The sequence below is a fragment of the Rhizobium hidalgonense genome (assembly GCF_005862185.2).
Lineage (GTDB): Bacteria > Pseudomonadota > Alphaproteobacteria > Rhizobiales > Rhizobiaceae > Rhizobium > Rhizobium hidalgonense.
In genome coordinates this window covers 57,463-115,133 of the sequence record NZ_CP054030.1, presented here as the reverse complement: position 1 = coordinate 115,133, position 57,671 = coordinate 57,463, and the positions used below count along the sequence as shown (strand labels likewise).

Annotated in this window: 51 protein-coding genes and 3 pseudogenes (1 of these 54 running past the window's edge); 14 read left to right on the top strand and 40 right to left on the bottom strand. The window is 59.2% G+C overall.

The annotated features are described in order from the left end of the window. On the top strand, window positions 1-1,162 hold the 3' portion of the coding sequence (locus tag FFM81_RS31705; RefSeq protein ID WP_138386321.1) for a hypothetical protein. The gene continues 227 nt to the left of window position 1, outside the view; the window shows 1,162 of its 1,389 coding nt (coding positions 228-1,389); the start codon falls outside the window, past its left edge; its stop codon occupies window positions 1,160-1,162. Window positions 1,163-1,205: 43 nt separating this feature from the next. Here FFM81_RS31705 and FFM81_RS31700 read toward each other — a convergent pair whose 3' ends face one another. From FFM81_RS31700 to FFM81_RS31630, 15 genes are all read right to left on the bottom strand, one after another. Further along, window positions 1,206-1,538 (bottom strand): hypothetical protein, encoded by a 333-nt coding sequence (locus FFM81_RS31700; protein WP_138386322.1) that lies wholly within the window; start codon window positions 1,536-1,538, stop codon window positions 1,206-1,208. 82 nt (window positions 1,539-1,620) lie between these two features. Then, the gene (locus FFM81_RS31695) at window positions 1,621-4,344 is read right to left on the bottom strand and encodes a type IV secretory system conjugative DNA transfer family protein (RefSeq protein WP_138386323.1); all 2,724 of its coding nucleotides are present in this window, start codon (window positions 4,342-4,344) and stop codon (window positions 1,621-1,623) included. Beyond that, complete coding sequence (virB11, locus tag FFM81_RS31690; RefSeq protein ID WP_138386324.1) at window positions 4,313-5,362, bottom strand: P-type DNA transfer ATPase VirB11; 1,050 nt, start codon at window positions 5,360-5,362, stop codon at window positions 4,313-4,315. Before virB11 ends, FFM81_RS31695 begins: the two co-directional genes overlap by 32 nt. After that, window positions 5,359-6,696 carry a type IV secretion system protein VirB10 gene (gene virB10, locus FFM81_RS31685; protein WP_138386325.1) on the bottom strand — a complete coding sequence of 446 codons (1,338 nt, stop codon included), beginning with the start codon at window positions 6,694-6,696 and terminating at the stop codon, window positions 5,359-5,361. The genes virB11 and virB10 overlap by 4 nt, the downstream gene beginning before the upstream one ends. Before the next feature lie 9 nt (window positions 6,697-6,705). Then, window positions 6,706-7,536, bottom strand: a complete 831-nt coding sequence (locus tag FFM81_RS31680) for a TrbG/VirB9 family P-type conjugative transfer protein (RefSeq protein WP_246401460.1) — start codon at window positions 7,534-7,536, stop codon at window positions 6,706-6,708. Continuing rightward, window positions 7,533-8,153 carry a VirB8 family type IV secretion system protein gene (locus FFM81_RS31675; RefSeq protein ID WP_246401458.1) on the bottom strand — a complete coding sequence of 207 codons (621 nt, stop codon included), beginning with the start codon at window positions 8,151-8,153 and terminating at the stop codon, window positions 7,533-7,535. Before FFM81_RS31675 ends, FFM81_RS31680 begins: the two co-directional genes overlap by 4 nt. 142 nt (window positions 8,154-8,295) lie before the next feature. Beyond that, entirely contained in the window at window positions 8,296-9,369 is a 1,074-nt protein-coding gene (locus FFM81_RS31670; RefSeq protein WP_173883905.1) for a TrbL/VirB6 family protein, read from the bottom strand. A gap of 208 nt (window positions 9,370-9,577) precedes the next feature. After that, entirely contained in the window at window positions 9,578-10,369 is a 792-nt protein-coding gene (locus FFM81_RS31665; protein ID WP_138386327.1) for a conjugal transfer protein, read from the bottom strand. Between the two features lie 22 nt (window positions 10,370-10,391). Then, entirely contained in the window at window positions 10,392-11,567 is a 1,176-nt protein-coding gene (locus FFM81_RS31660) for a lytic transglycosylase domain-containing protein (RefSeq protein ID WP_138386328.1), read from the bottom strand. Continuing rightward, complete coding sequence (locus FFM81_RS31655) at window positions 11,545-14,064, bottom strand: VirB4 family type IV secretion/conjugal transfer ATPase (protein ID WP_138386329.1); 2,520 nt, start codon at window positions 14,062-14,064, stop codon at window positions 11,545-11,547. The genes FFM81_RS31660 and FFM81_RS31655 overlap by 23 nt, the downstream gene beginning before the upstream one ends. A gap of 3 nt (window positions 14,065-14,067) precedes the next feature. After that, on the bottom strand, window positions 14,068-14,394 hold the full coding sequence (locus FFM81_RS31650) for a VirB3 family type IV secretion system protein (RefSeq protein WP_138386330.1): 327 nt from the start codon (window positions 14,392-14,394) through the stop codon (window positions 14,068-14,070). Window positions 14,395-14,397: 3 nt separating this feature from the next. After that, window positions 14,398-14,757 (bottom strand): TrbC/VirB2 family protein, encoded by a 360-nt coding sequence (locus FFM81_RS31645; protein ID WP_138386331.1) that lies wholly within the window; start codon window positions 14,755-14,757, stop codon window positions 14,398-14,400. Continuing rightward, window positions 14,757-15,707, bottom strand: a complete 951-nt coding sequence (locus tag FFM81_RS31640; RefSeq protein ID WP_246401455.1) for a lytic transglycosylase domain-containing protein — start codon at window positions 15,705-15,707, stop codon at window positions 14,757-14,759. The genes FFM81_RS31645 and FFM81_RS31640 overlap by 1 nt, the downstream gene beginning before the upstream one ends. Window positions 15,708-16,039: 332 nt before the next feature. Beyond that, window positions 16,040-16,495, bottom strand: coding sequence for a hypothetical protein (locus FFM81_RS31635; RefSeq protein WP_138386333.1), 456 nt, complete (start codon window positions 16,493-16,495; stop codon window positions 16,040-16,042). A gap of 11 nt (window positions 16,496-16,506) precedes the next feature. Continuing rightward, on the bottom strand, window positions 16,507-17,313 hold the full coding sequence (locus tag FFM81_RS31630) for a hypothetical protein (RefSeq protein ID WP_246401453.1): 807 nt from the start codon (window positions 17,311-17,313) through the stop codon (window positions 16,507-16,509). 351 nt (window positions 17,314-17,664) lie between these two features. Between FFM81_RS31630 and FFM81_RS33065 the strand changes: the two genes are divergently transcribed. Continuing rightward, a complete protein-coding gene (locus tag FFM81_RS33065; RefSeq protein ID WP_138333774.1) occupies window positions 17,665-17,847 on the top strand; it encodes a hypothetical protein in 183 nt (60 codons plus the stop codon). 79 nt (window positions 17,848-17,926) lie between these two features. Next, window positions 17,927-18,066, top strand: a pseudogene (locus FFM81_RS33060) (LysR family transcriptional regulator); the annotation flags it as partial. 1,055 nt (window positions 18,067-19,121) lie between these two features. Here the strand turns inward: FFM81_RS33060 and FFM81_RS31625 are convergent. Further along, a complete protein-coding gene (locus tag FFM81_RS31625) occupies window positions 19,122-19,604 on the bottom strand; it encodes a hypothetical protein (RefSeq protein WP_138386335.1) in 483 nt (160 codons plus the stop codon). A 502-nt stretch (window positions 19,605-20,106) separates the two neighbouring features. Between FFM81_RS31625 and FFM81_RS31620 the strand changes: the two genes are divergently transcribed. Continuing rightward, window positions 20,107-20,382, top strand: a complete 276-nt coding sequence (locus FFM81_RS31620) for a WGR domain-containing protein (RefSeq protein ID WP_138386336.1) — start codon at window positions 20,107-20,109, stop codon at window positions 20,380-20,382. A 200-nt stretch (window positions 20,383-20,582) separates the two neighbouring features. Here the strand turns inward: FFM81_RS31620 and FFM81_RS31615 are convergent, their stop codons facing one another. Further along, window positions 20,583-20,747: a hypothetical protein gene (locus FFM81_RS31615; RefSeq protein WP_173883904.1), complete on the bottom strand. Its 165-nt coding sequence runs from the start codon at window positions 20,745-20,747 to the stop codon at window positions 20,583-20,585. Between the two features lie 412 nt (window positions 20,748-21,159). On the opposite strand from FFM81_RS31615, the gene FFM81_RS31610 reads away from it, so the two are divergent. Beyond that, window positions 21,160-21,438: an HU family DNA-binding protein gene (locus FFM81_RS31610; protein WP_138386337.1), complete on the top strand. Its 279-nt coding sequence runs from the start codon at window positions 21,160-21,162 to the stop codon at window positions 21,436-21,438. 64 nt (window positions 21,439-21,502) lie between these two features. On the opposite strand, the gene FFM81_RS31605 is transcribed toward FFM81_RS31610, so the two are convergent. From FFM81_RS31605 to FFM81_RS31555, 11 genes are all read right to left on the bottom strand, one after another. Beyond that, window positions 21,503-21,835, bottom strand: coding sequence for a hypothetical protein (locus FFM81_RS31605; protein ID WP_138386338.1), 333 nt, complete (start codon window positions 21,833-21,835; stop codon window positions 21,503-21,505). A gap of 56 nt (window positions 21,836-21,891) precedes the next feature. Then, complete coding sequence (locus tag FFM81_RS31600) at window positions 21,892-22,215, bottom strand: DUF736 domain-containing protein (RefSeq protein WP_138386339.1); 324 nt, start codon at window positions 22,213-22,215, stop codon at window positions 21,892-21,894. 466 nt (window positions 22,216-22,681) lie between these two features. Beyond that, window positions 22,682-23,101 (bottom strand): hypothetical protein, encoded by a 420-nt coding sequence (locus FFM81_RS31595; protein ID WP_138386340.1) that lies wholly within the window; start codon window positions 23,099-23,101, stop codon window positions 22,682-22,684. After that, the gene (locus tag FFM81_RS31590) at window positions 23,091-23,351 is read right to left on the bottom strand and encodes a type II toxin-antitoxin system Phd/YefM family antitoxin (RefSeq protein ID WP_027690650.1); all 261 of its coding nucleotides are present in this window, start codon (window positions 23,349-23,351) and stop codon (window positions 23,091-23,093) included. Before FFM81_RS31590 ends, FFM81_RS31595 begins: the two co-directional genes overlap by 11 nt. Before the next feature lie 82 nt (window positions 23,352-23,433). Beyond that, window positions 23,434-24,375 carry a DUF2493 domain-containing protein gene (locus FFM81_RS31585; RefSeq protein WP_138386341.1) on the bottom strand — a complete coding sequence of 314 codons (942 nt, stop codon included), beginning with the start codon at window positions 24,373-24,375 and terminating at the stop codon, window positions 23,434-23,436. A 335-nt stretch (window positions 24,376-24,710) separates the two neighbouring features. Continuing rightward, a complete protein-coding gene (locus FFM81_RS31580; RefSeq protein WP_138386342.1) occupies window positions 24,711-25,757 on the bottom strand; it encodes a DUF7146 domain-containing protein in 1,047 nt (348 codons plus the stop codon). A 12-nt stretch (window positions 25,758-25,769) separates the two neighbouring features. Next, a complete protein-coding gene (locus tag FFM81_RS31575) occupies window positions 25,770-30,146 on the bottom strand; it encodes a strawberry notch-like NTP hydrolase domain-containing protein (RefSeq protein ID WP_138386343.1) in 4,377 nt (1,458 codons plus the stop codon). Window positions 30,147-30,275: 129 nt separating this feature from the next. Continuing rightward, window positions 30,276-30,530, bottom strand: a complete 255-nt coding sequence (locus FFM81_RS31570) for a DUF6117 family protein (RefSeq protein WP_138386344.1) — start codon at window positions 30,528-30,530, stop codon at window positions 30,276-30,278. 100 nt (window positions 30,531-30,630) lie between these two features. Continuing rightward, on the bottom strand, window positions 30,631-31,821 hold the full coding sequence (locus FFM81_RS31565) for a DUF932 domain-containing protein (protein ID WP_138386345.1): 1,191 nt from the start codon (window positions 31,819-31,821) through the stop codon (window positions 30,631-30,633). Window positions 31,822-31,893: 72 nt separating this feature from the next. Further along, entirely contained in the window at window positions 31,894-32,550 is a 657-nt protein-coding gene (locus FFM81_RS31560) for a hypothetical protein (RefSeq protein ID WP_138386370.1), read from the bottom strand. A 103-nt stretch (window positions 32,551-32,653) separates the two neighbouring features. After that, window positions 32,654-34,780 (bottom strand): ParB/RepB/Spo0J family partition protein, encoded by a 2,127-nt coding sequence (locus tag FFM81_RS31555; protein ID WP_138386346.1) that lies wholly within the window; start codon window positions 34,778-34,780, stop codon window positions 32,654-32,656. A 312-nt stretch (window positions 34,781-35,092) separates the two neighbouring features. On the opposite strand from FFM81_RS31555, the gene FFM81_RS33415 reads away from it, so the two are divergent. Further along, on the top strand, window positions 35,093-35,233 hold the full coding sequence (locus FFM81_RS33415; RefSeq protein WP_138386347.1) for an HU family DNA-binding protein: 141 nt from the start codon (window positions 35,093-35,095) through the stop codon (window positions 35,231-35,233). 351 nt (window positions 35,234-35,584) lie between these two features. Here the strand turns inward: FFM81_RS33415 and FFM81_RS33055 are convergent, their stop codons facing one another. Together FFM81_RS33055 and FFM81_RS31540 are read right to left on the bottom strand one after the other, a co-directional pair. Further along, a complete protein-coding gene (locus tag FFM81_RS33055; RefSeq protein WP_246401450.1) occupies window positions 35,585-35,761 on the bottom strand; it encodes a hypothetical protein in 177 nt (58 codons plus the stop codon). A gap of 280 nt (window positions 35,762-36,041) precedes the next feature. Then, the gene (locus tag FFM81_RS31540; protein WP_246401447.1) at window positions 36,042-36,362 is read right to left on the bottom strand and encodes a hypothetical protein; all 321 of its coding nucleotides are present in this window, start codon (window positions 36,360-36,362) and stop codon (window positions 36,042-36,044) included. 199 nt (window positions 36,363-36,561) lie between these two features. On the opposite strand from FFM81_RS31540, the gene FFM81_RS31535 reads away from it, so the two are divergent. From FFM81_RS31535 to FFM81_RS31525, 3 genes are all read left to right on the top strand, one after another. Continuing rightward, window positions 36,562-37,068: a ProQ/FINO family protein gene (locus tag FFM81_RS31535; protein WP_138386348.1), complete on the top strand. Its 507-nt coding sequence runs from the start codon at window positions 36,562-36,564 to the stop codon at window positions 37,066-37,068. A gap of 360 nt (window positions 37,069-37,428) precedes the next feature. Next, window positions 37,429-38,262: a type IV toxin-antitoxin system AbiEi family antitoxin domain-containing protein gene (locus tag FFM81_RS31530; protein WP_138386349.1), complete on the top strand. Its 834-nt coding sequence runs from the start codon at window positions 37,429-37,431 to the stop codon at window positions 38,260-38,262. Next, window positions 38,252-39,169, top strand: coding sequence for a nucleotidyl transferase AbiEii/AbiGii toxin family protein (locus FFM81_RS31525; protein WP_138386350.1), 918 nt, complete (start codon window positions 38,252-38,254; stop codon window positions 39,167-39,169). The genes FFM81_RS31530 and FFM81_RS31525 overlap by 11 nt, the downstream gene beginning before the upstream one ends. Before the next feature lie 610 nt (window positions 39,170-39,779). Here FFM81_RS31525 and FFM81_RS31520 read toward each other — a convergent pair. The 5 genes from FFM81_RS31520 to repA all read right to left on the bottom strand — a co-directional run bounded on the left by FFM81_RS31520 (window position 39,780) and on the right by repA (window position 45,450). Next, on the bottom strand, window positions 39,780-40,034 hold the full coding sequence (locus tag FFM81_RS31520; protein ID WP_138386351.1) for a hypothetical protein: 255 nt from the start codon (window positions 40,032-40,034) through the stop codon (window positions 39,780-39,782). Then, a complete protein-coding gene (locus FFM81_RS31515) occupies window positions 40,013-41,365 on the bottom strand; it encodes a hypothetical protein (protein ID WP_138386352.1) in 1,353 nt (450 codons plus the stop codon). The genes FFM81_RS31520 and FFM81_RS31515 overlap by 22 nt, the downstream gene beginning before the upstream one ends. Window positions 41,366-41,909: 544 nt before the next feature. Continuing rightward, window positions 41,910-43,121 carry a plasmid replication protein RepC gene (repC, locus tag FFM81_RS31510; protein ID WP_138386353.1) on the bottom strand — a complete coding sequence of 404 codons (1,212 nt, stop codon included), beginning with the start codon at window positions 43,119-43,121 and terminating at the stop codon, window positions 41,910-41,912. Between the two features lie 152 nt (window positions 43,122-43,273). Next, window positions 43,274-44,239, bottom strand: coding sequence for a plasmid partitioning protein RepB (gene repB, locus FFM81_RS31505; protein WP_138386354.1), 966 nt, complete (start codon window positions 44,237-44,239; stop codon window positions 43,274-43,276). Then, window positions 44,236-45,450, bottom strand: a complete 1,215-nt coding sequence (repA, locus tag FFM81_RS31500; RefSeq protein ID WP_138386355.1) for a plasmid partitioning protein RepA — start codon at window positions 45,448-45,450, stop codon at window positions 44,236-44,238. The genes repB and repA overlap by 4 nt, the downstream gene beginning before the upstream one ends. Window positions 45,451-46,324: 874 nt before the next feature. On the opposite strand from repA, the gene FFM81_RS33050 reads away from it, so the two are divergent. Then, on the top strand, window positions 46,325-46,855 hold the full coding sequence (locus tag FFM81_RS33050; protein ID WP_246401445.1) for a hypothetical protein: 531 nt from the start codon (window positions 46,325-46,327) through the stop codon (window positions 46,853-46,855). Here FFM81_RS33050 and FFM81_RS31490 read toward each other — a convergent pair. Beyond that, on the bottom strand, window positions 46,799-47,716 hold the full coding sequence (locus FFM81_RS31490; RefSeq protein WP_138386356.1) for a recombinase family protein: 918 nt from the start codon (window positions 47,714-47,716) through the stop codon (window positions 46,799-46,801). The genes FFM81_RS33050 and FFM81_RS31490 overlap by 57 nt on opposite strands. 513 nt (window positions 47,717-48,229) lie before the next feature. On the opposite strand from FFM81_RS31490, the gene FFM81_RS31485 reads away from it, so the two are divergent. After that, entirely contained in the window at window positions 48,230-49,369 is a 1,140-nt protein-coding gene (locus FFM81_RS31485; RefSeq protein WP_138386357.1) for an RHE_PE00001 family protein, read from the top strand. Window positions 49,370-49,381: 12 nt separating this feature from the next. Here FFM81_RS31485 and FFM81_RS31480 read toward each other — a convergent pair whose 3' ends face one another. Together FFM81_RS31480 and FFM81_RS31475 are read right to left on the bottom strand one after the other, a co-directional pair. Next, window positions 49,382-52,117: a hypothetical protein gene (locus tag FFM81_RS31480; protein ID WP_138386358.1), complete on the bottom strand. Its 2,736-nt coding sequence runs from the start codon at window positions 52,115-52,117 to the stop codon at window positions 49,382-49,384. Between the two features lie 67 nt (window positions 52,118-52,184). After that, window positions 52,185-52,652, bottom strand: coding sequence for a hypothetical protein (locus FFM81_RS31475; RefSeq protein WP_138386359.1), 468 nt, complete (start codon window positions 52,650-52,652; stop codon window positions 52,185-52,187). Between the two features lie 107 nt (window positions 52,653-52,759). On the opposite strand from FFM81_RS31475, the pseudogene FFM81_RS31470 reads away from it, so the two are divergent. Next, window positions 52,760-53,947 (top strand): annotated as a pseudogene (locus FFM81_RS31470) (IS3 family transposase). Window positions 53,948-54,035: 88 nt separating this feature from the next. After that, entirely contained in the window at window positions 54,036-54,920 is an 885-nt protein-coding gene (locus tag FFM81_RS31465; RefSeq protein WP_173883903.1) for a bacteriophage abortive infection AbiH family protein, read from the top strand. A gap of 181 nt (window positions 54,921-55,101) precedes the next feature. Here the strand turns inward: FFM81_RS31465 and FFM81_RS31460 are convergent. After that, window positions 55,102-55,588, bottom strand: a pseudogene (locus FFM81_RS31460) (NUDIX domain-containing protein). Window positions 55,589-56,028: 440 nt separating this feature from the next. Here FFM81_RS31460 and FFM81_RS31455 point away from each other — a divergent pair. Beyond that, a complete protein-coding gene (locus FFM81_RS31455) occupies window positions 56,029-56,961 on the top strand; it encodes a DUF4238 domain-containing protein (protein ID WP_173883902.1) in 933 nt (310 codons plus the stop codon). On the opposite strand, the gene FFM81_RS31450 is transcribed toward FFM81_RS31455, so the two are convergent. After that, on the bottom strand, window positions 56,906-57,649 hold the full coding sequence (locus FFM81_RS31450) for a DUF5677 domain-containing protein (protein ID WP_138386362.1): 744 nt from the start codon (window positions 57,647-57,649) through the stop codon (window positions 56,906-56,908). The genes FFM81_RS31455 and FFM81_RS31450 overlap by 56 nt on opposite strands. Between the last annotated feature and the right edge of the window lie 22 nt (window positions 57,650-57,671).

The window sequence follows — 57,671 nt, the reverse complement described above, 5'->3', positions numbered from 1 at the left end:
TACGCTGCGACGACTGACCCCGAAGGAGGCGGACCCGCACCGGCATGAAGAGCGGCCAAACCATGCGCAGACGTGCCCGTTCCATGTAGACAAGGACGCTGCTCCCCCTCTGTTCGATCGTCGCTATCAGATCCGCCCGCTGCCAAAATCGGGGCGCAGCTACGTCGACGCCCTTCCGGCCATTCCCAACCGTCTTGCTGATATCTCGGACGATGATCCCACCCGATCGAGGGAACGAAACGACCGTCCTTCCAGACTTGGCGGCATCCTGTGGCGGATGCTGGATAAGGCGGGTACAAACGTCATACCCCCGCTGCAGGACGAGCCCGATCTTACGCTGGGAGGTCAGCTCTCGGGGATACGTTCCGCCGCCAGGGAGCTCAGGGTGCTGCGGACCTGGACACTAAACGCACTAATGTCGACATGGGCCGCGGATTATTGGGACCCGGCCAGCCGGTGGCAGCGTTTGCTCGTAACCTCCCGCTCGGACTGGCCGGAAAATCTTCGGCGAACCGGCTTTATGTTGCTGTTTGCAAAAAGCGTATCGGCGCAGGCGATCATGCCTGCATCGTCCTCGCGAACGATCGAGGTGCTCGGCAAGGTCCGCCAGCCATTGCGGGGCGATCCCGCGCTGAGGGGTCCGTTCCTGACTTTGCTGAACGTCGATTTTCAGGAGGATGACGAAGGACCGGTGCGAGCGGTCCAGGCCTACGCCCAGCCGGTCTATAACGGCGATACGCTCTTCCCGGTGGAATCGGGATTCGAAAGAGACGTTTCGCATCTGCTGTTCTGGCTACAGCAAGCTCTCTTCGACGTCGCGCCGGATCTTCGCATCAAGATCACCAAGCCGCTGTTCGCATTGGACACTCCCATTGGTCCGTGCAGGCCGGACTTCATATTGGAGGCGTCGTATCGAGGATCCCGGCCGGTGAACCTCATTATCGAAGCCTTTGGGATGGAGACCGAGGAATATCGGCAAGCGAAGGAAAAGACACTGCCTCGCATGAAGTATATCGGGCCGATCTTTGGCATTTTTCCCAAGGACCTCGCGGAGGCGCAGGCTGCAAACACCGCCAGGCGGCTACAGGACTGGGTGATCGATCAAGTTCGTCGGGCCGGAAACAATACATCGCCAACATCCGATGACGACATCCTGACCTGAAGATAAGTTATGAACACCATTTTCCATAGCGTTTGATCGGATTTCACCGGACAGCGCTCAGCTCAACTCTCGCGGCATCGAGGAGCGCCTGTTGGATGATCACCAGTACCTCGGGCGGGCAAGTTCCGAACATGCGCGACACGAGGTCGTCAGCCAGTTCTGTGATCGTCGGCGTCAGCCTCGCCGGCGCCGACTTGTCGATCGCATCCTCACCATCGCCCTCACGGTCAACTTCGGCTCCAATCGCTTGCCTCTCCATCTCGCGCTCCTTCACCATCAGCCAAAAGCCGGCGTCAGCTCGGGCCGCAGCGACAATTCGTTCGAGATGGAGACCCTTTGAAAATTCTGTGCTTGAGAGATGTCTGATCTCACCCATGTATTGCTCTCCTGGCAGACGGTGCGCGATCTCGCTTCCTCTCGCGCCGTAATGAAGGGTCGGTGATCGACAGACGCTTGTGCTAATCAGCGTGCGCCTCGGTCACAGATTGCTCCCGATCCTCGCCCAGCGGATCTCGGGCCAGGTTGGCGAACTGGTGTAGGTAGGCTCGTGAACTGTCCTCGGTGAGCCGTTCCGAAAGGCTCTCAATCAAGAGCTCCACGTCCGCGTTGAGCTCTACCGGCTCAAGCGCGTTCTCTTCGGCCTGCTGGAAGATCACGTCGTTCAGCGCGTTAAGATCCGCTCCAAATGTGTCTCTTACCTCCTGCCGCTGAAGAACAGGCGCCACCGGCCGAGGATCGAATTTATCCGATTGGCCAATGGGCTGTTTGGGTTGATTGCCCCGATGTCCCGGTGATCCCGAATAGACGTTACGGGTAAGCTTCGCCTCGTCGATTTTTAGATCGAAGTCACCCTCACGAGCAGCACTAGTAGCGTTCGGCACGCCGCGCTTTCGTTGCCGGCCCGCCGTCTCTCCCCTTTGCTTGCGTCCCGGCTTGCTCCGCTTTTCCTCCCGCACCTCCTCCTCGGCCACACCGGCCTCGCGCGTTTCGTCGAGATCCAGGCGATGACGCAGCTCGTCGAGCGAGGAGATGTAGACGTGGCGGACAGCATCCTTGACGACGAAGCGCTCAAAATGGATATCAGCGCCGGTCGCGGGCGGGGCCGCCGCAGTGGACCTGCTGTCGGCGATTGTCCATTCAACCGGCTCCATGCAAGGTCTTTTCATCGGCTTGAACTTTCGCACTTTCGAGAACATCCGCTCACCGCCGGAGTCGAGCTTCATAATGCGCATCAGCGGCATGCCGGTGACCTGCAGGATCGCCTCTTCCGGCTTCATCATCATCAGCGTATTGACGGGAAGGAGATCGACAGAGACAGGCACCTTCGATATCGACCGCTGCCTTCGGCCATGACGATGCGAATAGGACGATTGCTCGACCCACTCCGTCGTCTTGCCGGCGGCCATCGAGACTGCCCTCGCATCTTCCTGGTTCTGGAAATTCATAAACAGCTTGATCGTCGAAGCGCCCATCAGGATCTTCTGGCCGGAGCGCTGATACAGCCTTTCAAGCTGGGCGCCATCCTGAAGGATGAAGACGAAACGCACGCCATTCTTGCGGATCAGTGGGGCGAGCGTCAGGACCGTATCGATCCGGCCGCCATTGCCAAACTCGTCGAGCATCATCAGGACTTCGTGCTCACCGTTGCGCAATGGCCCCATCTGCACAAGTTTGTCGGCCATCTGCTGGATAAACATCGAGATCAGCCGCTCATAAATCTGCATGGCGTTCCAGTCCGCCTGGATGTAGATTGCGAGCTTACGCTTTCTGATGGTGCCGATCGGAATGGTGGTGATCGAGGTCAGCGCTTCCACCAATGGGTTCTGCAGAAAGTTGAGCTTGGCGACTATCTCTGCGGCAATCCCCTCTCCGAGCTTTTCATGCCGGCCGGCGAATTTGGTCAGCTGCATGCGAGTCTGGTCGGAGAGAACCGGCTCGTAATTTTCCAATAACTGGATGATCGCCTTGCGCTCGTCCGACATCGAGTTGAGAATGCGATAGAGTTCGCTGAGCGACTTGCGGGTGTCAGGGCATTCGAGCACAAAACCCAGCATCGCGGTCAGCAGGATCCTGGCGCTTTCCTCCCAGAAATCGGAGGAATCCGATCGCAGCCGCTCCGGCAGCAGCATCTGCGTCAGCTTCTGAAGATCAGTGATCCGCTGGTTCGGTTCCTCACTGATCAGGTCGAGCGGATTGTAGCCGTCGGTATATTTCGAGCCGGGCGCCAGCAGGAAGACCTCGTATCCCCTGTGGTTCAAGTAACCGGAGGTCTCTTCGAACAACTCGCCGCTCATGTCGAGAACGACCTGCGATCCCTGAAAGCTCATCATCGTCGGGATCACAAAGCTCCGCGATTTGCCCTGCCCCGGCGAACCGATCACCATGACGTGCTGGTCGCCATCGTTGCGCAAGAGCAGGCCTTGCTTCAGCCCAAGCACGATGCCGTGCTTGTCGCGCAGCCGGAAATCAGCGGCGTCTTTCAAGGTGGCCAGCCGCGCTTTACCCATGATCATCCGCTGACGTTTCTGGATTGCCGCGCCGATCGGAAATCCGACGATGGCACCCGCGGCAGCGAGGCCCGCGAGGGCTGCGAGCACCGTCTGTCGAGACGGCTTCTGATAGGCATCGGCTGCATCCGTCGCCCCGAACGGCGCTTGATACATGGCGGCCAGATGATTGCCATAATAGCTGGCGATTTCGGCATGTTCGCCGGCCTTGGTGGCAACGAGATAAAAGGCCACGCCGTAGACGATGACGCCGGCATAAGCGGCGGCGAAGATGAGAGCCGTGTGCGCAAGCAGGCTGAACATCGACCGGACATGCAGGAGATAGAGGATCTTGCGCGACAGCGCCCTTCCGCATTTCAGCATCCAGAGGCAAGCCAAGAAAAACAGGAATGGCAAGGCAAGGGCGAAGGCCAGAAGCGAAAGTCCGACCGTGTTGCGGACATGGATGGTCGACCAGGTATAGCGGACGGCGTCGATTAAGCGCGCCTGCCCGACATAGTCGAAGTAGGACGAAGAGCCGAACGAGGTGATGTAGGCGTCGTAGATTAGCGTGAAGAATGCGAGCCAGAGGACAGCGACTCCGAATAGTGCGACCGGCAAGGTGAACAACGATGCCCGCTGCAGGCCCGTCCACTTCGGACGGTCAATCTCTGTGTGCGTGGATACGCTTGCCATTTTCGTCCACCTCGTCGGCAAAGTAGATCTCGCTGAGGCCGCGGCCGCCGGCGGCATCGCTCTTCTTCAACTGGACCACGATCGGGATGATCGAGCGGATGTATCGGATGATATCGTCGCGCTCCATGCGCACGTTGCTGTTGAGCACCAGCGTCGACAGCCGGTCGAACGCGTGGTGCGGTGAGTTTGCGTGGATGGTCGACATTGAACCGGGATGCCCGGTATTGATCGCATTTAGGAAGTCGAAGGCCTCGGCGCCGCGTAATTCGCCCATGAAAATCCGATCCGGTCTGAGGCGAAGCGCCGTAGCCAGCAGATCCGTCATCGTCACCCTCGCCTCTCCCTGGCCACCCTTCGAGACCAGCAGCGACACGACATTTTCTTGGCTCGGCTCCAGTTCGGCTGTGTCCTGCATGAGGATGAACCGCTCATGGTTCGGAATGGCGGTGAGCATCGTATTCAGAAAGGTCGTCTTGCCGGTGGAGGTGCCGCCCGAAATTAGCATGCTGCGGTGATTGATTGCCGCGAGCTCCAGGAAGGCTCGAACCTTACCGGCCCGCAGCAGCCGCGACAGCTCGATATCGACGTCGTCAATATAGTCGTCCCCCGTCACCTTGGTGAAGCGGAAAGCGCCAGCCTTCTCATAGTCGGTCAAATCGAAACGGCGGATGAACTGCTTGCGGATGGAGAAGGCATGGCCGGTTGCCGACGTCGGATTCAGCACGAACTGCACGCGCTCGCCATTGACGAGCGTCGCCGACAGCAGCGGATGTTGGGCATTGACGGTTTGCTTGGTGAACGAGGCGGCGCGCGCGGCCATATGGCGGATTGATTCCTGGTCGAGGCCATCGACTTGCTGCCTCACCATGCTGAGTTGGCCGATACGCTCCAGCCAGATCTCATTGCTGCGCTGGCAGGAGATCTCGACCACGCCGGGATCGTCGAGGAACGGCCGGATCGGCTCGATCGCCTCAGATAGAAAGTGCTGCTCAGCAGAAATTGCTGGACGTGCATTCATTTGCCAAGCTTCCTTCTGCGCAGTCTCTCAAACTCTTCGCGGACCGGATCCGGATAAAGCCCGGCGAAGTCGAGGTCGCGTGTTACGAAGACAGTGATGTCGGAGCCTTGCGGGATATGAATCGTCGGCCGGATATTGCGGCTGTCCTGGAAGGCTTCTGACGCCAGCTGCTGGATGCCGGAGGCAATCGTCTCGGCGGCAATTTCGCGGGCACGGTCCTGCGACGTTTCGCCATCGTCCTGCGGTATGCTGGTGACGCTGCCATTGTCGTTGATAATGGTGATATTGCGATCCTGCTTCTGACCAAGCTGGGCGATGTATTGGGTGGCGCCACCGATCAGGGTCATCATCGCCGGTGGTCCGAACCGTTCCCAGTACTTTCGGTCGACGACACCCGTCATGCCCGAGCGCCCAAGCCGATCGGTGCCATAGGAGCCGAGCTGCACTGAGACGCCGTCTCCGCGGATCATCCGTGTCCAGACAATTAGGATCCGCTCCTGCCCCCGCTCGACGCCGGATTTATAATCGCCAATCAGGGACGACCCCGCCGGAATGAGGATGCGACGGCCGTCGAAAGAATAGACGTCTTCGCGTACGATCCCCTTCACCATGCCGGCGAGGTCTGAATTGATCGCCGTCTCCAGCGTGCCGCGGATCATCGTGCCCTGCGGGATCCAGGCGTCCGTGCGGCGGTTCTCGGCTGCCACCGAAACGTCCACACCCTGCCCGCCCATCGCCTTCAGGAAAGCTCGATCATTATCGACCGCGCCGCCGCCGTTTGACGCTGCTGCCGTTTGCGCGCTGGACGGATCGCCGGCGCCGAACAGTCCGGAACCGGTGGCGTCAGTCGAGGCCCGTGCCGCGCCGTTTCTCTGATCCGATTGATCGAAGACCATGGCGGAAGAGCGAACACGCTCCAGCAGCTTGGCTTGGCGTGCGAGCTCGACGCATCGGGGGTTGTCTGGGTTCTTGCCTCTGGCGCAGTCGACCTCGGCCGGTGGGAGAACCGGAGCAGCCGCCGGAACGACGGGCGCTGGCGGGGGCGGAGGGGGCGGCGGCGGTGCTTCCGGAACGACGACCGTCGGCAAAGGAGGCGGGGCCGGCGTTCTAAACCCTTCGTTCCTCGGTGTCTGGACCGGACGGAACTCCTCACGCGGCGTCGTGTCGATCGCCGGCTGTTGCTCGCCACCGGCAAGCAGAAAGTAAAGGACGCCGCCGACACCAACGATGGCCGCGATAACCGCGATCGGCCGCATGAGACCGACGCCGCTCCGCCGGACCGGACCGCCGATCGCGCTGTCAGTGTCGAGCGAATGATAGTTGGGATCCGACACGGCGCCTTCCTAATGTTGAGCTTGTTGCGGGAAACCGCCCGCACCGATCCGCTTTGGCGCAACCGCACCTTCAATCGGCGCCGGAATATCGGCGGGAACAGTTCGCAGATTGAACAGGCACGTCTCGTCCTCGGTGCCATAGCGTAGCGACCACTGCCGCGAGACGGTATCGATGACGATATAATCGGCTTCGCGACGGTAGTTCACGAGGCTCTCGCGGCGTTTGCGGTCGACGATGAAGATCGCCGGGATGTCGCCGGTGAATTTCATGAAGGTCTTCAATCCGTCGTCAAACACCCAGAGCGGCTTTGCCGCATCGCTTCCCTTGAAGCCATAGTCGTAGTTGACCTTGTCGCGGCGAATGTTCTTGAGGTTCGGATTGCCGGCAGCATTCTGCGCCTGTTTCCAAAGCTCGGCCGTCCCCTTCAGCCCGGCATCTTCGGGATAGGTGAACTGCAACTTGAAGGTCTGATTCTGGATCCCCTTGCTGTCATTGACCCGCAGATCGAAGGAGTAGGTCCGCCTGGTGGTGACGACCGAGAGATTGGTCGAAGCGTCCTTTTCCATTGGCTTCAAGGTCAGGGAACGCCGGTCGGCCGAAGTCAGGATCTGCCAGGAGACGGTGTCGCCGGCAACGACCTGGGTGATCTCTTCGTCCGTGCCGAAGAGGATCGTCGTCACCATCCCGTAGGTGCCGGTCACCAGGAAAACCTGTTCAGCCGAATAGGGTAGCGAGCGCACCCGAGGATCGAGCCTTCCCGGACGGGCAACCAATTCGGCATGCCCGATCGTGGTTCCCAGCAGCAGTAAGAATGAAAGCGCCGCCATCCGTTTCATCATTGGGCAGTCCCCGACGGCATGGTCTCCGGAACCCTCGCGTATTCGGTGACGACGAAGCCCAACGGATTGTACAGACGAACCCGGTTGCTCGCAGGAAGATTGATCTGCCGATAGCGCACCGTCGCAGACCAGCGATTGACGACGTCGCCACCGCGTTGGCGTTCCCGTGTCTCAAATCGGACGGCCATGGTCGAAGCATTGAGAGGATTGACCGACAAGATTTCCGGCCGGATGTCGCCGGTGGCACCCAGCGTCTTCACCGGCCCTCGAGGATTGCTCGGGTTCATCCACGCCTCATACTCCTTGAAGGCATCGGAGTTCGGTTCCGACCAGAGCGCGATCATGTCGAAGTTGTCCGAGAGATAACGGGGATCGTAGGTCTCGCGGCGGATGACGTAATTGCCGACGAATGAGGCTCGAACGGCCTGTATTTCCGAGACGCTCGCCCGATCCTTGTCGAGCGTGGTCACCGTCTCCATGTAGCCGGTATTCTTGTCCACGATCAGGGGCACCACCTCGGTGCGGACAAGCGGGAAGAGCTGCGCCACCGAAAACGACAGTATTCCGGCGATGGCCCAGCCCGCCACGGCGAACACGAGCAGGATGAAACCGATCAAGGTCCGAAGCGAGCGGTTCTTTTCGCCCCAGGACAAGTGCCGGTCATAGATTTCCTGCGGTCCGGGGACATGATCGGTCGGCGCAGGTCTTATCTGTCTTCTGAACAATGCCAAGTGTTGCCCTCGAATAACAGTGTCTCGTTCACTCGCTGTTGCGGCGGCGATTGGTCAGCATCCGGCCGAGCGCGCCGACGCCCGCCACACTGCCGCGGGCGGCAAGTGCTGCCGCCGTCACGGCGCCTCTCGGACCAGTCAGCATGCCAAGCGCTACGGCTCCCGCCTGCCCCGTCCTCGAATTGCTGGATGCAAGTGTTCTCCGCGTGGCGCTGTAACCGGTATCGACACCGCCCCCGCCCGGCACGCCCGATATTGCCGTGCCGTAGGAAAAGGTTCTGGCGAAATCCGGAACCTGGAAAATGAAATAGGAGATCAGCGCCAGGTAGAGCACCATGGCAAGCACGATCGCGAGCGCGTTTTCCTTGGTCGCCATGTCGCCGTTGATCGTGTCCATCATGCCGATCAGAAAACCGAAGGACAGCCCGGCCATGATGTAGGTGAAGAGCAGCATGAACATGCCATAGGCGACACCCCTCACCCATGCATCGAAGACAAATCGCGTGATGCCGAAAAAGTAGCAGAGGATCGCAATCGGCCCGATCGCCAGCATCACGGCGGTGATCATCTTGGCAAACAGGGTCACGCCGGTGAGGATGAGCAGCATCGGCAGCAGACCGAACACCAGCACGATGAACACGACCACAGCGCCGGTGACATTCGGCAGCCACCCCGACTCGTAGGAATTGAAGAGCTGCATGGCGAAGTCGTAGACCTTACGCGCCATTGAGGCGACTTGGCTGGCCAGATCAGAACCGGCCGACTGCCCGCCCATTGCCGAGGAAATAGCCGAGCCAAGATCCTGAGGCGACGACAGCACGAACTGACCGATATTGTCGTAGAAGGTGGCCCAGGACATTATTAAGGCATAAGCAAGCGCGATCTTAAAAGCCGTAACCGCCATGTCCTGCAGGGACACGCTCGACAGTCCGAGGGCGCCCCAGAGGAAGTAGAGGATCAGGAAGATCGCCAGAATGGCTGAGACAAGATTGCTATTTTCGGCAAACAGGCCCCACGCGCGTTCGAGGGAGGCTTCGTTGATCTTGTCGAAATATCGGAGCGCGTCGCCATAGAAATTGATTGCGTAGCTGACTGGATCCATGTCGCATCCTAATTGACAGGCCGCATCGGGCCGCAATCGTCTTTGACCACTCTCGCCAGCGCCTGTTCCGGCGGCGCTGGTTGCGGCTCTCTGTTGTAACCGAGCGCCGGCACGGGATTTTCGTCAGGCGAGCATTTCGCCAACTGTTCGTATTTACCGCCGCAGCCACTGAGGGCCGCGCAACAAAATGCCAGGATGAGCATCGGCCTCACTGCTCCTGCTCCTCGAATGCCTTCAACTGATTGCGAACCGAGGCCCCCTGCTGCTCCAAGCCCCCATCCCGCATGACACTGTCGGGAAGCGGCGCGAAGGTCTTGAGGTTCTGCGATGAAGTGGCGAGCGCGGCCTTATATTGCTGGTTTAAAAGCATGACCTGGTTGTTGAGGGAACCAACGGCCTCGTTTGCGGTCTGGTTGCCCTGCAGCACCATCTGGGTGTTTTGTTCGAGCGCACCCTTCAGATCCTGAGCCGTTCCGATCTTCTCGGTTGCCTGCATGAACGAGTTCTGCCGATCCTTCGTTGCGCTGTTCATCGCATCCGTCAGCGCCGTCATCGTCGTCAAGGCATTGACCCCTTGCGAATAGGCCTGGTTGGCGCCGGAGAGCTCACCACCCTTGACGGTATCGACCACCATCTTCACCAGGTTGAGGCCGTTAATCAGTTTGGCGGCCGTGTTCTGAAACTGACCGCTGATGCCGCCGAACACGGCCTGATTTGCCGACAGGATCGATCCGAAATCCGGCGCTTGCCCCATGCTGAAGCCATTGCCGGTCGCAAGTTTGGCAAACTGGCTGGCATCCTGACTGCGATCGCCTGTGATCGCCTGCAGGGTCTTCGTCGTGTTGTCCTTGACGACCGAGGTGTCCTGCTGGATCTGGGACGACAGTCGCTTAATGTCCTCACTAAGCGAAATGTTTTCCGAATCCTTGACGGGGACCTGCGCGTAAGCATGCGAGACGGCAACGATGTTAAGGGCTGCCGCGATGACAAATGTCTTCATGTGCCTAACCTCTCCTGTCCATTCAGTTTGCTGTCGGTCTGGCATCGACGACCGTCACCAGGCCCAATATGGGATCTTGCATCGCCGAAAAGGTCGCGATGGTGCCATTGGCACGTGCCCGTTCCTGAAGGTCATCGAGCCACCGCTGGATCTGCTCGGTCGTGGCGGTCGACGGCACGGCAAAGCAGCGGGTGCTGCCGGTGTCGACGATCGTCGATGGGCATTGGACTTGCGCCATCACGAGCGAACCGTCGAAATCGTTCGAATTGCCGCCACCGGAGCCGCGTAGGTTGGCCGACGACGATTGCAACCCGGCCTGAAGGCGCTGCAGATATTGCTGGTTCGCTTCGATCGATTTCCCAAGCAGCTCATTCCAGACCGATCCGCGCTCGACCTGCGCCTGCGTGTTGCGGTCGACAGCCTTCTTCAGCTGCTCGCCGCAGCCTTGGCTGTCGCTGACGGTTTCGGGCTCGGCATTATTGCCAGCCGGTGGGGTCCGGTCGCCATTTTGCGCCTTGTTGCGGCTGTAATAGGCTGAGACCTTTTGAACGTAGCCCTGCGTCTCGGGAATATTGGGGATCTGTCCGTTCTGCAGCGACTGCCGATAGGGCCCGGAATTGTAGCCGGCGGCGATCAGGTCGTAGCGATCGCCGAACATTCCCTGAAGCTGTTTGATGTATCTGACGCCCCCACGGATATTATCGCGCGTATCGTAGGGATTGACGCCGAGCTGACCGGCGGTTCCCGGCATCAACTGCATGACGCCGGTGGCGCCGACGGCCGAGCGCGCCGATTGCCGGAAGCGCGATTCCTGTTCGGCAATGGCGAGCGCAAAATTCGGATCGACGCCCTGGCGGATCGCCTCGTCCTCCACCATGCGGGCGACTTCCTGCTGGCTCGGCGTCCGCTTCGATGGTGCAGCCGGCGCGGCCTCACCCGCCATGCCGTCTGCCGAGCAATCGACGGGTGCGCCGGAGCCCTGACCGGGCGCCACGCTGTCCGTCGTTCCACCCGAGGCGCTTTTCAGTTTCCGGGTATCGGCCTGATAGCCCTGGTACCAGTTCAAGGTCGCCTGCTGGATCTTCTGGCGGGCGTTGTCAATGACCGGAACCTGAGCGCGGCTCAGCGCGGGAGTCATCACTGTCGCCAGCGCCAGCACGCCGGCCGTCGCCAACTCAGGGAGCCTTGCGTTGTTCATCGGACGCTCCCCCCTCCCAGTCGCAGAATTTTGACAGCCAGTTCTTCGGATCGTCTCCGTATTCGTCGAGCAGCATCTCGACCTCGCGAACCGTCTCCTCCCGGCCGGACAAGACCTTGATGAACGCCGGCATGTGGGACATGTCGACGCGCGCAATCACGCTGCTCTTCGCCTGCTTGATCAGCATGAACCGCGAGCTCGGGTCGCCGTTCTTGACCCAGTCGAATTCGGCCCTGGAGAGACCGAAATGCTCCATGTAGGAGTTCTCGTCGGCCTTCGGATTGGCGAAGAAGATGTTGGTCGACGTCTGCTCGATGATCGTGCGGCTGACGCTGGACTGCACGACGTCGTCGGCCGATTGCGTGCCAAAGATCACCAGACCGTTCCTTTTCCGGATGGTCTTGAAATAGTCTTTCATGGTGCGCTTGAACTCGTCGTCGTCGAGCAGTTTCCAGGCTTCGTCCATCAGGTTGATGATCGGCGCCTTGCCATCGTAGATCTCGTCCAGCCTGTGGAACATGTAGAGGAGGGCCGCGGTGCGCACCGTCGGATCGTCGAGGATCGAGGTCATGTCGAAACCGATCATTGGCCTGGAAATGTCGAGGTCGTCGTCGGCATTGTCGAAGAGCCAGGCGTAGGGTCCCTTGTCGACCCATTTGTCGAGTCTGGCGATCAGGCTGCCTTCGGTCCTCTCGCTTCCGGCCAAGAGGGCACGCAAGGATGAGAGCCGGCGGTACGATCTGTCTTTTGTCTTGAGCACGGACTTGATCGCGTTGCGAATGATAGCTTCTTCCTGCGGCGTCAGGCTCTCGCCGTCCTTTGACGGCTTCAGCATGAAGCTCAAAAGCCCGTACAGGAAAACTCGGTTTTCCTCGGTGTCGTCGAGCAGCAGCGGGTTCCACCCAGACGGTTCGCCGGGCTCCAGTGTCATGTATCGCCCGCCCGCCGCCCGCACCATGATGTCGAGGCCACGGTCCTTGTCGAAGACGATCGTTTTCAATCGAGGACTGACGCGGTAGGCCTGCAGGATCAGGAACGCCATGATGACGGTCTTGCCCGAACCCGTCGGTCCAAAGACCGTCGTGTGCCCGACGTCCCCCTGGTGGAAATTGAAAAAGAACGGCGTGCCGGAGGTCGTCTCGAAGATGGTGATCGCCGGTCCCCAATGGTTTCCGTCCGGCCTGCCGTAGGGATAGGCGTGAAAACTGCTCAAGCCCGCGCAATTGAGCGTCGAGATGAGAGAGCGCCGCGCAATATAGGCCTGGTTGCCAGGCAGTTGCGCCCAGTAGGCCGGCTCGGCGTTCAGATCTTCGCGAACATAGGAGGCGCCAAGCGCCCCAAGCTCATTTCCGATCAGCGCGATAGCATCGTCAAGCTGGGTCGTTGTTTTTGCGACTGGCATGACGGTGAGGTGATGCTCGGTGAAGGCAACACGTTTGCGTGCAAGCTCGTCGCGGGCGATGTCGAGATTGGCCTGAACGCTGGAGCCGCCCTCGTCGGCCTTCGACATCTGCCGATCGAGCCTTTCGATGCGGCTGCGGGCGGCGATGTCGTCGATGAACGACATCGACTGGGTCAGCACCATCTCGAAGGGCAGCTTGAGGATGTAGTCGAGCATGCCGGCGCCGGTCTCGGGCGGATATTCCTTCAGCGACACCATCGCGGCATAGCGATCATCGCCGGATGCTTCGCCTTGGAGATGGATGATCCGGTTGCCGATCGACGTCCGCCGTGCCGGCAGCATCTCGTCGATCGGTATATTGCCGAGACGGATCGGCCGGACCCGGCCGCCGTTCAGCAGTGTGTAGAAGAACTCGCATTGCTCCGAGAACCAGATTGTTCGCGTGCCGTCCTCAAGCATCGTGTCGTCGGAGATGGTCCGGTAGATCGTCTTTCCGTCGCCAAGATCGACCTCGACGCGCCGCACGTCGCGCAAGACTTTCGGACCGTAGGCGGCAAGCGATTTTTCCAGAGCCCTTGTTGCTTCGACAAGCTTGTCGCGCATCGCACGAAACTGCTCCCTGCGCACGACATTGCCGCCGATGCCCATGACACGGGACAGCGCCGAGCCTTGTCTGAACAGCGGCCGAACAACCACGGACACATAGGTGTCGTTGACGAACATCTCGTTCCTGGAGATGCTCGACTGATAGACGTCGTCGAGACGCCGCATGAAGGGATCGGCGAAAGCCGATGGCAGCGACGGCGCGACCTTGCGGCGGACGACGTGAGTGTAGAGCGCAAAATTGCCGATCGACGAGATCGCGCGGAACGCCGCGTTGCGCTGCCGCTGCAGCATGTTGATCGTCTCGATATCGGCGGTCTCAAACGAAAAGCCGGTCAATCGCACCGTGGAGACCAGGCAGTCGTTCTTCAAACGGATAATGCCGTTTTCGATCGGCACATAGAACGGGACGTGTGTCGATATGCTGCGGTCGGCGAATATCTCCCAACCTTTCGACAAGCTCCCTTTCAACGATCTCGCCATGGTGCCCATCGATCACGCCCCATAGGTCCTGATGCCACCGCCGAGCCGTCGACCCAGAGGATTGACGCCGCACATACTGAGCCGTCCGACGATCTCGAAAAACCACTGGTCGAGCTTCACCGTCAGCACATAGAGAATGCTGTGAAGGATCACGAAGCAGACCGGGAACCAGAGGATCGAGCCTAAGATCATGAACACCATCAGCGAGATGAAGCATTCCGCCAGAAAGTATGTGTAAGGAATCCCCATGACCGTCGGCGGCCGCGTCAGAGCCAAGATGACCGGATAGGATTCGATGTACTCATCGCCACCGTCGGCGGTGTTGCTTGATCCAGCCATGGTTCAAGATCCGCTGCCAGCAAGGAAGTCGACGAGCTCGGCGGCAGCAAACATGCCGGCAAGGCTTCCCCCGACCCGAAGCAGGGCGCCCCAGGACCAGTAACCGAAGGCTGCGGCCAGAAACATGCCGATGAAGGCGATCGCTCCGACCGAGCGGCCGAAGGGGCCGGTAAAGAACTGCACCAGCCGGTCAGCGGCATTTTGCAGCGCATCAAGGTTCTGCGCCGCGGCTGGCTCGAACTGGCTGACAAGCAGGATCAGGCTGGCCGCAAACACCATCGCGGCATTGCCGAGCCATTTGCGCTTCGTCCTCGAACGCCAGGCGACGCTGCCATAAAGGACTGCCACTGTGATTACATTCATCAATGCACCTCTTCCTTGACGATTTTAATCGGACCGCCAACGTGGGTCGGCCCCTCTTCCTTGGGGGAGCGGTTCGCCGCTGTGAGCGGATCTGCAACAGAAAAGACAAGCATTGGCGACTTTGCGCGGCCGGCAGTTCCTGCCCGGCGCTTCAAGCCGGACTCCGAGGCGGATGACAGGCTAGGCGTGCCCGTAGAGGTCGCCGCCGGTCCAACGTAGAACCCGACGACACGCGTGACATAGTCGGCGGTCTCTCGGATCAACGGCAAGGAGTGGCGAAGATCGACACGAGGCTCACCGGCATTATAGGCAGAGGCGACAAGCACAGGATTGCGATACTTGTCGATGAGAACACGGAGGAATCGCGTGCCGGCGCGGATATTCTGTTCGGGATCGATGAGATCATTCGCACCAAAGGCTGCACCGATCCCCGGCATCACCTGCATCAAGCCGACGGCACCGGCAGGACTGACGAGACGCGGATCGAAATTGGCGTTTTCGGCCCGCATGATCGAGAGCACCCAGTTGGGGTCAACTTCCTCCGCAGCGGCGATCGCCAATGCGAGTTCTGCATATTCTTCGGGAATGCCGGAAAGCAGATCGGATCGCGGCTGTCTCGGCGACAGGTCGCCGTCAGCTTTTAACGCGACCGGCGGATCGACGATGTGAGGGGACGGCGTCTGTTCAAAAGAAAAGACGTCGATCGGCGAATGCACCGTGCGTTCGCGGCGTGCATTCGCGCTATCAGCCGCTTCTCCCGGCAATTCCGCGCGACTGTTTTCAAACTCTTCAACCGTGTCCAAGGAAAGAACGCCGGGTCCAATCGGATCTTCATCTTTCGGCGCGTCAAAGCGCTGACTGAAGTTGACCCAATCGATGGTCGGCTGTGGCGGTTGCTTGGCTGCAACGGCCAGAGTTGAAACGGCAATTGGGATCAAGTTGGCTGCCACTCTCCTTGCCTTCTCAGTCGTGATACCGCCAGGCCCAACGGCGTGAGCGGGAGTTCCCGAATTGAAGGGCAGATCGCTGTCGCGAGGGTCGGAAGCGAAACCGGTGAGCAGGAAGGCCGACATTCCAGCAACCCACAGCGTACTTCGCGACCATGACTTTTGCGGTCTCTTCACGGGCGAAAATGGGATGCGATCCATGGCCGAACCAGTCAAAAATTATACTGCGGTATAAGTTTTGACTGCATTCCGTTGCGGAAATCAACTTAAAAGTTTCACTCCGGTATAATCTTTGCTGCGGCAGCAGCGGCTCGAGACACCTTTCTCAAAGGAAATCAATCGCGTAGGCGCGACCATTTATCCGGCGTCCACCGATATTGGATCTGTTCACGATCACCCAATATGCGGGCAAGGCGCACCGCTGTGCCGCCTTTGATCAACACCGAACCGGCATCGGCCCCCGATTGGACCTTGGAGATTCGGCACACGAAATTCGGCAGTTCCTTCTGTATCCTCGGAACTGAGTAACATGACGTGACCTGATAGCGGCTGTCATCGCGACTGATATCAAGCCCCGTCTGCTGGACAGGACCGAGGCGCTGGCGTCCGAATTGGGTGCCATATTCAAGCTGGCACTCGAGGATATTGCTTGCATAGGATCTGCAGGCGGTGAGACTGAGATAAGTAAATGGGGCTGGTGGCAGCGGTCGCGGCACGCGTGCAAGGTCGCCGCATCCGGACAACAGCATCATTATCGCCAATGAAACCGATCGCGTTTTGGAAATCCGCATAGCGTTGCTTTCTAATTGTCTTGCCGATATCCGAAACGGGCAAGGGTTTCGAGAAAGAGGTCACGGGCAAGCTGGCAATAGGGTGATGATGCCTGTGCCAAGTGAAGCTGCGTCAGAACCAGTCCGAGATCTGAAATAGTTGCCACAACGTCCTCAAGATCCTCATTGAAAGCGTCGCGGAACATCTCTCGGCCCTCATGGCCTTTGACGACAATGGCGTAATCACTACGCGCAATGCTATGCCATAGTTCGATAGTCCCGATTTCGCCGCCTGCGCTTTCCGCATCGCAAATGAGCATGAGCGCGTAGTCTGGATGCGGCAGGCTGCTTGCCTCGATTGACATGCCGCCATGGAATTCCGTCAACACAACGTGTGACGCAAACAGCATCATCCGCTCGTTGACCAGCAGACCTTTCTGCCCCAGGCGGACGAAGCCGTTCATGGCGGCGGAGCGGAAAGAAGCAATTGATAGATTTTCTCCGCAATGCTCGCAGATCGATAACAAGCGATCGTTCCGGAACGCAAACGCGCTGTGAAATCGGTTCACGATGAACTTCTCGACATTCTTCGTTCGACCACCGAGTGACTCTACGAATGCGAATGCATCAATCAGTGTCCATGGCCGCGTCAGAACATCCTCCTCAGAACCGTCGGCAGCGGTGATCAGGCTCGACGGTCCGACGACAATGCCGGCGGACCGGGTCTGTGCGCCGCAGCCCAGGCAATCAATAGATATCGGAACTTTGTACCATTCCTTCGTCAGTAGCGATCGGTTGTGTGTCAGATGCAGACCCGGTGTTAACAGCGTGGAGGCCACGCAGGGGTGTTCTGATCTCCCTTGACCTTACCCCTCGCGCCGCCGGCTACACTTATACTCCAGTATAATATCTTTTCAACCAGATGCGGCCGTCTCAAGATTTTGACGAACGCGCCATACGACTACCGCCACAACATGATGGTCGGCACGGAGCACAGGCTCGGATCAGCGTAAGAGTGCCAAGGCCTGACAAAGCAGGCCCTGGCGCCAGCTCGACAGAGTCTCCGCTGCAACAGACAACACAGAACTGCCTCCAAGACGACTTCCGAATAGCATTCACTATCGTCAAACAACCACGAAGCAGACATCGTTGCATGAGACCTTCCCTTAGTCAGTTCAGAGGAGAATTCTATGCGGCGAAGTCAACAAATCGAGCAGGACACACGCAGGAAAATTTCCGATCCATATGACGTCGACTATTTTGCCAAGAAGCACGGGATAAGCTTCAAAGATGCCGCTCGGATCATCAACCTCCATCGCTCGGACAGGGACTCCTCTGATCGGGCGGCATACCATCTGAAAGACTCGTGTTGAAGACCGAGGCTCGCCGTAAGGTCGTTTGCTCACCCGCGGCCACGCACAAACGACGTCTTGAACCTGCATCTGCTGATGATCTGAGATCGCATTATCGGCGCTCTATCCGTCGCGACATCTGCTCAGCGCTCGCGTGGCAGCTTTCCTGAATTTCTCAAGCAGTCGGTACCCAACGGAATGCCCGAGGAACTGGCGCCTAACTTCGCAAATGGCAGCTAAGAGCCTCTCCGCAAAACATAGGCGAGACGCTCATTCGCACGATCGCTCATCAACGCAATCCCCGAACCGCCGGTTCGCGAAGCCACCTATCGGCTCATACTCCCAATCCGCAAAAAGCCAATTGGCTCAACCACCTATTCGCTGAAATCGTCTATGAGTAATAAGCGCGATGGCCGGTTCGCCGATGAGCACAGTTGGCGAAGCACCCCCTCGCCTATTCTCCGAGCCGCACAATCGCTGACGAACCTATTCGCTGATCCACCGGCCAGCCCAACCGCCGAAACGCGAGAATGCCCGATCTCTCTTTTACTGATTGGCGAAACGGGGGAATTGCCCGCTCGCCGATTCACAGACTAGCGATTCAAGGTGGCGCCGTGAGGAGGTGCCTCTTTCTGCCGCCGAACGACCTCTACCAAGACCAAATCCATGTTCGGGCAGACCCAACGCCTGCGAATAAGCGGCGACAGATTCCGGCACTGATCACGCCTCTCGGCCATCGCCCCTCGGGCGAAAACGGCTAACGGTATACCGTTAGCCTATCCTGCCATCTCCCATCGAACTGGCCCGGCGACCGTGCCCGAGGCGCCAATGCTGTTGCGAGTCGTCAGACAAAGCAACAGCGATCACAGGCTTTGAGCCTGTGATCCGCGCCGGAGGAACAGCACGGTCGCCAGGCCAGTTCGATGGGAGATGCTGAAGCGAGCCGTCGTCGTGAGCTGCCGGGATGTCCGTGACCGGAGAGAACGGGCATCGATGGCAAGCGAACGATGAGACGGCGAGCGCACCGCAGGAGAGGAGGAACGCCTGGAGCGGATGCCCGAAGCATGAGGGCGTAGCGCAAGGTGTTCCTCCTCACCGTCTTGTTTGAGGAAGTCGCGGCAGCGTCCGCCAACCAGGCCGAAAGGCCGGGCGGGTCCTGACCCGCACCACGGAGAGGGTTCTTGAGGGGAGAGGCGGCAAGTCTCTCCCCTCAGGAACGCGCGCTGGCTCGATGCCTGCAAGCGGTCAAGCCAGTGGGAAAGACGAGAGGCGGAACGGCCTCTCGTCCCGTCAGCTCAATCGTAAACGACGCGCGCAACGCTGGTGGCGATACCTGTCTCCCGCGCAATATCGTGGATGATCGTAGAGAGGGGACCGATCTCCGTGTCGCTCACCGAGACGGTCGTCGGATAGCTGATCTCGATGCCGTCGCAGTCTGCCGACAAGGCGTTGTGCCATTCACCGCCGTTGACCCGATACTCATAGGTGAAGTAATCGATCTCTAGCTCATCGAGGAGCACAAGCGTGCGGCGGGCGAGGACGTCCTCCTCGCCTTGGAGCTGGCACGATATCGTCCCCTCCAAATCGTCCCCGATGACCAACTCGCGTTGCAGGTCCATGATGTGGCGCGTCGAGCGGATCGCCCCATCAAGACCGGCCATCAGCCGGTCGTGGAGCATCTTTGAGAATTCATCCTCGCAGCCGATACGGTTCGCGCTCACGAGAAGCTTGAAGCCGGCGAGCTTGGCATGAAGCATGAGAAAGTTGAAATCAGACATAAGAAGCCTCCTTTTCGTTCTGACGAAAAGGTGCCCGCATTGGCGACCCAAGGGGTCAAGGATCGCGATAGCGACCGCCAGCGGCGGCGAGCGGAGGAACCGATTTTTTCGTCGTGTCGCGTGAGCGGCACAGCGGAAAAATTGGAGGGGCCGCGACGTCCTTGAGGCCGCCGGGGCGAATGCGACAATAGGAAGTCAGAGAGAGATAGACCACGTCGCCGACAGGCGACGTGACCGTTTGCCGAGCGCAGCCGGCCCTGCAACCTTTTCGTCTGACTGCTCGTGCAGATAATCGCACTGAGGATGCGGCAGCCGCGAGAGGGGCGTGACCCGAATGGGCGGAGACCGTTTGCGGGCTCCGTGAGCGAGAGCGAATAGCACCGTCCGCCGAGGCGGCTCGCCCGAATCCGCCGACAACCCATCATCAGCATGAATCAGTCAAGACCGACCGATTCAAATATGTCGTTGGACGCCGAGTCCGCCTTGCCCGATTCTCCGTTTCATGATTGCGCAACGCTACCAGCTCTATGTCGAACGCACCGACGCTTCGAAAAACATGGCCCGCTACTATGCCATGTCGATCGAGCCCAACCTGTTCGGCGAGGCCTGTCTCATCCGCCAATGGGGTCGTATCGGCGCAAGAGGTCAAAGGCGGGAGCATCATTTCGCGCGGGAGGAAGAGGCGGTCAGGCTATTCCTTCAGCTTTTGCGAAAGAGACGGTCGCGCGGATACAGGCCAAAACCGCATATGCGGCAAAATACATCGGGTGATCGATAGCGGAGGAGTGCCGCGTCGGCGGATGCCATCTTCATGTCGATGGCATGGAAGCGAAACAGGAGTGGGGGTGTGCGACCGCTTTCGCCCTTCCCGTAAAAGCCACGGCAAGTTCTGGCACGTGCCTGTGGCGAAGCGAAGCTTCGGGCGTGAGCGCCAGTCGATCCGGCGCGTCAGGCCAGGCGACATGGCGAAAGCCACCCTTAGAAGGGTGGCTCGGCGTCGATTGCGCCCTCCTGCTCTGCGGTGATCACTGCCAGCTCGGCGCGAGCCAGCTCCAGTTCGATTTGGATCTCGCGGCGCTCGACGGGGTCGATTGCTTCGCGCAGTTCGAGGCGAAGCTCTTCAATGTGTTGTTCCAGAAGCATTGTCGTCGTCTCCTTGACGTTTGTGAAAGACGAGCGCTCCGGTCATGGCGGGATGGAGGGGTCAAGGATCGCAGAGCGACCGGCGGAGCCGGCGAGTGGGGGAGCCGAATTTCTGGTTCGGGCCGCAGGACCGGGCCTGAAATTTGGGGGGACCGCTCGTCCTTGAGGCCTTCATGCCGCCATGGCATCCTCGGCCGAACTGAGCAGACATTCCCTCAGGTATGGCACCAGAGATCCGCAAGCGGGCTCGATGCCCGCTTGCGGATCCACCATGCAGACCCACGGTGATGGCTCAAAGTCCTTGGTAGTTGTGGAAAAATGGGCAAATCGTTGATCTTGACGCGGTGCGTCGATGACAGCGCTTTGATCCCCTGTCAGGGATTCTCGCATTAACGTTGATGCGGAGAAGAAAATGACCACAACCAATGAAATCGCCGACAAGATCGCCGGCCAACACAGCCTCACCAAGGCCCAGGGAAAGGCGATCGTCGAAGCGGTGATTGCATCGATCACCGAGGCAGCCGTTGCCGGCAACGAGACGTCCCTCCCCGGCTTCGGCAAGTTCAAGGTGAAGTCGACACCCGAGCGCGAGGCACGCAACCCGTCGAGCGGCGCGACAATCAAGGTTGCCGCGGCCAAAAAGTTAGCCTTTACCCCGGCCAAGGCATTGAAGGATGCGCTGAACAAGTAATCTTCTCAGCCAAGCAAAAAAATAGCCCGGCGCCGTGCCGGGCTATTTTCGTTTTGGGTTTGCGTCAGAGGGCGGATGTTCCGTTGAGAAGATCCTGGATGATCGTGTCGCTGACCGCGTGATGCGCTTCGCGGGCATGGTCTTCCAGCAGCTTGTGAAGAATGCCGGATGCCAAGGGTATGAAGTCAAAACCGCGTGCGATTGCTGCGGACCGCAGTTGTGACAGTGTTTCGAACTCCCGGAAGTCCGTGCCAAGCCAGAGTTCGAGATCCTCGCCACTGGCATCCGGAAATGCCTGGAGGAAGAACGTCTGAAGCGGGCGGTCATAGCCGATAATGGCATTCGCGTCGGCGTGGCGGGATGCGGTCCTGGTGACGGCAATTGTGTAGCGGCTCATGGCGGCCTCCTTTGGAATGGGGAGGCCGGCCCCGATTTCGGGGCCGGCGGTCCGGTTCAGGCCGGGCTGTTCCAGAGGATGACCTTCCTGCCGGGCTCGCCGCCGGGCGCTGGGGCGACGTTGCCGAAGATCACGCCAATCTCGGGCGCTTCGAGCTTCGTGGAGATGTATTCTTCGCCGGTCTGGCGGGAGACGCGGTTCCAGCCTGCGCCGATCTCAAAGCCGGTCTTACGGTGGATGATGCGGTAGTCCGGGGCTTCTTCGCTCGCCTTGTTGGTGTTCGGGACGAGGGCGATCGGCGCGTTGACCCGGATGGTGGCGAAGACGCCTTCGAGAGTGCCGTCGGTCTTTTCGGTGAGCGTTGCGATCGTGGTAGCCATGGGATTGTCTCCTTCGTTGCATCGGGACCATTCCCGATGGCGCCCGAAGAAGGGGCTGCGCCGCAGGCGTCACCGCAGCGTAGCGAAGGGAAACCCCCTTGCGGGGTTGACGCTGATCGCGGCCGGTCCCTTAGAAAGGCGACATAGAGAACGGGAATGGTCCTTGATTGCGACGTCAGCACGAGACCTCGCCTTGGTTGCCGGATGTGGCCCCGCCGAGTACCGCACGCGTGACATGCGTCGGTGGTGTTCGGGTCAACGGACGCTGGCCGTCAACTAGTCGGACGCGACGCGAGAGATCAGCACCGTCCCGATCCCATCCTCACCGTCAAAGACGGCTTCGGTCGGCATCACGCTCGAACCGCAGGCCTCTCCTGACGCGACTGCAGTTCTGCGGAGCAGGACCACGTGACGGACGTGATTTCAAGAGATGTCGCTTCGGAGGGCGGCGGGGATGCGGCAAGTCTCAGTCGAGGCGGTTGACCCGGCCGGTTCGGCCGCGCGCCTCGGCAAACAGTCTGGCGATCTTCACCATGAAGGACTTGCTGAAGCGGCCGAGGATATCCTGACCGGTCTCGATGTACCAGGAGCGCTCGACAATATCGTAATTGTATTCGTCGACCATGATCCAGCACTGCTTCAGATCGCTTAAGCCCGCGCGCTTGCGCTCGATGTCCGGGATCTCCAATGAGGCGCGACCCGTTTGCGGCGGTTGGGTGGTGATGGCGAGAAGCGCCAGATGGGTATTTCCATCGGCGGCATTGCGGATGGCGACGACAACGCAGACGGGACGCTGCTTGCGGCCTTCGGTCTCACCGCGCTGCTGCTGCCAGGCCCAGAGGTAGGGATAGGAGATGACCTCGCCGGGTCGGAATTCACGGCTCATCGTCGTAGCCTTCGCCATGCGCCAGCCGATCGAGCGCCTCGTCGAACAGTTCCGCATGCTCGGCGGGCATCTCCGAGATATGAAAGGCGCGGCGGGGGTCGCCACCGGTGCGCATGCGCTCATAGTGATCGTAGCTCATCAGTACGAAGCGAGGCTTCTTGTGGCGAGTCAGAACAACCGGCTCGCGGCTTGCCGCATCGGTAACGTCGCCGATCTGCTTGTTGAGGTCGCCTGTCGTGAACTGCTTCATCGCAAAGATCTCCACTTCGATTCCCATATAATCCATTTTTCCCATGTTTTCCATCTTTTCCATGTATCCGGGAAGACGGCGCTCACGCGCCGTCTCCTGAAGCCTGCCAGACCGGAATGCCGAGCCGGCGTGCCTTGTCGGCGAGATTGCCTGTGATGCCGTTTCCGGGAAAGACGATCAATCCGGCGGGCATGACCGACAGCATATCGTCATTGCGCCGAAACGGTGCGGCCTTGGCGTGTTTCGTCCAATTCGGCTTGAAGGTGATCTGCGTCACCTTGCGGGCTTCAGCCCAGCATGCAGCAATCCGTTCGGCGCCTTTTGGCGAGCCGCCGTGCAGCAATACCATGTCAGGATACTTCGCATGCGCCTGATCGAGCTTGGCCCAAATCCGCTCATGGTCGTTATAGTCCATGCCGCCAGAGAACGCGATCTTGGTGCCGGCGGGGATCAGCACCTCGGTCTCGGCGCGGCGTCGAGCGGAGAGGAAGTCCCGGCTGTCGATCATCGCCGCCGTCATGTTGGTGTGGTTGACCTTCGAGCCGGTGCGCGGCCGCCAGGACGATCCGGATTGCGCCTCGAACAGGTCGGCGGCATAGTCGCGCATGAACTCGAAGCTATTCCTGCGTTCCAAGAGCGTGATGCCCTCGGCAATGAGGCGTTCGAGCTCGACACTCTTCACCTCCGAGCCGTCCTGCTCACGCTGGCCGGTGCGCTGCGCTTCCTCGTTGCGGTCGAGCTCACGCTGGATGCGCTCGCCGGCGCGATGGAAGAGATTAGGGATCGACCAGAACAGGTCTTCGAGATCGGGCTCTAGGCGGGTGTTGCCGAGCATTTCGGCGAGGGCGTCGAAGATGGCGGTGATCGATGACTGGACCTGCGGTTCCTCCGGCAATGGCCGCGGGTCGGGCTCGTCTTGGAAGGGACGATAGCCGAAGACCTGCATCTCGTAGATGAAGCGGTCGGTCGGGGAGGAAGCGTGGTTGGGCTCGAAGCCGTCGTCGGGGTGGAGGATCAGGTCCATGGTGGTCTCCGTTCGGTGGGCCGCGCCTCTCGCGGCCTGACGGCGAACCCGGTCACGCGGGCCGAGGCCGGAACCGCGAGCGAAGCGCAGCGGCCCAGCGAAGCGCCGGGCGGGGACAAGAGGGTTTCTTGATCCGCGAGGAATGACGGGCCGCGCCTGCGGACCGGAAGGGGAAGAAACTCGACTGACCCGCTGAAGGCCCGGAGGCCCGCGTGGTAAGGGTCGCCTCTCGGCAGGCCCGCGGGCGCGCATCCACACGGGGAGCCGGCACCACGGACCGTCCTCTCGCCCACGGCGCCTGCGTCCCGCCCTCCTGCGCCTTCGGGCCAGGCTCGTTACGGCAGGAAGGTCACCTCATCTTCCGGAGTGAGTTGAAGCCGCAGGCTTGCGGTCATCTGGTCCGGCCCCAGCCAGCGAAGATCCTCGTTGAAGTCGCCGAGCTCCGGCGACAGCACCAGCGGCAGGATCTCGCGTTCCTGTGCCCTGCGGCTCAGTCCCTCGATCCCATGCCGGCCGGCGGCATCTGCGTCGGCGGCGATATAGATGCGCCGGCATCCGGGCGGGAAGCGAAAGGCGGCAAGGTGATTGGCTGTCAGCGCGGCCACCATCGGCATGCCGGGCATCACGTGCGAGAGCGACAGCATGGTCTCAATGCCCTCGCCCGCCGCCAGGACCGGCACAAGCGCATTCACCGGAAAGCGGAAGCGGACGCCATTGCCGAGCAGTCCGCCGAGCGCACGGCGCGGATCGCCCAGCTTGGCCTTGCCGATTCCGTCGGGGTGGGGCCGCGAAGATAGATACGTGCGGTGGACGCCGGTGATCGCTCCGGCGGCGTCCGTCACGGCTGCGACCAATGCCGGATGGCTGGCCGTCCGGCCGGTGACGAGATCGCGATAGTAGCACGACGGGTGGAAACGGAGCGCCCCATGGGCGGATGCCCGCAGAATACCGCGTTCGCGCAGATAGATGTCGGCGAGCGTACCCGCCAGCGGATGCGTCATTCGAAACAGCCGTCGTGCCCGCTCCGTCGCCGGCCGCTCGACCGCAGAGGCATCACCGACGTCGCCCCTGAGGTCCGACACCGGTTCGGGTTGGGGCAGACTAAGAAAATGACGCGCCTCCTCGGCAACGTCACGGAAGTCCACGAGGCCACAGGTCTCGCGGACGAGATCGAGCAGGTCACCGAACTGACCGGTCGCAGCATCTGTCCACCGGCCAGCACGCGGGCCGGCCAGATGCACGTAGAGCGACCGGCCCTTGTTGTTGGCGACATCGCCGACGAGCCAGTAGTTGCCGGCGCGGCGGCCTGCGGAAAGATAGTGGCGGCAGACCGCCTCCGCGTCTTGCGCGAGACGGCCCGCCAGATCCGAGGCGGAGAGCATGGCAGACCTCCATCATGACCGGCGTGCGATGTCGACGAGGCGATGGCGCTGCATCAGCTTCGACAGGATTCCCGCACCCTCATCTGTCACCGGCACGAAGAAACGCAGCTTCCAATTGATCATCTCGGAGAAGAGGCCTATCGACCGGAGCCAGTCGCGCATGCCGTCGGTAAAGCCGGTCAATTCGACGCGGTACTCGTTCATCACCCGCACGCGGCGGAGCGTCATGTCACCGGCAAGGCCAATGATCGCGGATCCGTCCAACAGCACCGTCCAGGCTTGGTCGCCGGTCAGCACTTCCGTCTGATCGATCCCGAAGTTGCGGCAAAGGCCGGCGAGACGATCCGGCGCTATGATGCGGCCGACGATCCGCTCGCCGTCATCGGTCTGCAGACGCCGTACGCGGCAAAAGTCCTGCGGCAGCAATTTCCAGATCGGCAGCAACAACCCGCTGACGATGTGCATCATCGACGTCGAGAATTCCGGCACGGAAGCGACTTCGGTATTCCAGGCGAGGACGAAAGCCTGTTCGTCAGCCTCCTCCCAATTCGTCTCTTCGAGCTGCCGGACTTCGAAGCGGAGCTCGTCCATCGGCCGGATCAGCGACACGCGCGGCTGAATGGAGCCGTCGTCCAGCATGATCGAGCGGGTCGGGACCATCACCGCCGGCCGGCCCGACTTGCCGTTGATCATCAGCTTCGCGCGCGGATCCTGCCTTACAAGACTCTGAACGTCCTTGAGCCACATCGGTGCATTGCGATCCCTGCGCTCGATCGTCAGCAGATGCGACTGCGCGCCGGTGACCGGATGCGTATAGATCAGCCGGCGCTCGGCGATTGTCATGCTGTCGGCGGTGATCGTCTCCAGACCCTTGTCATAGATGCCGGCGGCAATAGCCCCCTCGATGCGGGCGGCCAGCAGCTGCTCGAAGGCCTCGAACAGCAGGTTCTGCATGGTGATCGTCAGTGCTAGCATGCGATTGAGGAAGGTCTGGATCGGCGGCAGTTCATCCTTCAGTCCGCCCTCCTCCGAGGTGAGCGACAAACCAGTAATGCTCTCAAACTTGTCCAGCGAGCAGCCTTCGATCCTGCCGGCATGCAGCAGTCCGTAGAATTGCCGCAGCGCGTCGCGGGCATATTGGGATTCGAGATTGTCTTCGCTGCGAAACATCCCTTGCCCGCCGGTCTGACGCTGGCCACGGGTGATGGCGCCGAGCGTGTCGAGACGCTTGGCGATGGTCGAGAGAAAGCGCCGTTCGGCCTTGACGTTGGTGGCGATCATCCGGAACCGGGGCGGCTGTTTCTGGTTGGTGCGATGGCTGCGGCCAAGACCTTGGATCGCCACGTCGGCGCGCCACCCGGCTTCCAGAAGATTGTGAAGACGCAGGCGTTGATTCTTGGCGGCGAGGTCGGCATGGTAGGATCTGCCGGTTCCCCCCGCGTCGCTGAAGACGAGAATGCCTTTTTCGTCGTCCATGAAGGCGCGGGCCTCGTCGAGATTGGCGCTACCCGGCCGGTTCTGCACGGCATAGCGGGCGATGGAGCTGCTGTCCTCGCGCCGGACGATGCGGCGCGAGCGGCCGGTGATTTCGGCGACCTGGCTGGTGTCGAAATGCTGGACGATCTGGTCGAGGGCCGTCGGGATCGCCGGCAGGCTACCTAAGGTTTCCACTAGCTCGTCGCGCCGACGTTCCGCCTCCCGGCAGATGACAGGGTTGCCGTCCACGTCATGAACCGGCCGCGAGCTGAGATTGCCCTCGGCGTCGGAATATTCCTCGAAGAGCTGCACCGGGAAGGAATGCATCAGGTAGTCGATGACATATTCCCGCGGCGTCACGTCGACCTGCAGATCGTCCCATTCCTCGGTCGGGATCTGTGCCAGCCGGCGCTCGGTCAAAGCCGCGCCCGTCGAGACGAGTTGGACGATCGCAGCGTGACCCTCTTGCAGATCTGCAGCGGTCGTCTTGAGAAGGGCTGGCGTCTTCATCGAGGTCAGAAGATGATTGAAGAAGCGCTGTTTGGAGCTTTCGAAGGCCGAGCGTGCGGCGGCCTTGGCTTGTCTGTTCAACGTTCCGGTTTTGCCGGTTATACCCGACACCTCCATCGCTGCGTTCAGATGGTTGTGGATGACCTGGAATGCCTCGGCATAGGAATCGTAGATGCGGATCTGTTCCTCGGTGAGCTCGTGCTCGAGGATCTCGTATTCGACCCCTTCAAAGGAGAGCGACCGCGATGCGTAGAGGCCCATGGCTTTCAGGTCGCGCGCCAGCACCTCCATGGCGGCGACGCCGCCGTCCTCGATCGCCGCGATGAATTCGGAGCGCGTCGGGAAGGGAAAGTCGGCGCTGCCCCAGAGACCGAGCCGTTCGACATAGGCCAGCGATTCGACGTCGGTGGCGCCGGTCGCCGAAACGTAAACGACGCGGGCATCCGGCAGTGCGCGCTGCAGACGAAGGCCTGCCCTGCCCTGCTGCGACGCCGCCTTGTCGCCGCGCTCGGACTTGCCGCCGGCTGCGTTTGCCATCGCATGGCCTTCGTCGAAGACGATCACGCCGTCGAAATCGTCGCCGAGCCAATCGACGATCTGCTGGACGCGCGAGCGTTTGCCCTCCCGCTCGTCGGTGCGCAGCGTCGCGAAGGTCGTAAAGAGGATGCCTTCTCCCAACTTGATCGGGCTGCCCTGGCGGAACCGCGACAGCGGGGTCACCAGCAGCTTTTCCTGGCCCAGCGCGCCCCAGTCACGCTGGGCGTCCTCGATCAGCTTGTCCGACTTCGAAATCCAGACATGGCGACGGCGGCCTTTGAGCCAATTGTCGAGGATGATGCCGGCAGCCTGGCGGCCCTTGCCGGCGCCCGTGCCATCACCGAGGAACCAGCCGCGACGGAAGCGGACGGCGTGGTCGATGTCAGGCGCGACAGCCTTCAGGTTGTCGAAGGAGGCATCGACATTCCAGTATCCGGCGAGATAGCCGGAATGGGCTTCGCCGGCATAGATGACGCTCTCGAGCTGGGCATCCGAGAGATCGCCGCTGATGACGGTGCGCTTCGGCAGGTGCGGACGATAGGTCGGTTTCGGCGGTGCGACGGATGCCATGGCAAGGGATTCGACCAGCGTGTCGGGATGGGGCTTTGCGTCGGGAATGTGGATCGACTGCAGCCGGTAGGTCTCGTATATGCCGTCGGCAGCGTTTGCCTCATCCTTCGGTTGAGCGTCCCGCAGCTCGTAGGAGAGTTCGATGATCTCGTCATCGAGGGATGCAGGGCGGGCCATTAGTAAAGGCTTCGCCTGCCCGCCGACCGCAGGCCGATGCAACGGTGCAGCAACCGTTGCTGGACGCATCGTCTCCGAGCGCAGGCTATCGATGGAGTTCGACGCCGCCGCGGGCGCGCGGAGTGGAAGGGCGGTGATCCAGGTGAGCAGTCTTTCCAAATCGTGCGCTGTACCCTTCGACGTCACTAGCCGTGAAGGATCGATCGCCGGGATCTTGTCGATCACGATCAGGCGGGTTTCCATCGTCGTTCCATGACGGGCATAGATGCTCCCGTCGATCGCCGCGGTGGACAGGACCGTACCCTTCTCTTGCAGCCGCACGAAAGCGCCCCGCCATGCGGGATTGTCGGGAGAAAGGCCTGCACCAGTGATCGCGACCAGCCGCCCACCGGGAGCAAGCCGCGCGAACGCGGAGGCCAGATGCCGCCAGGCGGCATCAGCCACGCGACCTTCGACTTGAACGCCCGCTGAGAAAGGCGGGTTCATCAGCACAACGGTCGGCCGAATGGATCGGTCGAGGTAATCGTCGATATGCGCGGCGTCGTGTTGGGAGACCGAAACGCCGGCGAAGAGCGGCCCCAGCAGCGAGCAGCGGACCATCGCGTATTCGTTGAGCGCCAGACGAGCGCCTGCGAGTTCTGCAAAGATCGCCAGCAGGCCGGTTCCAGCCGATGGTTCGAGCACCACATCGCCGGCACTAATGCCGGCAGCACGAGATGCGACGTAGGCAAGCGGGATCGGGGTCGAGAATTGCTGTAGTGCCTGGCTCTCCTCGGATCGGCGTGTATGGGTCGGCATGAGGTTTGCCACTTTCGTCAGCATCGCGAGCGTCGATTGAGGCGAATGGGTGCGGGACACGATCGCGCGGAATTTGCGCAGAAACAGCACCTGGGCGATCTCAGCCGCCTCATAGGCCTCCTTCCAGAGCCAGACGCCCTCGGCGTCGCTGCCGCCGAAAACCTCGGTCATAATTTGCCGCAGGTCAGCTGTGGTGAGGACTTTACCTTGCTCCTGAAACGCCGTGATCTGACCGCCAGCATCCATCAGTGCTTCAGTGCGGGTTTTGATATCAGGACGTGGAGAGGTGGAGACGATCTGGGGATGCGAGATGATATTCATCGAAGGATGCTCCAAGAGTGAGGAAAGAACAGGGGAGCCCAGCGTCCTGCCGAAGGTCGGAGGAACGAAATCGGGCAGCCAGGGCAGGATCGGGGATCGCCGGCTTAAACGGCCGGCTATTGTCAGTGCCTAGGTCGTCGGGCTTACGAGGAAGCCAGTCGGATCATCGGGATCGGGCGGCAGATAGGCATCGTAGGGATTGCCTTCGGCAAGATGGCCAAACGGCGTGAAGGCGTATTCGCCGTCACTGCGGCCGACGGCGCAGAGCACGTAACGCGGCTCGCGTGTGGCGGCATCAAGGCATTCCATGAGAGCGAGATTGCCATCGGACGCGGCGCGAAGCAGCGTGTCGAAATTCAAGCGAGCGTAATCGGGTATAGCCATTGCAGTGCTCCACGAACGGAAATGCCCGACACGGCGGCCGGGCTGATGGTGGTGGTGGTGGTGGTGGTGGTGAGGTTAGTCTGGCCTGTCTCAAGGCGTGTCAGGAGGCACTCTCCAGCAGCTTTTTCGCTTTGCCTTCGAGTTCCAGACGCGTGTCCTGATTGGTCTTGGTGCGCGCCAGCGCGGTGATGCCCTGCACGAAATCGAAGATCGATTCTGGCGGTCTCCCCTCCTCCGACAGCACCATCTCGATCACTTTGCCGGTCTCGCCCTTCGAGAATCCGCGCCGGCGCAGGAAGGTTTCGCGGTCGTCGTCCTTGCGGGCGACGATCTGCTCACGCGCCGCCTTGATGCCGGCGATGAAGGGCGCAGGCGAGGAATTGGCGAAGCTGGTCAGCGCGGGTGCTGCTTCATGCGCGAACCGCTGGGCGGCGAACTTCGAATGGCGGATGGTGATTTCCTCGAAATTCTCGGTGCCCCAGAGATTGCGGTTGGCGCAGACCGCTCGCAGATAGAAGGAGGCGATGCCGAGCGTCTTCGATCCAACCTCCGAGTTCCAGGCGTAGAAGCCGCGGAAGTAAAGATCGGGCTCGCCGTTTGGCAGGCGTCCGGCTTCGATTGGATGGGTGTCGTCGACCAGGAACAGGAAGACGTCTCGATCACTAGCATAGAGCGTCGTCGTGTCCTTGGTGATGTCGACAAAGGGATTGTGGGTCATCGTCGTCCAATCGAGGACACCCGGCACTTTCCACATCGTGTCGCCGGTCCCGTTGCCGGCGATCTTCATGACCGAAGACACGAGTTCATGGTCCCAGATGCGCCCGTATTCCGGTCCGGTCACGGCCCTTAGTTCCAGCCGACCGTCATCCATCTCAAGCGTCTTGACGAGCTCGGCACGATGATTGAGCAGGCCATGCTGCAGATTGATGGCAGCAAGTGGCGCCGGCAGTTGCCGCATGTAGGTGGCGGGAGCGCCAACGAGGCTGCAAAGCTGCCCGTAGCTCCAGTGGGTTGGTGCGATCGCTTGGCGCTGACCTGGAACGAGAAGCTCAAGCCGCTCCGCATTGTCGCGCGTTGCTTCGACGCGGATCGCAGCGCTCTCGATCGTTCGGGTATGGGCGCGCTCCGCTCGGGATCGAACGGTATCGTAGAGATCGCTCAGCGACAGGAAGCGTTCATCGTCCGGGCGGGAAAACCATTCCGACGAAACGCGGCCGATGCGCTCGCCGCGGGAGATATCGACCTTGAAGGCGGAACGGGCGGACGGGTTGTTGGAGGTGAGAGTGGTCATAAGCTGTCTCCTTAAAAGCGGAAGCCCGGCGCGATGGCCGGGCGAGGTTGAGAGGGATGCTGGGAGGAGGGATCAATCGGAAGCCAGCCGGCGGTGCGCCGACCGGATCGCCGAGAGCGCCGCTCGGAATTCGGCGTTTCCGACCATGTCGGAAAGATCAACCGAGGTGACGATTGACAGGCAGGCGGCGTGGACCTCGTCGTCGGTCACGACCTCGGGTGTTAAACCCTCAAAGCTCGAGTCGGCATCGAGCACCGCGATGATTGCGTCCCGCACACGATCCTCCTGAAGCCTGACCAGGACGTGAGAAGGCCTTGGTGGGTCGACCGGCTCTTCAGGATCCGGATCGCCGGCGAGAATGGCTTCTCCTCGGGCAATCGCCCAAGCAGATCGGTCGAGCCAATCGCGCGACGGTGGCCGGGCAGCACTGATGTCATCGAACAGGATCTTTAGCAGTCCGAGCAGGATCTCGAAATGACGCTCCCGGCGCTGGACAGGTTCGTCGAATTGCGGAGGGATCTGGAGCGGCGGACCCGCATAGGCCGCATGTGCGCCTTCCCAGATGCCGGTGATATGAATTGGACCCGAGGAATCGAAGTCCTTCTCGGCGATATCCCAGCTGTCATCTTCGATGGCAGCACGGCACGCCGCGTCCAGCGTGTCGGCCGCGTAGGTGCGATACCGGAAGACTGGCAGGTGATAGGTGGTCTCGATGGTGAAGTCAGGCATAGGTGTCTCCTGAAACGGAAAAACCCGGCACGGTGGCCGGGCTGTTGGGAAAGAAGACCCGACCGCAACGGCGGCCGGGTCAGCCGATGTGATGCTCGTGAACCTATTCGGCGGCGGCGAGATGATCGCCGTCGATCTCACTTTCCCTATCGCCGGTCTCATCATTCGATGTTCCAGGGTCTTCGAGCAGGAAGGCCGGCAGGTCCTGAATTTCCGTAGTCTCAGCCTGATCGGGCTCGACGGCGTCATCTCCGACAGCGTCGCTATCGATGATGCCTTCGCCGTTCGTCATGCGAAGCGGTTCCGGCAGCCACCCGCAGCCTGTCATCAGCCTTTCGGCCTCACGGGCCATGTCGGTTTTCTTGAGATGGCCGATCAGCTCCGCTGCCTGGTCCCCCTTTGCCTCGCGAACCGCCTGCAGGATGTGCGCCTTGGTGACGCGGCCGAGATAGTTGTCGGCGGTCGGCGTCCAACCGGCTTCCACCATGTCGAAACCGATCGAGCGGGCCAGTTGCTCGGCATGAGCGATCGCCCGGATCCGCTTGTTCCAGGGTTCGATCACCGCGTTGACCGATAACGCGGCGCAATGGGCAAACAGCGCCTGCCGGCTGACTTCGTCGAGCTTGATCAGGAAATTCCAGAGATCGTTCGGATCTTTGGGGAGGTCCTGGCCCCAGCCTTCCTGCCTTTGATCGATCTCCTTCGCCCAGACCGTTTCGCCGAGGCCGGGCGTCTGGCTGAAGCGAGCGCTTTGCAGCGTCACCTCCAGGCACGAATCCGACCCGTAGACGTAGAAGGTCTTTAGAACAAAGGCATGCAGGACCGCGATGAAGGCGATGACAGGATCGTTCGCCAACGCGTTGCGCAAAGCGATCGTCCGAGCTGCCGTGAGATCGAGAACGAGGCGGTCGGGAAGCGGCTTGATCGTCTCGTCCTCGTCGTCCGGTTCGGTGCCTTCACGGCCGGCGCCGCCGGATACTGGTAGATCACCGCCATGATCCGCACGACCGTTGCCAACATGAGGGGTCGGATCGATCTCGGCCTTCGGCTCATCCTCCGGCCGCACGAAGCCTCGCTCGATCTTGAGCTCGCCGCTGGCGCCGAGCGACACGAAGACACCGCCGCGGGCGACCTCCTGCGGATCGAAAACGTACGGACGGTCGTTGAGCCGGTCGAGCTCGCTGCCGAGTTGCTCCAGCTTCTGTTCGGTCGCCTCCGAGTACTCGTCTGCCTCCGCATACTCTGCGTCGAGCTTGTCGTATTCGGCGCGGGTGGCGTCATAGCGTGCCAGTTCATCTTCAGTCATTTCGGCCTGCTCGCCGTAGAAGCGGCGCAGGCCGGATGTGTGGCCGTAGGGGAAATCGAAGGCGGCTTCGACCCACTGCCAGCCTTCGCTCACCTGGATCGCCTCGGCGTCAGCCTTGAGTTTTTCCATCACGAGTTGCTCAAGCAACGCCGGATCCTGCAGCCAGCCACCCTGATCCTGGTCGAACAGATCGCGCATGGTCACACCGCCTGCGGCCTCGTAGGCTTCGATGCCGACATAGACGGCGCGGCGGTCGCTAGCACGGATTGCGGTTTCGGTCAGCAGCCGGCGGATGTAATAAGGTTCGCGGCTATGCGAACGCGAGATCGTGTCCCAGACCTGCTCCTGGCGAACGTGGTCGTTGGTGATCGAGAAGGCGATGATCTGTTCGAGCGTCATCTCGTCCTCGGAATAGAAGTCGAGAAGCCGTGGGGAGACGGAGGCCAGCCGCAAGCGCTGCTTGACGGTCGCGACCGAGACGAAGAAGCGCGCGGCGATCTCCTCCTCGCCAAGCCCCTGCTCCCGCAAGGTCTGGAAAGCGCGGAACTGATCCAGCGGATGCAAGGATACGCGCTGGACGTTTTCGGCGAGTGAGTCCTCGACTTCAAGGGTTTCACCTTTGCTGACGATGCAGGGAACGCCGGCGGTTTTGGCCAACCGCTTCTGCGCGACCAGGCGCTCGAGGGCACGATAACGGCGCCCGCCCGCCGGAATGCGGTAGATGCCAGTCTCGTTCCCATCAGCGTCGAGCTCGGGGCGGACGCTGAGACTCGTTAACAGACCGCGATGGGCGATGTCTTCGGCGAGATCCTCGATCGACACGCCCGCCTTGATCTTGCGGACGTTCTCTTGGCTCAGCACCAGCTCGTTGAAGGGAATGTCGCGGGCTGCACTGAGGGTGATTTTCTGAATGGCCTGGGCCATGTCGGTTTCTCCATGACGGACCGGCCGGAGCCTCTCTCCAACCCTCTCAATCCGTCACAGCTTTCCCGTCCCTCCTCTCCCTTTGCGCCGCGTCCTGCCTACGCCTTACCTTGCGGTACAACCTCCCTCCCCCGTTGATCGACTTCAGGCTCCCCCTATTCCGATACCCGCAACACACCCACTTGTAGCTCCGATGAGGGATCAGTGATAAAAACCAGGCCATTGTCACAGCGATGCCGGGCGGATCGTCGACACAATTCTTGATGAGCTAGCGGAAATCTTGGGAGCAAACGGGCGCGTCGAGGTCGGCGCTTGGGGCTATTTTCCATGCGCAACCGATGCTCACGGTCCGGACGCAATCCGAGAAACGGGACGTTGGTCTTTATCGAGGAGAAATGGGCGACATTCTTCCGTAGGGGCAACGAAATGCGGCAACATTTGAATCGACTCTAAAGGGTCATCGGGCGGAAACGCCACCTTGCGGGATGGTCCTATCTCTGCACGCTTCGGATGAAGAAGTCATGTCCGGAAATCATGTTCTTGGTTTGTTCCGTTATTAAAGATATCTCGCGATTGACAGCAATATCTGTGTTGGGTCGTAGCGACAGGCACTCGATTGGTCTCAAAGGCCACCACTCGATTGCACGGCAGCACCACGGACGGGCGCCGCCTGGTCGCTTCGGTAGCAGATGCGCGCTTTTTCCCCTTTTGTCCAACGTACGAAGACGCAGCCGCTACGATCGCGAAACTTTCGAAGGGCTGAGCCGGCAAGCCCTTGGAGCCGGGTTAAAAACGAAGTATGGGCTATCGCTTTTTTTGGAAAAGCACCCAGACCGCAAATGCCTTCCGGTCCGATCGTGGCGCGGAGGCAAGGTCCTTGATGGCCTGCTCGCAGTTGTCGATTAGTACGAGGACTTCGGCGCGGACATAACGCGCGAGCGGGTCATAGTCGGCGCGGTGGCGCTCTTCCTGCAGGATCACGAACGTGTCTGCAAACGAGACTATATTACCGGGAAATCCCCGGCCCGCTGCAGCCTTGCAGGAATTCTTCGCGACCCCATGTTCGAGAGTCCGATAGACCTGCGCCCAGGCCGGCTCGCTCCGCCAGTTCCCACGAGCAGGTCGGACAGTCACGCGCGAGGGCGTGGAACAGGGCATAGTAAGCCGTGCTCACACCGCGCTTCAGGTCAGATTGGCGCGGACGCTGTGGGCTTGCTTTTGCGAGCCGCCGTGCTGTAGCGATCAGATCGTGCGACACGGCTTAACTTGCGATCTTCTGCTGCTCGTCGAAATGGTGTCGGATATGCGGGAACCGCTTCTCGCCAAGCGCGCTCAATGCTTTGCGGACCTCGGTCGAAAGCCCGTAGGTGAGCTTCGAACTAATCGGCTTGTCCGAGTAGACATACTTCACATCGACGAGCAGAATCGGGTCGCCATCGCTATCATGTTCCGCGCGGATGTCAGCTCCCGAAAAGCCTGCCGGACTAAGACGGTCGCGAAGCACCTTTTCGACGGCACTTTTGGTCGTGTTCGATATGGTCTGTTCGTCGCTCATGCCAGCAATATAAAGGATTCTATCCAAGATGCCACTCCTGTGCTGGCGAAGCCTCTGCATAAAACGCCGCACGCCTGTTACAGACGGTAAATGGAAATGAAGCGCAATCCATTCCTTGAGATCGGTTGTTCCAATACACATTTCTGCGGCAGGATGTGCGCAGCGATCAAGGATCCAGATTATCGCAGAACCACCACGCAGGAAACGATAGAGGGGCTGAGACGATATGACGAAACCTTGGATGGTCAGCCGCGGCCCGATCGTGGCAGCAGATATCGATATCCGGAAAGCTGAGGCGATCAATGCCCTGCTTGTCCGTCCGATCGGTATCCTCCCTAGCAAACTTGGCGATCATATCCGACCTTTCGCAATTGGCCTTTTTGAGGAAATACGCGCGCTCCTGAAGCCGGGCGTTGGTGTGACGACGCTGCGGCGTGCTGTAGCCGCCTTCGTGCATTCAAAGCGTTACTACTTTGCGGGCGCCCAGCCGGACTCCTTCCGCCACGACATTGATGGCAGAGAGTTAGAGCCAATGAGCGTCGACGACCGTATGACAGCACAGAACCGCTTTCTGGCGCTGAAGCAAAAGACGGCCGCCGACGCCGATGGCAGATCCGATTCGTCTTCTTCCTCCCCTCCCCCCGCTGCGTCGGCGATGACGAAAAGCGAGCAGATACGCGCGGCCCTTCTTGGCAGAGGCAAGTCGCAGCGCTCCTCGTCAACCGCTTTCTGATCGGCGAACAATGACCGTTACATCTTGGTTGCTAGAGACTGGCGACTTATCCAATCAGGTTCGGCGTGCTTTATCTTGACGAACATGGTCGAAGCACACCTGGCGCGCCGGTTCGGGCGTTCTGCTTCGTGAGCACGAAAGAGAAGGATCGCAGGATTGAGGCCTTGCATTTTTTGCGTGTGGGCATGAAGAACTATCGCGCCTTTCTGCAGCTTTGGGCAAAATGGCTTCAAGATGAGCGATGACGGTCACGTTTCGCCGCCACACGATCGGCCATGAAAGTCCGTTAGAAACGGACATTTTTCCTTCTTTATAAAGTCTTCTTGCCGGCCACTTTAAAAGGTGCCATTTTTGTCCGTCATGAACGATCAAAAACGCGACAAATTAAAGTCAATGCTGGATGAGGTTCCGGCAGGTTTCATCGTGGATTCGGCATGGATGCGGAAAATGGAAATCCGCCGGAGCTCGACACATGATTATTTGCGCCGCGGCTGGCTGGAGCCCGTCATGCATGGCGTCTATCGGCGTCCCTCGCGGGATGGTTCGGCAGAAGAACGCATCGACTGGCGCATTGCCGTCATGTCTGCACAGACGATCATGAATTACCAGTTCCACGTCGGCGGCCGCACGGCGCTCGGGCTCCGCGGGCATGTGCACTACCTGGCGCTGGGGGACGCCGAAAAAGTTTTCTTCTATGGCGTTGCGCCCCGATGGCTCGTGAACCTCCCCACCAATGGCCTCCCCGTCCTCCGCAGCACACGACTCTTCAAGACGGCGGATCTTGGAATCGAACCACTGGCGGCTGAACCGGACGGCAACGCCATCCTGTTTCTACAGAACTGGACGATACGCGCTTCAACGCCGGAGCGGGCCATCCTCGAAGCGCTGGACGAACTGCCGGACAACGAAGGCTTTCATAACCTCGATACGATCTTCGAGGGTCTGACCAACCTGCGCCCGCGCCGTATCACCGAGCTTCTGGCCGACTGCACCAAGGTCCAGGTGAAAAGGCTTTTTTTCGTCTTTGCCGACCGCCACGAGCATGCTTGGCTCAAGCATGTCGACCGATCGATCATAGATCTTGGAAGCGGCGACCGATCATTCATCAAGGGCGGGAAACTGCATCCCACATACCGTATCACCGTTCCGGAAGAGTATCTTCCTGGGAAGCCGGAGGGCAACGATGGCCCGTGACCAGTATATTTCCCAGATCGAGCTCCTCGTCCAGGCACTGCCGATGATTGCCGACGAACCGGCTTTCGCATTGAAGGGTGGAACCGCCATCAACCTCTTCTACAGAGACCTCCCGCGTCTCTCGGTCGATATCGACCTGACCTACCTTCCGCTCAAACCGAGGGACGAGAGTCTGGCCGAAATCGACGCGATCCTCGACCGGGTCGCCGCGAAGGTTGAAAGGATCAAGGGCGTCCGGGCAAAGCGAATAGCCGGCGGTGGCGGCGGCGATACACGCATCGAGGTGAGGCGGGGCCAGACCGCAATCAAGATCGAAACCTCTCCGGTCGCCCGCGGCACGGTGCACCCCGTCGAACGACGCAGGGTCAGCGAGCGAGTCGAAGACCAGTTTGGTTTTGCAGAAATGCAGGTTGTCGCCTTCGAAGACCTCTTCGGCGGCAAGATGCATGCAGCAGTCGATCGCCAGCATCCGCGCGATCTCTTCGACATCAAGCTGCTCTACGATCACGAGGGCCTGACGGACCTGCTGTTTCGCACCTTTCTTGTCTACGTGGCGAGCTCCGGACGCCCGCCCCACGAGTTGCTGCAGCCCAATAGGGCCGAGGTCGCGCATGTCTTCAATCAAGAATTCGATGGGATGACAATCGAGACGGTCTCGCTGGACGAATTGCTGGATGTCCGGGAGCGGTTCCTGAAGGACATCCAGGCGCGCCTTGATGATAAGGCCCGCACGTTTCTGCTGTCTCTTCACGATGGCGAACCCGACTTCGAGGTTATCGGCTTGCCGCACGCCCTCGCCTTGCCGGCCGTCCGCTGGAAGATCCTCAACCTGCAAAAACTCAGGAACGACAATCCGTCCAAACACGCCGAACAGCGCGGGGAGATCGAGCGGCTATTCACACGATGATGCACCCTTAGCCAGCCTACTCGTCGTTGATCCCATGGCTGGCGCCTCCCCGACCGTCCGGCGCCGCTGAACTACAGAGGTCAGCTGCCCGGTCTTGGTCGAACGTCGTTATTTCGGCTAGCGATTTCGCTCCAAAATACCGGAGAGGGCGTTTGACGGTCCATGTCCGTGGTAGTTCAAAGCGCTTGTAGCGATGGCTTCAGAACTCCCCGTTGAACGCATTTGGGCTCCAAGGCGATGCCACCAAAAAATCCATATAGGCCAGTAGGTTACGTCCGTTGACCGCGGTCAACGACAGTTTTTTCAGGTACACGCGGCAGGCTCGCCTATCGAAGCTTGCTTCAGATCGGCTTTGAACGGGGCGCGCGCGTCGCCACGCTATAGCACTTCAACAACCGATCGGCGAGAAATGAGACCAAAGATCCGCCGAAAAAGATCATTGAAATTCAATCCGTTATCGCCGTTGACCGCGGTCAACGGCGATATCCGCCGTCTCGAGCTGGAAAACCCATGGGTCCGCTTCGTCATGGAGATGCAAGCGGCCAACGCGTCCTAGCGGTGGGCCTGGAGGCGAATGAGGTGGGACAGCATTTCCTGACGAATGGGAGTGTCAGGTAAATGGAGCGACGCGCATTGCCAGCTCTCGCATTTTGGCCAAGCTGACTTCATCATAACAGCATTGCAGGGGCGTTCGTCGGCCAGGAAGCCCGTCATTTCGTCTCTGGATGAACCGAAGCCCATTGAGGCCGTATTTCTTCTTCACCCAAACCTGAAAATCTTCCTGGATCACAGGGATCGAACCCTTATGCACGAACCGTCGCTCCAGCGCCTCAAGCGAGGTTTTCAGACCACTGTCCGATGCCATCGCATGCTCAAGGGAGACTGCCCTCTTTGAAATGGTCTTGTGGCGAGCCAGATCTCAGCGATCTCCATGTCAAATTTTTGTAGAGCTTTCGCTCGCAGTCTTTCACACCGAAGAAGTCCCTTTTCCCTTTCGACGATCGCCGCCCGCGCCGCGTTAGCTGCGATTGCCGCGCTCATCGGAAGACCGAGTGGTTCGCCAAGATCGGGTGTATCCGAGTTAAGTGCGTTCTCGATTGCGGCAAGTTGCTTCTTCAACCGCTCCCACTGATAATTTCCGACAGCAATAATATCGAGGGGCGTCGAGCGACCAACGAGCGGACGTGTCCACCATTCCTTGATGCCGCTTTCAAACTCATCCCTGTCTGCGGGGCCCAGCTTTGCTGCGATCCGCTGAAGAGTTGCTTGCGCCTCGTCGCAGCGCTTGGCGGTAAGTTCGCCTCGCGTCGGGCGTTGAGCCACGGGCCCAAATGGCAGCGGCTGCTGCCGGGGGAGTTCCACAAGCAGGCGCCAAATTCCGCCAAGACAAACCACCGCACCGCGTTTTTCCAGGTCGGACAAGAAGGTAAACACGCACGCCTCGACCCCTAACGCGGGAAGGCCCGCTTCAGCTGCTTCATGCTTGGAACAATCGAAACTTCTCAGTTCGAGGTGCAGATGTTCGGCGGCTTTGAGCTTCGAGACAATGCGGCTCAACGGAAGACCGAGACCGCCCAGCTCGAGCAAAACGAAGGTGCGCCAATCAAGGGATGACGTTCGGAAATAGCCCTCGAACGATGGGTGCGCGTCGCTCAGCCACTCCGAGACTGATTCCTTCTTAGCGGCAGGGGCAGGGACGGGCACTTTGCGCAATCCGGACAGCCGATCGTAAAGCCTTGCCAGGTCCTTTGATTTCTGCGATGTCAGCTCGCCACGTTCCCGCACTCCATCAAGGTGGTAGAGAGCGTACAGATGACTTTCCAGCTCTTCGTTGAAGATCCATCGTCGGGGCGCTACGCGTCGGACGTGGTTCTCAACCGCCTCAAGGGGCATATTGCCGGGGACGGAACGTGGTTTGATGTCGATCTCGAAAGCTTCAATCCGCTGGCGCCGGATCAAGCTGGCCTTTGAAAAAGGAACCGGATGCGTAACGGCGATCTCCATGAGAAGAGGTTTGTCCACGCCTGTGAAGATAACGTCAGGCTGGTATCCCTCGAACCGCTGCTCGGTCCTGACATCCCTCAATTCGACCTCGGTCGGATCGAGCAAACAATGTCCGTCCTGCGATGCGGACGGAAGCTGAACGTGGCCGCCCTTGAGGAACAGGTCTCTCGCAAAACTGTGCAGGGCTGTCATCTGACCCGTGGTTCCGCATCCTGGGGTACCTTTTCCCGCGTCCGACCGGTGGGCAAAATGCGGTGTCACGTGTTTGGTGCGAGCAACAAGGGGCACATCACATTCGGGGCATGTACAGAAGCAATTCCTGCCGTTCGCGGCCTGGGAGATATGCAAAATCTCGCCCCTTGAATGCCTACCGAATGTAAGCGTTGGGCCCGGCATGACTTAATCTCCTTCATTCAAACCATGTCACGCGCATAAGGCAGAAAACAAAACCACGCCTAAATCGCTCTCGTCGAATTTTAACGATCGTGCCGAAACGGGACAAAAGCTATGCAATACCAGGTGCTACTCGTGGCCATTGTGCCATCGATACGACACGACAGTCGCCGTCGACCATGACGATCAAATCGCCGACGGCAACCGCGAGACACGACGGCCGCCTCATTGATCAATGCTATAACGCCAGTCGATTACGAACTTGGCCGGGATAGACGTCATGAGCTTCGGCAGCAGTGGGATTGCACGTTGCCGTGACAATCCGCGGGAAGGGCCAGTCGCGTTATCCCGTCTTCAGTTGCCCGCCTGCGTTCGCCTTCAAAAGCGCCATGATCATCGGCCCGAGCGAGAATTCCAACTGCTCGGCGCGTCTTGTGAGGTCCCGCAGATAGCCGCCGGCGGAATTGATCAGGTTTGCCCGTTCAAAAATGCAGGCCATCGCCACCGCGGCATTTTCGGGGCCCATGACCTCGCAAGCCTCCTGATAAGCAGAGGGGCTTACGCCAAGCATTGAGCGGATTACCACCGCCGCTGACATGAGATCGCGCCAATTCCCGATGGCTCCGCCCGGCCCGTAATCAGGAATTTGCGGGCACGCCTTCAGCACAACGGAGAGGGGGAATGCCTTCAGCGGCTCCCTCGGCCTTGCTGCCTTGCTCGACTTTTCGCCCTGCTCTTTTTCAGAGCTAGGTTCAAATACAATAGTGGAATCTGGGTTTGAATTCTGTATGTGCCGCTCATTTTGGTCATCATTGATGCTATCATTTCCGGTTTTTGCGTTTGCTTCCAAGCGGTTGAGGACTTCTTCCTTCAGCATTTCCATACTTTCGAGGGTTTCCATCATCTCGGCCAAGCTCGGCGTCCTTGGAAAGCCGCTCATCAGTCCGACATAGACGCCCTCGACTGCCTGCCAATCGCCATCGACACCCTCTTCGATGGCTGCCGTTATGAGCTTGCGGATGTCCCGCCGGCAGATAGTGAGCTTCTCCTTGGCTTTCCTATACTCTGCGCGCGTCGCGATTACCTCTTGGGCCAGCAGCGCGAGTTCCTCGGCACGGGCGAGCAACGGAGAAATATCGAAGCCAAAAGCGCTTTCAACATCCCCGTCCGCGCCCTTACGGGCGAAGCGTTTGCCGTTGGCGCTGTCCTTGCGGATGATCAGGCCGGTATCGACCAGCGCACCCAAATGGCGGCGTAAGGTCGAGCCAGGCATGCTGTGCGCGCGCAGTGACAGCTGTATGTTCGACGGGAAAACCACCAACTGCGCATCTCCTCGCAGTTCTTTCTCGGGGTAGAAGCTCAACAGAGCGTCGAGGACAGCGAGGCTACTCGACTGCAGGCCAAGCAGTTCCATCGCTGCCGAAGCGTCGCGGAAGACTTTCCACTTGTCGACAGATTTGCTTGTCGGTATTTCGCGGACCGCCTGTTGCCGCCTGACAAGGGCAAGCGTCACCGGCCGCCGCCCAAAGGGCGTCGTCACACTTTCCGTATGCATCGTTCTTCACCTTCTAACGGGCAAAAGAAATTCGTTCGCCGAAACGGCGCCTAGACTCTTGACGATGAATCCCGGAAATGCGATTCTACTGGTGCTTAGACAGATAGGGGCTTCCGAGACGGCGACGTTTTGGGGGCTCTTTTCTTTTGCGGTTAAACTTCCTGTTTTCCAACGGACTTCGCACGGCGCTCTTCGAAAAGAGCAACCGCGTCATTGAGCAGAAAGGACGCGAACTCCCCCGCTTCCTTTCTGTCGAGCGTAATCTCGATCTTTGACTTGCTCTGCTTGACATGGCCCAGTCGCTGACCGGATGAGGTCGAGAGAACTTCAGGCAAACCACGAACAACGCGGCGTGGCTGGAGGGCGGTCAGAAGCGCCTTGAACCGATCCTGCGAGGTCATGCTTTGCATCTCGTCCGATCGCGCCAGCTCCAAAGGGTTATTGTTCTCGTCCTTATGGATCAAATCCGCGAGCTCCTGCCAGCTTCGCCGCCCGATACCGGGGGCGGGTCCGATAGCATCGATCAAATCAGCCGGAATAGCGTCAACGACCGAAAGCATTCGCGTCAATTCGGCCTTGTCGACAGACATTGCAGATATGATCACATCGCGGGGAAAACGCTCTTTCAGTCGCTGCGCGAACCGTGACTTCTCAATGTAGGAGAGATCCTCGCGTTCGTTGTTTTCCTGCCCTTGGGCGATCACCAGTTCCTCGTCGGTCAAGGCACGGATAACCGCCTTGACCGGCAAGCCGAGTTCCTTAATGGCGCGCAAACGGCGATGACCGAAGGCGACCTGATAATGTCCCGGTTTGTCCGGATGGGGGCGTACCAGGATTGGTACCTGCTGACCTTGATCACGGATCGACGACAGCAGACCATCGATATCGCCGGCCATGCGATCACGAACGAAAGACGGCTCGACGAGAGCTGTGTCCAAGTCGATCACGACCTGACCTTCAGCGAGCCGCCGCTCAATATCGTCGGCGCGTGCCTGGCGGGCTTTCTCCTCGCGCATTGTATTGGCGACTTGCCCGACAAGCTTGTTGTCGGATGTTGCAGCCTTTACAGGCATGTCGGCATCGACCTGGATCAGGTTCAGGAGGTTCTTTCTGCTCATGTCGCTCGTCCCCAAGCTTTCTTGATCAGGGTTTCAATCTCGTCATTGACGCTGTTCATCGATTCAATCGCTCGGTCGTAGGTGCTGCGTGTGAACTGACCGCGTTCGACTTCATAAAGTGTTTGATTGGTGAGCCCTGCATCTGACACGGCAGTCGACTTCAGCATCGGGAAGTTCAGGACATGGGCGCCAAAAATAGACCGAAGATAGCCGACCATCTGATTTTGAGGTCCGTCAGACGGCTCAAACCGCGTGATGAGGTAGCGCAGCCAGGCAAAATCAACGTTGCCGCCGGCGGCGGCCACTTCTCGCAGCAGATCGGCAACCATTGCTAGGAACTGGTTCATCGACATGACGTCCAGCATTTGCGGGTGAACCGTCACGAGAACCGATGTTGCCGCGGTGAGGGCAGACAGCGTGAGGTAGCCCAGTTGAGGAGGGCAATCAATGATGACGATATCGTAGTCGTCACTCACATCACCAATCGCGTCGCTGAGGCGTTGAAAGAACATCACATCGCCCGGTTTGCGCGTCATCAGCGCGCGTGGGGTATCATGTTCGAACTCCATCAGTTCGAGGTTTCCCGGAACAAGCTCCAGGCCCGGAATGTAGGTTTTCCGGATGATGTCCTTTACCGGCCGACGGCTCTCGTCATAGCGTATGGCGCCGTACATCGTGTCGTTCGGGTGCACATCGAGTTCAGGCTGATGTCCAAACAGGGCGGACATACTTGCCTGCGGATCAAGATCGATGGCAAGGACGCGATAACCCTTCAAAGCCAAGTGTTGGGCGAGATGAACGGACGTGGTCGTTTTGCCCGAGCCGCCCTTGAAGTTCATGACGGAAATGACCTGAAGGTCTTCACCGTCCCGGCGGTGCGGCAAATACCTGCGGTCAGCTCTGCCTACCTTGTCGAGATGGCGGCGGATCTTGTCGATATCATCAACGGAATAAGAGCGTCGACCACCAGGCGTCGTACTCACTTCCAGATCGTCAATATCGTTAGAAACCTGACGAAGATAAACTTCCTTCACGCCCACGAACTTTGCAGCTTCTGAGGGTTGGAAATGGCGTATTCCCTTTTGCGCGGTCGGCGGGAACGTGCTCACATGATGAGCTTGTAGCTGAACGGCAAGAGCCGACGAATGCCGGTCTATAAGGCTTACGAGGGTTTCCCGTGATGGTGCCTGCGCTTCAGCTTTGGTTTTCATGTCTTGCCCAAAATTCGGTAACAGCGGTTCAATGCGGCAAAACCCTTTTTCAACCGCTGTTACAATTAGCCTCGATTCTGACGCCTGGGCAAGCTCTTTAAGGTTAACAGAACCTTAACGCAAAACTCCTCTCGAAGGCACTAGGCCTAAAACATCGTGATATAGCAACGATGTAGCGAACTTTCGTCAAAACAAGCCGCTGGCGACGGAAGCTAAAAATATGAGTCGATAAGATTGAAGGGCACGCATAGACGGGCGTCAGTGCGGTGAATGACCCGACTCAGGGCAGAATCGGAGGCAACAAGTTTGCTTTGAACAATCGACATATAGCTTCGCCCGGACCGCATTCGATCTGGTTGTCGGAACAGCTGAAATTTTGCACAGGATCCCACTTATCGCTTTGGTCAAGAACATCCGACATAGGGCCGAAAGCAGCCGTTCTTTGTAGAATGCCTTTCAATTCCTGGCGTCGTCCAACTGTCATTTTCGTGGAGCATTTTGCGATCTGCGGTGGTTGATCGTGGCCAAGCCCATACGTCGGCCAGGAGGTCTCACTGGCGCAGACACCTGACAGGATGCTCATCAGCGAGACAGCCTGGCAAAAGGCTTTGGCTCGCGAGGCGGTCATTCGGCCCATCGCTTTTGTGGAGAAGCTGACTGCGCCGGTCGGCCCAAGAGCTCTTTCGTGAGTAATCCCTTGGACAGAGGCGTCTGTCCGGTGTGCCTTGATGAGGATGTCGAAGAGGGGAGGGACCATTATTGCCGGAGATCGTGGGCAGGCGTCGAAGCAGTGGTCGGTCCTCGGCATGGAATTGGCCTCGAGGCGCGGAGTTTTCAGCGGCGCGATCAAGCAGAGATAGTGCAGGTAGCTACGGTGATCAGCGACGCCATTGCCAAAGGCGAACCGGAGCGTGACCTTATCGCCACGGCAAGTCGCTTCTTCTGGGCGACGACATCGGAGGGAACACCCTACATAAGCTCGCTGGGTCTGCCGCTGCCCTATGGCCGGTGTCCATCGGCATCGACGGTCATTGCGCCGCTGACGAGCCTTTCACCGGCATGGCGGGCGGTCACGATTCGGCGATTACGGAACTGCTCTTTGGGCTGGTCGCCGAAACGCCACGACTTCCGTCGTCCGCTCACAAGGCCTTTCGGCAATTCGAGCTCGGGCCCACCGCCCCAGATCTCCAAGCCCCTTTACCAGGTGGCTTCAGCCGTGAAACTCCGTCCTGAACACGAATACGGGAAGCTCGCCACCGACATCATCCAGAGCGACGGCTGGAAATCTCTGCCGCCGAAAGCGGGACGAGCGAGAAACCGCGCAATCGGTAGGTTGATGCTCCGTGCCTCAATGACGGATGAGGCCGAACCGATGCGCCTCATCCAGCAAGTTGCGAACGGATGATGGCTGCCATTTGCGTCCTCCGCGCGCCGGTCGCTCTCCCATCTGATCAAGCTGGCTGGCAATGTCGCGCAGCGACAGGCCGGGATCGGCAATGGCAATCGCTGCGACAAGCTTCATGAGGTGATCTTCTGGCGCGCGGCGTGGAGAGCGGACCAATAGCTCGGGGTCCGCCAACTTTTCGCGGACCATCCGATGCACGGCGCGACGTAGCCTTTCCACCGTCCAGTCATGGCCTCGACGATTGAGGACCCGCACAACGTTGTCCCAGCTATGCTTCGGGCGAAGTTGCCGAACAGTCGGGAGCCAGGTCTGGGCAGAGGAGATCAGCTCGTCGATATAGAGTTTTTGCCGCGCCTTCGACACAGCCTTGATCGCCTCCGGCCGCCTCTCCCGAAGACCTGGATTGCCTGGCAGCCTGCCGCGGGCTTTTGCCGCCTTGATGCCTGCCTTGGTTCGCTCGGCGATCAGCGCACGTTCGAGCTGCGCGACGGCGCCAAGGACCTGGAGAGAAAACATGCCCTGCGGCGTGGACGTATCGATCGGATCGCGGATCGACCGAAAATGTGCACCACGCTCTTCGAGGTCCTCGATCACCTGCAACAGATGGCTGACCGATCTGGCGAGACGATCCAGCCGGACGACGACAAGCACATCGCCGGCGGTGAGGTCTCCGAGCAGCCTTGTCAGAACTGGTCGCGCCCGCGATGCGCCGGAGCCCTGTTCCTGAAATATCCGCTCACAGCCGGCGGCACGCAGCTCGTCCATCTGTGCGTCATGGACCTGATCGTCGGTCGAGACGCGGGCGTAGCCAATGAGACGCTTTGGAACTGGTGGTGGATTGGCGACTTGCCGTTTTACCATGGTTTTTTCGGGCGCTTTTCAAGTGCTTTGTACAGGCAAGGAATGCATGAGAAAATGACCAGTTGCAAGCGTGTTTTATATGGTAAATGCAGCCCCACCAGACTCGAAATGCGACGTCGAACGGGCATCCGGCAGCAACCAGCGTGAAGCGCGCTCTGGCGGCCATCTGTGGCGGAAATGCCTGAAAATAAGGAGATCGGAGGAGGAGAGGGGCAAGAACGGTCGGCTGAGCAGAACAATGATGAGGGAAGCCGCATCATAGCCGAATGCCAGGACCGCCGTGAGCGGCCCGCGGAGCAGCGCCCGTTCCACCGATCCTAGCCGAAATCTGCCAAAAAGGCCGGAAAACCAGGGATTTCCGGTCATCGAGGGCGACCGACATTGCTGATTTGCGACTCCAGATCAACAACCATCGATAACCAGTACTTATCGATGGTTAAAGCCTCAACCAGCAATCATACCATGTGAGGAACCGTAATATAATTATAGAGTTCCCATAAGAAATCATTTACCATGATTTCAATGGCTTACGATCTCGCGAGAATCAGCATGACAGCCTTTATTCGTCCGGCTTTCGACGCCGGTATCGCGCTCACGCGTCTCGACGAGCGTATCGCTCGTTCACCTGTCGGGCAGGGCTTCGTCGAACGCTCCCACTTCACCGACGCCTGCGCCTCATCGTGGATCGACGGCGAACTCGTCCATCTCGAAGACCTCGTCCTCCACGACGCCACTAAGGATATTCGCACACCGACCCATGAGCTGACAATCGCCCGCGACGTCCTGCGCACTCGTCGGCGGATCGCCGGCCAATCCCCGGATTGGGCGCTCTCTGCCGACGGCATCCGCTCGCTGCGGAAAACCTCGGAGATCGGGTCGGGCGGCGGGGACGAGGCGACGACGGCCGGAGTTATTCGGCCGGCGCTCGCGATCGCCGCGGAAGGGGAGGGGGAAGATATCGACGAGATCGAGAACCGCCCGGGTGTCGACTATGCCGCGATCGATGCGGTGCTGGCCCGGTCGGAAGCCGCAATCGCGAACGCAACAAGGCCCGGCGGCAGCCGTGCTGCGGAAAAAGATCCGCTGGTCTACGATCTCGATTGGGACGAGGACGCGCGGCTGGAAGAATGGCGCGGCGTGTTGCGGCAGGCGGACGACCTGCCGGCAATGCTTCAAGCGATCGTCGCCCTTGATGCCTGGAACGAACTGTCCGTCCTTCAGCACGCGCCTTGGCTCGGCCGGCTGCTGGCCGCCTCGATCCTGCGCCAGGCCGGCGTTACGAGCGGCGCCCATCTTGCCGCCATCAATCTTGGCCTGAAAACCATTCCCGTCGATCGGCGCCGGAATCGTGATCGCGAAACCCGGCTTCTGGCCATCGCCCAAGGCCTGGTCGCGGCCGCCGAGATCGGGCTGAAGGAGCACGATCGTCTGGCGCTCGCGCGAAAAATGATGGAGCGGAAGCTGGACGGACGCCGGACGTCTTCAAAGCTGCCGGAGTTGGTCGAGCTCGTGATGGCAAAGCCGTTGGTGTCGGCCGGGATGGTGGCGAAGGCGCTCGATGTGACGCCGCAGGCGGCGCGGCGGATTGTTTTGGAGCTGGGCCTGCGCGAGATGACGGGGAGGGGGAGGTTTCGGGCATGGGGAGTGATATGACAGTGCGATCGACTAGCTATGCTCGATCAGCATCCAGTTTGTTGCCTCTCGGGCGAGCAGCCAAGTGCACAGCTCTTCTTGCGTTCTCCGTGCTTGAGAAGTGGGTGGAGTGGCCCTGCGCAGCCGCCGGAGGAAACTTGTCCCTCGGGACTCTGGAACGCTAACGGGACCGCCCCCAGCGAGGTTTATCGCTTTTATCCCAAGCCATAGCTGCAGTTCATAGGTACCGATGCCCGTTGGCTCCTCGCTGTGTGAAACCTCGTCCAATGCGAGCTCGGCATTGGGATCAAAGTGCCAGTCTTTTCTTATCCCGTTGGGAACTTGGCCTCCTAACGTCGCGAACCCGCCTAGAAGACATAACGGCCGGCTCAGGTATTTTCCATTCTCTCCGAGGTTGCCCAGTTCATCAAATACCCGTTTCGCCAACTCTGGCACCAGCAAATGTTGTCTCAATTCTGGAGGGAGGTAGTTGGCCAAGGACAAAAGGGCACCTGCTATTGCTCCGGTGCTGCCAACACTTACGGCGCCAGCCAACCACCCCGCATCCCTCAATTCTAAGAGCAGAACGTTGAGCTCCTTGCGACTCGCATTCGCTATTCGGATCAATCGGGATAGGTGACCAAGAGCGAAGCCAGCCTGCCACAGAGCCGGATCTGCTCGTCGAATCTGCTGTAATGCCGGCGCGACGGACAACTCGGATCGGTCCAACCTTTCGAAATGCCAGGCGGCTGAGACAGTCTCCTTCGCTGCCTCGGATCTGGCATAATGCTGAGCCGCTTCCCACGCGATTAAGTCGATCGCAGCCAGCGCCTCGGAGCCATTGGGAAGAAGACGTACGAAGGCAGAGACTTCGCTTGCTGGACGAGCATGTATCATCTCCATGAAGGAGCTATCGAATACGACACGACCGATCAAAGCAGCGGACTTTGGAAATCCAATATTTTGTGCGCGCGATAAGAATTGATTTATGGACCAGACAGATGGCGAGCGTTTCATCAATGTTTCGATCGCGCGCGCCGCGACTATTTGTTCGTCGACCTGTTCATTCGTCAAGAGATGCGAAGTAACGGCATACACAGCAAGATTTGATAGTTCCTGCAACGTATGACACCGCTGTGGCCAGCCGACTTCTCCTATTGCGTTGTTGACAACAATGTCAAACGATTCAGATGACCGGCTAGAGCGCTTCGACCTTCTGATTGCAGCCGAAATGCGCCGACCCAAAACGAGACTTTGGGAGGCTGCCAATAATCTCTCAGCCTCCACGTCAAATCCAGGGCCCATCGCCTCAAGGAGCAGCGGACCAAGAGCAGGATGAATAAGGCGGTAGTGCCGCCTGCGCGCTTCACCAAGGTCTTCAAAGACAACTAAACCAAGAGTGTTGATTGCGGTGTCAAATCCAGTCGCCAGGGTAGGGATTTGATCTTCCGCTAAGGGGACTTCAAACTCGGCGACGGCAGCAAGTCGAAGGATGTTTGAAAGTTCTCCGACCGCTGTAAGAGGTTGAAGATATCTGGCACGGACGGCGTCGACGGCATCGTAAGCCGCCAGCCGAAAGTCGCCATTCACTAAGTTTTGTAATCTACGGTCAACTGCTGCGGTGAAAGCAACCAAGTCGACTGCTATTTCTGGCTTAGACCTGCTTCCGCCGAAGGTTTCGGCCCATCTATCGAGAGCCAGTGGCGGTGCGCGAACGATAGATACGCCTTCGCGTAACGCTAGCCTGCCCACGACTGCGTTCATTTCGTCGATCCCCGCGCGCAGTTCGTGGACGGGCGGATCGCCAGCCAAGCGGAGCCCGCGCTTTTCGGTGTATCGGCCTAGCAAGAGAATTCTTGCTCCAATCGGATGAAGATGGCGGAACCACGTATCGTAGATCCTTGCAGCGTAAGCGTGGTCGATGTGAATGTTGTCGATGATGAAAAGGGTATTTTTCGCTCCCAAACTCGACATCGCATTGAGCAAATCTGAGCCTGCTAACTCATCTGTGGCGCGTGAGATATCGACGTACCAGACAGGGTTTGGTGCGATAAGCGGATCCCGCGCTACGAGTTCGGCTAATGTCGTTTTACCTGCAGCGCCGTAACCTCGGACGACAGAAGCACCGGTCCGCATTAGATCGGCGATCACGCCGTCAGTAATGGCCGGGCGCCATACTGCACCCGCCCGATACTCATCGAGTGTCGGTTGGAAAAGACCTAGTTTATTGTCGCTGATAACGGTCTCACCGAGCATCCTGAACCAGTCAGGAACTGTCCTCAGTCCTAGATGCAATTGACGAACGAGTGCATATTCAGGTCGGCAGAGCTCGAGCACAAGGTCGCTGCCGACAAGAATTGTGATCTTCGATCTTTCTATGCCCAATGCCGCGAAGCGATCAAGCCATTGATCAAGATTAGCTGCGGACGGAGCATCAGATGGATAACCTCCTACGAAAACGTAACCGGATAGATTTCTGTGATCCGGATCTTGGGCATGAGAGAGGTCCGCTTCAAGGTGATTTCTCCAGGTCGTATCCTGCCTAGTTGCTTCAACTCCATCGACCTCGTTGCTGCCCGTTACCACAAAAGCATCCGGCCACCCTTTCGTTGTCTGATCCTCGTCATTGCGGCCTCCGCGCCTTAAGATATGGCTTCCAAACCGATTTGGAAATTTGACGCACGCAAGATCTTCAGCAAGCTTTTGAAGATCGACCGCATGGATTTGCTGCAATTTTTGTCGGATTTGAGCTTGGAGATGAGCTGACATTGGACTCTAAGCGTTCTAAGATAAAGATTGCGAGGGGAAAACGTTACGGCACGCGCCTGCTTGTGTGTCAGTAGTAGCCGGTGTAGTCATTCATTAGGTCACACGATGTTGCAAGCTCTCCGAGCAACGCGAGTGTGAGCGAAAGCAATTTTTTGGTGCGCTTTGGGTCGTCGAAACCCTTCGCCCCAGACTTACCACCATGGAAGAGGTTGTTTCGCACCGTTTGGCAATGGCCTATCACCTGACCCATGGTCGAAAGTCCGTTCACTGCCAACGGGCGAAATTCGAGCGAGCGATCGGCTCCAACGACCTGCTTTTGTGGATTGGCAGCTATCAGAGCCGCCGCCGTGTCTGTCAGAACATACCCTGATTCCCAGCGCGTGAGGAGTTTCTGCCAGCCGGCTTCCGCGGGTTGGCCCACTCCCTCCTTTTTCAGGTAGCCATTAGCCTTCAATGCATACTCAAAACGTGAAAAGAAATAGAGGAACTCGAACGCAAGCTCTTTTAGTTCGTCATCTACCTCTTCTCGGCGCATGGGTATCCCTCCAGATCTTGATGCCGTAAACACCATAGTGAGCGTGACCTGCCACTGCGAATTTCCTCCAGGATGGATTAGAGTCCGGCCCATTAAAGGACGGACGAATGAAGAAGCAGAGATTTACGGAAGAGCAGATTATTGCAGTGCTGAAGGAGCAGGAGGCAGGCGCGAAGGTGGCCGACCTCTGCCGCAAGCACGGGATTTCAGAAGCGACGTTTTATAACTGGAAAGCCAAATATGGCGGCATGGAAGTCTCCGAGGCGAAGCGGCTGAAGGCGCTCGAGGATGAGAATGCGAGGCTGAAGAAGCTGCTGGCCGAACAGATGCTTGATGCAGCCGCGCTCCGCGAGCTTCTTGCAAAAAAATGGTAGGGCCTGCCGCCCAGCGTGACGCCGTCACGCATCTGAAGGCCGTCATGGGTCTTTCGGAGCGGCGGGCCTGCCAGATTATATCTGCCGACCGCAAGACGATCCGTTACCGGTCAAGCCGATCGCCGGAGGTTGAACTGCGGACGAAGCTGCGCGACCTCGCCAATGAGCGGCGTCGTTTCGGCTACCGTCGGCTGTTCGTCCTGCTTCGGCGGGACGGAGAGCCGTCCGGGGTCAATCGCATCTACCGGCTCTATCGCGAGGAAGGTCTTTCCGTTCGCAAGCGGAAAGCCAGGCGGCGTGCGGTCGGCACGCGTGCGCCGATCCTGGTTGAAGCGAAGGCCAATGCCCGCTGGTCGCTGGACTTCGTGCATGATCAGTTTGCCTGCGGCAGACGCTTCCGTGTGCTCAACATTGTCGATGACGTGACGCGCGAATGCTTGGCAGCAATCCCGGACACGTCTATCCGGTCGGCGCGTCGCCCGAGAACTGACGACGCTGATCGAACGACGCGGCAAGCCCGGAATGATTGTCTCCGACAACGGCACCGAACTAACTTCGAATGCCATCCTCGCCTGGTCGAAAGATCACAAGGTCGAATGGCACTATATTGCGCCGGGGAAGCCAATGCAGAACGGCTATGTTGAGTCTTTCAACGGCCGGATGCGCGACGAGTTGCTCAACGAAAGCCTGTTCTTCGGCCTCGATCATGCCCGCAGCGCCATTGCTGAATGGGCGGACGATTACAACCATTTCCGGCCGCACTCATCGCTCGGATACAAAACCCCGGCAGACTTTGCCGGGACCATCGCCGCAACCGGCTCCAACGCTGCGCAAGATGAAAGCTTCGCGTTTCCGCCGGTTGCTCCCACCGCGCCACTTGGCGTATTCAAAACCGCCGGGGCTCTAGTCGCCGCTGGATGAAAGTTCAGTGGCAGGTCAAGCGAAAAATTGAACTGAATCGGTTTATGATTTCGTCTCAGGCCGCAGCATCCTAGGGAATCTGTAGATCGTGACAAGCAAGCTATTCGTCATCGGAAATGGCTTCGATCTTCATCATAACATCGAGTCCAAATACTCCGATTTCGCGTCATATCTCGAACGGGTGGACCAACGCACATTCCGCATAGCCGAGGAATACGTCGTGCCCGACAAGGACCTTTGGAGCGTCCTCGAAGAACGGCTAGCTGAGGTCGATGTAGATCAGATCGAAGACTATGCCGAGAATTTTCTGGCTTCGTACGGAGCGGATGACTGGAGCGACTCTGGACATCACGACTACGAATATGAAATCGAGCAGATCTGCGACGCTATAGCCATGACATTACGCAAACATTTCGCAGACTGGGTTCGAACGGTTGCCATACCTACCCAAATCGCCGTGCCAGTAAGGTGCATCGACCCGAACGCGGTCTTTCTGAATTTCAATTACACGCCAACCTTGCAGCGGATATACGGTATTTCCGACGACCGTATCCTGCACATTCACGGATCTGCGTTAGACTCCACCGCCGAGATTATCCTTGGTCACGCATGGGATCGTCAGGCATCCGAACTGCGCTCGCGATTTACCGACGAGGATACCGATGTCCGTGTGGCCGGTGGTTTTGAGCTGATCGATGATTTGCTAGCAAAGACATACAAACCGACATCCGAAATTCTCGCGCGCAAGACGGGGTTTTTTGACGCTCTCAGCCATGTCACGGAGATTTTCGTGCTCGGGCATTCGCTAGCGCAGGTCGATGAGCCATATTTTCGGGCCGTGCTAGATGGTGTTAACCCGAAAGCTCAGTGGACCATCAGCTATTACGGTGACGATGTCGCTGTGTGGTTAGCGGCCGATGCGATAGGCATCCCAACAGCGCGACTTCATCTTAGCCCGATGAGCAGACTTTAGAGGTCATGGAAGCAGGACCATTGGCTCAATCGCTGCTAGCCATCCCGTCATTCAAGGTCGATAGCTACTTGATGACGGGGAACGGCACCTGACGGCTCCGATGAGTCCGGCCGACTCTTGCCAGGTTCGATCCCGCTTCGGTCAAATCCACGTATCGAGGCATTGCAAAGTCGCTTTTTGTTCAGGCCGCCCGGGAAGCAGCTGCGATTAGCAAATGCCGAACCGGCTCACGCCTTACAAATTCCGCCTCCACATGCCTCAGCACATGACGTTGCCCAGCAAATGGCACCATTCCCAAGGTGGTCTCGAACGACGCCCATCGAAACTCGCTATGCTAGTGATTTATGACGACGGTCGCATCAGCATCCACGAAGCCGACAAAAACCGGTAAGATGCTGATGGCATCACGATCGGCCTCGTAGAACTGCTCACAAATGTCTGCGGAATACAGACGCTTGGAGGCGAGATTTGTTTCCTCGTTGACTTCGAACAGCGCTGCCTCCCAGCCGTTCTCGCCCTCCTCGATCGCGCCTGCGATCTGGCACCACTCGCCAACCAGCATATGGTTCCGGCGCAGAAGCAGCACCTCGCATCCGGCGGGCACGAAGTAAAAGCACGACTGATACCGCGGAACATCGGTTACCGACAAATGCATGATCGAGGAACATCGCGTTCGCCTAGGGATGGTCGCCTGATGTGATGGACGGTCCCAGCCTGTCCCAGAGGACGTCGAACGTCTTCCCGCCAGCTTCATCTAAGAATCCGCTTACAAACATAAAAATGGACGCAAGGAAGAGCCGCTTGAAAAGCGCTGTTATTCTCATAGCAGTGGCCTCAGTTGGAAGCAAGCGACTTTGCTTGCGAGTCAGATGCTATGCTTCAACTCTTAATTTTTAGTCGCGTTTCATTTGAACGACCCAAAATGGGGTGTAAGGATTTGTCAACTTGTGAAGCTAAGATACCAATGATTTCAATGGTGTTAACGCAAAATTAAGGCCGAAATAGTGGGAATCATTTTGCGCATTTTCGCTTTGTCAAAGATGCTCGTTTACCTTTTCGCTGGAGCAAGTGATATAAAAACAGGGAATTCCTCTTGGAGGTGGCATCCGTGGCCGCAGGCGAAGAAGACCATCATTTTATACCGCAACTCTATCTGCGACCTTGGCTGAGCAAGACAGACCGGAAGCTAGTGGAGTATGGTCGTGTCCCGCCGACGATGGAAATCCGCTCACGCCGCTGGGTAACGCAGAAGACGAGCAGAGTATCGAACCTCTACACGCTCCCTGGCGCGACCGAGGAGACGAAACAGAACGTCGAGCGGATCTTCAATCAGGAAGTGGACACCTCTGCCGCCAATGTGCGGGACAAGCTGCTGCGGGCTGAGCCTCTGACTGATAAGGAGAAGTACGAGTGGGCGCGGTTCCTCCTGTGGCTCGGCATGCGCAATCCCACCGAAATCGCCAAATTCAAGGAGCGGATGAAGCGGGACTTTTCCAAGCCCGACGCCAAAACGGAGAAGATCTGGCGCCGCCTTCGTAAGGAAGGAATGCCGGAGACGGCTGAGGAGGCTTTAAGGCAGGCTAATCCGGATATGCCGGAGCTGTCGGCGATTATCGTCAGCACAAGGCTGGCCCAGAACAGGAAGGTTCTGGACACGCTGGTGGGCATGGATTGGATGGTGACGGATGTGAAGACGGCAAACCGCCGCCTCCTGACTTGTGATCGCCCGCTCATCATGACGTCAGGGCTCGGCGGGCCAAACGGGCATGTCGCCATTCCGATCAGCCCTGACAAGCTGTTCACGATAGCCAAAACCCGTTTCAATGATGCGCTTTCGATGGCTGCACCACATGCGGTGGTGGCCGGGACAAACAAGGTCATCATCGCCCAGGCGCGGGACAAGGTTTATGGGGTGGATCACACCTATCTGGAAGAAGTGAGGGAAGGCATGAGCAGCGGCGAATACTTTTCGCTTGCGATGGAGCCTACGCCTCTAGCTCATCCACCCACGACAAACCCTTCTCCTCCCGGTATCGCTTGAAAGCTGAGAGCTTTTCTTTCACCCCTTCATCCGACCTGAAGTAGTCGTGCATGATGTAATTCGACTGGTTCACGATGGCGATGAAGGAATCCAGCGTCGCGGCTAGATCTTCCCGGCTGAGCTTGTCGAATATGACCAGCTCGTGGCCCTTGTCATGGACGCGAAAACGCCGTGACGTCAGCGCCCTGATGTTGTTATGGCTGTCGTTGCAGAGGCTGTTGTAGATCGAGCGGTACTCGTTCTCCATCCCCGCCATCTTGAACTTATCGAAGTTGGTCGGAATGCTGTACTGGTCGGTGTATGCCTTCAGCTCGGCCTTGTGGTGCTCCAGCTTGTCCACTACCTCGGGGTTATCCCTGAAGTAGGAAAGGAAGGGATTCTCCTCCTTCACTCCGTCGCTCGCGAGCTTGATCCACTCCTTGTGGTACACGGCGAGCATCGCCTTTAGGTACTCGCTGTCGTTTGCCAGATTGATCAAATCGACGTGAGCTTCCATTGCCGACCGGAGGAGCACGTCCATGCCGGTATAGGCTCCGGCCTCGCGGATCTGGATCGCGCTGTTCGTCAACTCAATGATGCTGGCATAGAGAGACACCAGCGTTCGGTGAACCTCGCTGTTCTTGTCGAATTTCAGGTTCGAAAGATGTTTGACGGTCACATGGTAGAGGTCGATCAGATAGCCGTACATCAGGGAGCCTTTGGACGTGCGA

Coding starts and splice junctions, on each gene's coding strand:
- FFM81_RS31650 (WP_138386330.1), bottom strand. CDS start 14,394: ATGGCTGGATCAAGCAACACCGCCGACGGTGGCGATGAGTACATCGAA.
- FFM81_RS31590 (WP_027690650.1), bottom strand. CDS start 23,351: ATGAAGCAGTTCACGACAGGCGACCTCAACAAGCAGATCGGCGACGTT.
- FFM81_RS31655 (WP_138386329.1), bottom strand. CDS start 14,064: ATGGGCACCATGGCGAGATCGTTGAAAGGGAGCTTGTCGAAAGGTTGG.
- FFM81_RS31605 (WP_138386338.1), bottom strand. CDS start 21,835: ATGAGCCGCTACACAATTGCCGTCACCAGGACCGCATCCCGCCACGCC.
- FFM81_RS31635 (WP_138386333.1), bottom strand. CDS start 16,495: ATGCGGATTTCCAAAACGCGATCGGTTTCATTGGCGATAATGATGCTG.
- FFM81_RS31625 (WP_138386335.1), bottom strand. CDS start 19,604: ATGTCTGATTTCAACTTTCTCATGCTTCATGCCAAGCTCGCCGGCTTC.
- FFM81_RS31680 (WP_246401460.1), bottom strand. CDS start 7,536: ATGATGAAACGGATGGCGGCGCTTTCATTCTTACTGCTGCTGGGAACC.
- FFM81_RS31585 (WP_138386341.1), bottom strand. CDS start 24,375: ATGGACCTGATCCTCCACCCCGACGACGGCTTCGAGCCCAACCACGCT.
- FFM81_RS31515 (WP_138386352.1), bottom strand. CDS start 41,365: ATGACAGCCCTGCACAGTTTTGCGAGAGACCTGTTCCTCAAGGGCGGC.
- FFM81_RS31610 (WP_138386337.1), top strand. CDS start 21,160: ATGACCACAACCAATGAAATCGCCGACAAGATCGCCGGCCAACACAGC.
- repA (WP_138386355.1), bottom strand. CDS start 45,450: ATGAAAACCAAAGCTGAAGCGCAGGCACCATCACGGGAAACCCTCGTA.
- FFM81_RS31620 (WP_138386336.1), top strand. CDS start 20,107: ATGATTGCGCAACGCTACCAGCTCTATGTCGAACGCACCGACGCTTCG.
- FFM81_RS31595 (WP_138386340.1), bottom strand. CDS start 23,101: ATGAGCCGTGAATTCCGACCCGGCGAGGTCATCTCCTATCCCTACCTC.
- FFM81_RS31560 (WP_138386370.1), bottom strand. CDS start 32,550: ATGCCTGACTTCACCATCGAGACCACCTATCACCTGCCAGTCTTCCGG.
- FFM81_RS31670 (WP_173883905.1), bottom strand. CDS start 9,369: ATGGATCCAGTCAGCTACGCAATCAATTTCTATGGCGACGCGCTCCGA.
- repC (WP_138386353.1), bottom strand. CDS start 43,121: ATGCATACGGAAAGTGTGACGACGCCCTTTGGGCGGCGGCCGGTGACG.
- FFM81_RS33065 (WP_138333774.1), top strand. CDS start 17,665: ATGCGGCGAAGTCAACAAATCGAGCAGGACACACGCAGGAAAATTTCC.
- FFM81_RS31450 (WP_138386362.1), bottom strand. CDS start 57,649: ATGTACGGCTATCTGATCGACCTCTACCATGTGACCGTCAAACATCTT.
- FFM81_RS31615 (WP_173883904.1), bottom strand. CDS start 20,747: ATGCTTCTGGAACAACACATTGAAGAGCTTCGCCTCGAACTGCGCGAA.
- repB (WP_138386354.1), bottom strand. CDS start 44,239: ATGAGCAGAAAGAACCTCCTGAACCTGATCCAGGTCGATGCCGACATG.
- FFM81_RS31665 (WP_138386327.1), bottom strand. CDS start 10,369: ATGAAGACATTTGTCATCGCGGCAGCCCTTAACATCGTTGCCGTCTCG.
- FFM81_RS31480 (WP_138386358.1), bottom strand. CDS start 52,117: ATGTCAGCTCATCTCCAAGCTCAAATCCGACAAAAATTGCAGCAAATC.
- FFM81_RS31645 (WP_138386331.1), bottom strand. CDS start 14,757: ATGAATGTAATCACAGTGGCAGTCCTTTATGGCAGCGTCGCCTGGCGT.
- FFM81_RS31580 (WP_138386342.1), bottom strand. CDS start 25,757: ATGCTCTCCGCCTCGGATCTGGCGGGCCGTCTCGCGCAAGACGCGGAG.
- FFM81_RS31570 (WP_138386344.1), bottom strand. CDS start 30,530: ATGGCTATACCCGATTACGCTCGCTTGAATTTCGACACGCTGCTTCGC.
- FFM81_RS31555 (WP_138386346.1), bottom strand. CDS start 34,780: ATGGCCCAGGCCATTCAGAAAATCACCCTCAGTGCAGCCCGCGACATT.
- FFM81_RS31600 (WP_138386339.1), bottom strand. CDS start 22,215: ATGGCTACCACGATCGCAACGCTCACCGAAAAGACCGACGGCACTCTC.
- FFM81_RS31475 (WP_138386359.1), bottom strand. CDS start 52,652: ATGCGCCGAGAAGAGGTAGATGACGAACTAAAAGAGCTTGCGTTCGAG.
- FFM81_RS31485 (WP_138386357.1), top strand. CDS start 48,230: ATGATTTCAATGGCTTACGATCTCGCGAGAATCAGCATGACAGCCTTT.
- FFM81_RS31535 (WP_138386348.1), top strand. CDS start 36,562: ATGACGAAACCTTGGATGGTCAGCCGCGGCCCGATCGTGGCAGCAGAT.
- FFM81_RS31520 (WP_138386351.1), bottom strand. CDS start 40,034: ATGGCATCGGACAGTGGTCTGAAAACCTCGCTTGAGGCGCTGGAGCGA.
- FFM81_RS31530 (WP_138386349.1), top strand. CDS start 37,429: ATGAACGATCAAAAACGCGACAAATTAAAGTCAATGCTGGATGAGGTT.
- FFM81_RS31575 (WP_138386343.1), bottom strand. CDS start 30,146: ATGAATATCATCTCGCATCCCCAGATCGTCTCCACCTCTCCACGTCCT.
- virB11 (WP_138386324.1), bottom strand. CDS start 5,362: ATGAATGCACGTCCAGCAATTTCTGCTGAGCAGCACTTTCTATCTGAG.
- FFM81_RS31695 (WP_138386323.1), bottom strand. CDS start 4,344: ATGGCAAGCGTATCCACGCACACAGAGATTGACCGTCCGAAGTGGACG.
- FFM81_RS31700 (WP_138386322.1), bottom strand. CDS start 1,538: ATGGGTGAGATCAGACATCTCTCAAGCACAGAATTTTCAAAGGGTCTC.
- FFM81_RS31525 (WP_138386350.1), top strand. CDS start 38,252: ATGGCCCGTGACCAGTATATTTCCCAGATCGAGCTCCTCGTCCAGGCA.
- FFM81_RS31490 (WP_138386356.1), bottom strand. CDS start 47,716: ATGGTAAAACGGCAAGTCGCCAATCCACCACCAGTTCCAAAGCGTCTC.
- FFM81_RS31660 (WP_138386328.1), bottom strand. CDS start 11,567: ATGAACAACGCAAGGCTCCCTGAGTTGGCGACGGCCGGCGTGCTGGCG.
- FFM81_RS31565 (WP_138386345.1), bottom strand. CDS start 31,821: ATGACCACTCTCACCTCCAACAACCCGTCCGCCCGTTCCGCCTTCAAG.